The organism is Amycolatopsis sp. 3B14 (assembly GCF_050958625.1).
Classification (GTDB): Bacteria; Actinomycetota; Actinomycetes; order Mycobacteriales; family Pseudonocardiaceae; genus Amycolatopsis_E; species Amycolatopsis_E thermoflava.
Genome location: NZ_JBHZEN010000083.1, coordinates 1 through 43,647, shown reverse-complemented (window position 1 = coordinate 43,647; position 43,647 = coordinate 1). Strand labels below are relative to the sequence as shown.

Here is a 43,647-nt window from a genome sequence, read left to right as displayed (position 1 = left end):
GGACCGCACGGTCAAGAACTCCGTGACACCCGAGGAAGTGGGAAACACATGGGAAAGCTGGACGGCAAGGTGGCGATCGTGACCGGTGGGTCGCGGGGCATCGGGGCGGCCTCGGCGCTGGCGCTGGCAGACGAGGGCGCCGACGTCGCGATCAGCTACTCGTCCTCGGCGGATCAGGCCAAGGCCGTGGTCGCCGACCTGGAGGCGAAGGGGGTGCGGGCGGCGGCTTTCCAGGCCGACCAGTCGGACGCGACGCAGGCGGCGGGCTTGATCCACCACGTGGCCGAGCAGTTCGGAAGGCTGGACATCCTGGTCAACAACGCGGCCGTGAGCGGTGGCGGCCTCGTCGGCAGCGAGCTCGTCGACCACGCCGCCATCGAGCGGCAGCTCGCCGTCAACTACACCAGCGTGGTGGCCGCGATCCAGGCGGCGGTGCCGTTGCTGCCCGATGACGGGCGGATCGTCAGCATCAGCTCAGGTGTGGCCACCCGGGCGGGTTTCCCGGGGATGGCGTACTACACAGGCACGAAGTCGGCCCTCGAGGGTTTCAGCCGGGGCGCGGCCCGCGATCTGGCGCACCGGGGCATCACGGTCAACGTCATCCAGCCCGGGTTCGTCGACACGGAAGGAAACCCGGCCGACGGCCCGGCCGCATCCACATTCCTCCCGACCGCGGCGATGGGGCGGTACGGCAGGCCGGAGGAGATCGCCGCGGGCGTCGTCTTCCTCGCCAGCCCGCAGGCCTCCTACGTCACCGGCGCGGTGCTGCGGATCGACGGCGGATACGCCGCATAGCCCGACCGCGCAAAGTTAACCCCGCATGACCTGATCCGCCTCCGCGAAACGATCACCGATACACCACGTTAACGCCGGCGAAGCGGCGGTGACACCGCTGCCGGGTGCACTGTTCCACGACCCGCACCAGTTGCGGGGCGCGTCTAGGGTTCCGCCACCGCCGGGTGGGTCTGGTCCGAGAGACGCAGGCGGTCCGCGCCGGATGCGGAACCGTTCCACGGCGGGAGAAAAGCCCGGGAGGCCATCACGGCCCCGGGCTGCGTGCGTGGTCCGGGGACTGATCCGGAGGTGGGTATGTCCGTCACGCATCCCCCAACCACGCCAGACGCCGACGCCGGGGACCTCTCCGGCTTCGGCTACGGCCAGCAGCTGAAACGCAAGATCGGGGCCTACGGGTCGTTCGCCGCGGGGTTCTCCTTCGTCTCCATCCTCACGACCGTCTTCCAGCTGTTCTTCTTCGGCTTCTCCTTCGCCGGCCCGGCGTTCTTCTGGACCTGGCCGATCGTGCTGGCGGGGCAGCTGCTCGTCGCGCTGTGTTTCGCCGAGCTGGCGGCCCGCTACCCGATCTCGGGCGTCATCTACCAGTGGTCGAGCCGGCTCGGCGGGCGGTTGTGGGGCTGGACCGCGGGCTGGCTGATGATCGTCGCGCAGACGGTCACCCTCGCCGGCGCCGCGATCGCCCTGCAGGTCGTACTGCCGCCGGTCTGGTCCGGCTTCCAGCTGATCCCCGGCGACTCCGCGCTGACCTCCCCGACCGGCGCGGCCAACGCGGTCCTGCTTGGCGTGCTGCTGCTGGCCGTCACCACGGCGGTCAACGCGATCGGCGTGCGCCTGATGTCGGTCGTCAACAGTGTCGGCGTCACCTGCGAGCTGGTGGGCGTCGCGCTGTTGTGCGTCGCGTTGTTCTCCCGCGCCGAGCGCGGCCCCGGTGTGGTGCTGCAGACGCAGGGCGTCGAGGGCCACAGCTACCTGTGGGCGTTCGCGGTGTCCGGGTTGATGGCCGCCTACGTGCTGGTCGGCTTCGACAGCGCGGGCGAGCTGTCCGAGGAGACGCACAACCCGCGCCGCACCACGCCGCGCACCATCCTGCGCGCGGTGCTGATCTCCGGTCTCGGCGGCGCGCTCATGCTGCTGGCCACCCTGATGGCCGCGGGTAGCGTCACCGACGGCAGCCTCGGCGACCCTGCCCTTGGCCTGCCCGGGGTGCTGATGAGCCGGCTCGGCGACACGCTCGGCCGCGTCTTCCTGGTGGACGTCGCGATCGCGGTGACGGTGTGCACGCTGGCGATCCAGACCGCCGCCACCCGCATGGTGTTCTCGATGGCCCGCGACCGCGTCCTGCCCTTCGCCGACGGCCTGGCGAAGGTCAACCCGCGCACCGGCACCCCCGTCCGCGCCTCCGTGGTGGTCGCGGTGGTCGCGGCCGCGGTGCTGCTGATCAACATCGGCAACCCGGCGCTGTTCACCACTGTCGCGAGCGTCTGCATCATGCTGCTCTACTTGGCCTACCTGATGGTGACGTTGCCGCTGCTGGTCCGCCGCCTGCGGGGTGAGCTGCCTGCCGCGCCGGGTTACTTCGGGCTCGGCCGCTGGGGTGTGGTCGTCAACGTGCTCGCGGTGGCGTGGGGCGCGGCGATGGCGGTCAACCTGGGCTGGCCGCGCGCGGAGGTGTTCGACCCCGAAGGCGGGCACCCGTACCTGCAGTGGTTCGCTCCCCTGTTCCTGGCCGGCGCCCTGCTCGTGGGCGCGCTGGCCTACTTCGTGCAGGCCCGCCGCCCCGCGCTGGCGCCGGTGCTGGAGGGTGCCGCGTGAGCGAGGTCCTGCTGTCCCACGAGATCCCCGGCGGCGCCGCGTGGTCGGTCCTGGTCCGCGGCGGCCGGGAGCTGAAACTGACCGCCACCGGAGACGGGGCGAACTGCTCGACGCTGCTGTTCGCCGCGCACCACCCGGTCGACCGGCTCAACGTTCCGGACACGTTGAAAGCCCAGATGAGCGCCCGCATCCACGCGCCGATGGTGCTGATGTCCGACCGTGGCACCGCGTTGTGCTCGGTCACCGGGTCGTCCCTGGACTGGCACGACGCGCTGAGCGGCCATTCCGTCGACGTGGCGAAGTACGGCCCGTCGTCCTATTCGGCCGATCGCAACGCGTGGCGCCGGTCCGCTCGCGACGGTTTCCTGAGCGAGCTGCGCAAGCACGGACGCGGGCCGGCGGACCTGCACGCGTGCGTCAACTTCTTCAGCAAGGTCGCGATCTCCGGCGACGGCCTGCTGACCTTCGCGCCCGGCCACGCGTCGGCCGGTGACTGGGTGACCCTGCGGGCGGAGATGGACGTGCTGGTCGTCCTGTCCACGTCGCCGCACCCGCTCGATCCACAGTGGAATCCAGGCGGCGTGCTGGCCGAGGTCCGGCCCGCGCCCGAACCCGGCGAGGACGATCCGTCGTGGACGTTCCGCGACGAAAGCGCCCGCGCCCTGCGAGCCGCCCGGGAGGTGCTGGCATGACCGGCACGATCACCGAGGCCGCCCTCGACACGACCGTCGCCGACGGTGACGGCTTCCTCGGCACGATCCCGGCAGGCGGCACGTTCCGCATCGTCGACCTGCACGGCAACCAGGCCGTGGACACGCTGTTCTACGACGCCGCCGACCTCGACAACCGCTACAGCGCGATGGACACCGTGCGGGAGCAGGGCAGCGCCTACCTCACCGCCGGGTCGCGTCTGCTGTCGGTGAGCCTGGACGTGCTGGCCACGATCACCGCCGACACCTGCGGCCGCCACGACACCCTGGGCGGGGCGTGTGCGCAGGAGTCCAATGTGGTCCGTTACGGCGAGCACACGCGCCACCAGCACGCCTGCCGGGAGACGTTCCTGCGCTACGGCGCGCAGGTGGGCATCGGCGCGCGGCAGCTCGGGCACAACATCAACTTCTTCATGAACGTGCCGCTGACCGCCGAGGGCGGCCTGACGTTCGAGGACGGCCTGTCCGCGCCGGGCAAGTACGTCGAGGTGCGCGCCGAACGCGACCTGTACGTGCTGATCAGCAACTGCCCGCAGCTGAACAACCCGTGCAACGGCTGGAACCCGACGCCGGTGCGGCTGCTGGGCTGGTGGTGACCGTGGAGGTACTGACACCAGGAACGCAGACGGCGGTGCAGGACCTGTCCGGCAGAGGCGGCATGTGGGACGTCGGGGTGCCGCCCTCGGGCGCGTGGGACGACCTGTCCTTCGCGCTGGCCAACGCCGCGGTGGGCAACCCGCCGGACGCGGCCGGCCTGGAGGCGGTGGTCACCGGGCCGGTGCTGCGCTTCGACCGGCGCACCACGGTGTGCCTGGCCGGCGCGGCGCACCGGGCCACGGTGGACGGCCGTCCGCTGCGGCCGGGGATCGTCACGCCGGTGGCGGCGGGGTCGGTGCTCGACATCGGCCCGTGCGACGGACCCGGGATGCGCGCGTACCTGGCGGTCGCGGGCGGGATCCGCGTCCCGGAGGTGTTCGGCAGCCGCGCGACGTTCCTGCTCGGCGGGTTCGGCGGCCTCGACGGGCGGGCGCTCGCCGCCGGGGACCAGCTGACCGTCGGCCGCACCGAGAACCTCACCGCGCCGCTGGACGTGGCGCCGGTCCTGCCCCACATCGGAACCGAGTGGACGGTCCGGGTGCTGGCCGGACCACACGGCGCTCCCGAGTACCTCACCGAAGAGGGCGCGTATTCGCTGCTGGAGACACTGTGGACGGTCGACCACCGCGCCGACCGCACGGGGGTGCGGCTGACCGGTCCCCCGCCGAAGTGGTCGCGGCGCGACGGCGGTGAGGCGGGCCTGCACCCGTCGAACATCCACGACAGCGCCTACCCGGTCGGCGGGATCATGCTGTCCGGCGACACGCCGGTCGTGGTCGGGCCGGACGGGCCGAGCCTCGGCGGGTTCGTGGTGCCGTTCACCGTGATCCGCGCGGACCGGTGGATGCTCGCGCAGGCCCGGCCGGGCGACCCGGTGCGGCTCGCCTTGGTGTCCCCGGCGGAAGCCGAGGTCATCAACGCGGAGCGGGCCGCACTGCTGGCCGATCCGCGGGCGGCCGTCGCGGCCGAGTTCGCCGGCACGCCCGCTCCGGCCCCTGCGATGCCCGCGCCGCGACCGGAACTGTTGCGGGAGCACGGTTTCCTGCGGGAGCGGGCGGATCCGGCGGTGGTGCTGCGCCGGGCCGGTGACCACCACCTGCTCGTCGAGGCCGGGCCCGCCGTGCTGGACCTGCACGTGCGGGTGTGGGTGCACCTGCTCGCCGAGGCGCTGCGGGCGACGGCGACGGACGGGGTCACCGAGATCGTGGAGGGCGTGCGCTCGCTGCTGGTCCAGGTGGATCCGGGCCGGCTGCCGCTGGAACGGCTGGCCGGGCTGCTCGACGAGCTGGCCGGTGCGGTGCCCGATCCGGCCGGGGTGACGCTCGACGTGCGGGAGGTGACGCTGCCGATCGCGTTCGACCACCCGGCCGCGCACGAGGCGATGGCGCGCTACACGCGTTCGGTGCGGCCGGACGCGCCGTGGTGCCCGGACAACGTCGAGTTCATCCGGCGCATCAACGACCTGCCCGCGCGGGACGACGTGTTCCGGATCCTGCGTGAGGCCACGTACCTGGTGATCGGACTGGGCGACGTGTACCTGGGCGCCCCAGTGGCGTTGCCGATCGATCCGCGGCACCGGCTGGTGACCACGAAGTACAACCCGGCGCGGACGTGGACGCCGCAGAACGCCGTCGGCATCGGCGGGGCGTACCTGTGCGTGTACGGGATGGAAGGCCCCGGTGGCTACCAGCTGGTCGGGCGGACGGTCCCGGTGTGGCGGCACGTGCCGGGCTCGGACGAGCCGCCGTGGTTGCTGCGCCAGTTCGACCGCCTGCGGTTCACCCCGGTCACCGCGGAGGAGCTGGGCGATCTGCGGGCGGACGTCAAGGCCGGGCGATCCGGGTTGGACACCCGACCGGCCCAGTTCTCGTTGTCCGAAGTGGACGAGCTGGAGTCGAGGCACCGCGAGGAGATCGCGTTGTTCCGCAAACGCAGGCAGGCGGCGTTCGACGCCGAACGGGAGAGGTGGGCTCGATGACTCCGCTGGTCGCGCTGAAGGCGGCGCGGGACGTGGACCAGCCGGCGTTCATCTCGCTGCTGGACGAGGACCGGGTTCAGTCCACCTCGGATGGTCCGCTGGCCGGAATCCCGTTCGCGGTCAAGGACAACATCGACATCGCCGGGGTGCCGACCACCGGCGGGTGCCCGGCGCGGGACACCCCGGCGACCGAGACCGCGTTCGCCGTGCAACGGCTGCTGGACCGCGGCGCGGTGCCGATCGGCAAGACCAACCTCGACCAGTTCGCCACCGGCCTGGTCGGCACCCGCTCCCCCTACGGCGCGTGCCACAGCGTCTTCTCGCCCGCGCATGTCAGCGGCGGGAGCAGCTCGGGCAGCGCGGTGGCGGTCGCGCTCGGGGTGGTGCCGTTCGCCCTGGGCACGGACACCGCGGGCAGCGGCCGGGTCCCCGCGGCGTTCAACGGCCTGGTCGGGGTGAAGCCGACCCGCGGACTGGTGTCCACGCGCGGGTTGCTGCCGGCGTGCCCGTCGCTGGACTGCATCACCACGCTGACCAGGACGGTCGCCGAGGCGCGGCCGGTGCTGGACGCGCTGGTGGCGTTCGACGAGGCCGATCCGTGGTCGCGGCCGGCGCCCGCGCTGCTGCCGCCGGGCGTCGCGCGCCGGATGCGGGTGATCGCGGTGCCGGACGGCCCGCTCGACCTCGATCCGGAGCACGAAGCGGCGTGGCAGGCGGCGCTCGCACACGCGGCGCGGGTCGCGCACGTGGTGCGGGTGGACGTCACGCCGTTCCTGGCGGCCGCGCGGCTGCTCTACGAGGCGGCGTTCGTCGCTGAGCGGCTGGCGGCGTTCGGGCACCTGCTCGACGGGCCGGGCGTGGACCCGACGGTGCGGAGCATCGTGCGGGGCGCGGACCGGTACTCGGGCGCGGACGCCTTCGCGGGCCTGCACGAGCTGGCCCGGTTGCGTCGGCTCGCGGAGCGGGCCTTCACCGGCGCGGACGCGCTGCTGCTGCCGGTGACGCCGGGGCACCCGACGTTGGCGGAGGTCGCGGCCGATCCGGTCGGGGTCAACACGCGGCTGGGCACGTTCACGAACATGGCGAACCTGCTCGACCTGTGCGCGGTCGCCGTGCCTGCCGGGTCACGGGCCGACGGGCTGCCGTTCGGGGTGCAGCTGCTCGCGCCGGCGTTCGCGGACGGGCCGCTGCTGGACCTCGCGGCGCGCTGGACCGGGGAGACCGTCGCACCGCCCGCGACCCGGACGCTGCTGGCCGTCGCCGGCGCGCACCTGTCCGGTCAGCCGGCGAACGTCGACCTGGTGCGGCTAGGCGGAGTGCTGCACAGCCGGGCCCGCACCGGACCCGGCCACCGCGTGTACACAGTGGACGGCCCGTTTCCGCGGCCGGGGCTGCTCCACACGGGAGACGGCCCGGCGGACGGGATCGAGCTGGAGGTGTGGGACCTGCCGGAGGCGGCGATCGGCGCGCTGCTGCCGACGATCGCGCCGCCCCTGCACCTGGGCCCGTTGACGCTCGACGACGGGTCCACTGTGCTCGGTTTCGTGGCCGACACCTCGTGCGCGGCCCCTGCCAGGGACATCACCGCGTACGGCGGCTGGCGGGCGTACCTGTCGAGCTGACGACGACGGACGCCCGTCCGAAGTGGACGGGCGCCCGTTGTCGTCAGTAACCGCGGTAGCCGCTGCCCTTGAGCATCGACTTCAGCCCGGGGTGACCGTCGAAACCGCCGTAGCGGCTGATGGTGTAGCGCACCCCGGCGATGATGTTGTGCACCGGGTTGAAGATGTCGTCGTAGCCGGGCAGCTTGTGCGCGTTGAAGGTCGAGTCGATGCACTGCATCAGCCCCTTGGAGGGGTGACCTGCGCGCCAGTTGCTGTCCCAGCGGTTGACGGCCTGGGGGTCGCCGCTCGACTCCTTGTCGATGATCGTGCGGATCGCCCGCACGTCACCGCCGTCGACCGGCACTCCCTGCGCCCGCATGACCCGGATGGCCTCGTTGATCCAGCCGGCGAGCTCGTCGCCAGTGGTGTCGAAGACCTCCGGGGCCGGAGCCGGCGCCGCGGCGGGGGTTTCCGCGGCGACGGTCTCCGTGGGGGCGGTCTCGGGGGCGGCGGGGATGTCCAGGACCGGCGCCGGCGTGGTGACGATCCACGTCGACGGCGGCCCGAGGACCGGGAGGACCGGGGTTGCGTCGGCGACCGGGGCAGCGCCGGCGACGGGCGCCGGGGGAACGGCTTCGCCACCGGTGCTCGCCATGGCGAGCGGGCTGGCGGAGCCGGCCATGGACATCATGAGCAGGCCCGCCGAAACGGACGTGCGCGTACTGATCCGGCCGAGGTTCTTCGGTTTGGCTGCGTGCCGTGGGCGGTACCTGTCCGGGGAAAACAGGAGCGCCTTTCGGGGAGCACGGTTGTTGGAATTATGGCTTCCCATGAACGGGAGGTCTCCTTGCTTGACGTTCAACCACGCCGACCCTGTCGGGGGCCAGGCCGGCGGGGGCCGTGCGGGATGCGGAACGGGGGATTTCCAGGTTCCCGCGAGGCCTCAGCCAGATTACGAACGCGCAACGGAGATATCACCAAACGGTGACTGAGCCCACAGTTTGAGGGGGTGGGGGCCGATCTTGCCGGACGGGTCTTCCCGCAGGTCAAAGCCAGCTTCTACCACTCGGTAACACCACTGCTACTCGCCTTGATCGGGGCCGATCCGAGGCGCCCGGAAGGTTACGCGACGGGGTGAATGGGTTCATGATCAGCCTACCGCGCACCCTGATCGGTACCCCCGAAGCGAGACGCGCGTCACCCCGCCGCGAATGCTTTGCACCATTCCACGATTTCCGGATTCCATTGTTTTCCGCGGCCGGGCGCCATTCTCGGGACAGTGCCGGATCGCGCCGGATTGCTTTCCTTCGGCACCGTTTGGTGAGAGCGCGGGGTGCAGGAACACGTAGGTGCCGCCGCGGGCGCGTACCTGATTCGCGCGACTTGCGGGACGGCCCAGCTCGCCTGGGCGGTCGCGTTGACAGCGGCGGATTGGCTCGCCGGTGGCCCAATCACATGCGGCCAGCAGCGGCAGGCCGTGACGGTACCGGACCTGGTACGCCGTGGAAGCGGCCACCGGGACGCGGGTGGCGACCCGCAACGGCCCGACCCGGGGTTCGGTGCGCAGCGCCACCACCTGCGCTTCCACCTCTGGCGGGGTCTGCCCGTGGCTGTGGTGCGGGCGGCTGGACCGATCGACCAGGCCCGCCGGGCCATGCTCGCGACAAACACACACCCAGCGGGCGACAGTGGTGTGACTGACGTGGAACCGCTCCGCCGCCCGACGAAGCGACCGCCGCCCCTGCTCCACGACCCACCGGGCCAGCCGCAGCCGGCCGGTGGGGGTCAATGGCGCCTGCCAAGATCATCCTCAGCGTGTCAGCTAGTCACCAAGGTCCCCGGACTGCACACCTAGAGCGGCGGCCTCCCTGACGGTGGGTCCCCACGGCCACTCGGCGCTCGCGACATGGCGCCATTCTTGACGTGCGGGGCTTGAGCGACACCGCGCGGACGCACCGCCGAGGTCCCGCACGGCGCCGGCAGCTCGTGGCAGAGTGATCTTCATGGAGCCGCTGGCCGACGGGGTGTACGAAGCTGTCCGGACGCACCGCCTGGACCGGGCACTCGAAGCCGCGCGGGGGCGCTTCACCCCGGAGTTCAACGCCGTCGACGATGCGGATGCGCCGGAGGTGATCGCGCGTCACGTGGCCGAGGCCGTGCGCCGGGTGATCGCCGACGAGCCCGACGGCGGCCGGCGGGTGGAGCTGGCCAACCGGGTGCTGAGCCAGCTGGCCGCCGAGGACGACCGGTTGACCGACGCCTTGCAGCAGCTCATCGCGTTGAGCGAAGTCACAGGCACCGGCGCGCGTAAGCACATCCGGCCGGTCACGCCGCTCTCCCAAGCCGCGTTGCTCACCAACGCCAGGGAGGAGCCGAGCCTGTCCGCCGAGCTGCGCGCCGAGCTGGCCAGCGCAGACCGGGTCGACCTGCTCTGCGCGTTCATCCGCTGGCCGGGGCTGCGGCTGCTGGAGGACGTCCTGCTCGATCTGCGCGACCGCGGCGTGCCCTTCCGCGTGCTGACCACGACGTACGTGGGTGCGACCGAGCGGCCCGCGATCGACCGTCTGGTGCGGCGGTTCGGCGCCGACGTCCGGGTCAGCTACGAGACCCAGTCGACCCGGCTGCACGCCAAGGCGTGGTTGTTCCGCCGGAACTCCGGCTACGACACCGCGTTCGTCGGCAGCTCGAACCTCTCCCGCTCCGCGCTGGTGGAGGGCCTCGAGTGGAACGTCCGGCTCTCCGGCGTCGCCACCCCCGAACTGCTGCGGAAGTTCGAGGCCACCTTCGACACCTACTGGGAGTCCAGCGCCTTCGTCCCGTACGACCCGGACACCGACGCGGACCGCTTCGACGACGCCCTCCGGCAGGCCGGGCGCCGCACCAGTGCGCCGGCCACGATCAGCCTGGCCGGGCTGGAGGTCCGGCCGCTGCCGCACCAGCAGGAGATCCTCGAAGCGCTCGAGTCCGAGCGCCAGGTCCACGACCGGCACCGCAACCTCGTGGTGGCCGCGACCGGCACCGGCAAGACGGTGATCGCCGCCCTCGACTACCGGCAACTGCGGGCCGACGGCGACCTCACCCTGCTCTTCGTCGCGCACCGCAAGGAGATCCTGCAGCAGGCGCTCCGCGTCTACCGCGAAACGCTGATCGACGAAACGTTCGGCGAGGCTTACGTCGGCGGCGCACGGCCGGAGCGGTGGCGGCACGTGTTCGCCAGCATCCAGGGTCTGCACGCGCACGGCATCGAGAAGCTGCCCCCGGAACACTTCGACATCGTGGTGGTCGACGAGTTCCACCACGCCGAAGCGGCGACCTACCAACGGCTGCTCAACCACCTGCGCCCCAAGGAACTCCTGGGGCTCACCGCCACTCCGGAGCGCAGCACCGGTGGCGACGTGCGGGAGATGTTCGGCGGCCGGACGGCGTTCGAGCTGCCGCTGTGGGAGGCCCTGTCCGCGGACCTGCTGATCCCCTTCCACTACTTCGGCGTCGCCGACGGGACCGACCTGGCTGGCGTGGAGTGGAAGCGCGGCCGGTACGACGTCACGGGTTTGGAGCGCGTCTACACCGGCAACGACGCCCGCGCGGCGAAGGTGCTGAAGGAACTGCGGGACAAGGTGACCGACGTGGGCACCATGCGTGCCCTGGGGTTCTGCGTGAGCATCGCGCACGCCGAGTACATGGCGCGGGTGTTCCGGAAGGCCGGGATCAACGCGTTGGCGGTGTCCGGGAACAGCTCGCCGGGCGACCGCGAGCGCGCCATCGCCGCGCTCCGGGCACGGGAGGTCAACGCGTTGTTCGCGGTAGACCTGTTCAACGAGGGCCTGGACATTCCCGAGGTCGACACCGTGCTGTTCCTGCGGCCCACCGACAGCGCGACGGTGTTCCTGCAGCAGCTGGGCCGCGGTTTGCGACGCGCACCGGGTAAGGCCGTGCTCACGGTGCTGGACTTCATCGGCCAGCACCGCAAGGAGTTCCGGTTCGACACGCGGTACCGGGCGCTGACCGGGGCGAGCCGGCGCGGGCTGCAGCGGCAGATCGAGCAGGGCTTTCCGTTCCTGCCCGCCGGCTCCCAGGTGGTGCTGGACCGCGTCGCGCAGCAGATCGTGCTCGACAACGTCCGCACGCAGCTGCGCTTCACCCGCGCCCAACTGGCGGCCGACGTGCGTTCGCACGGCGATCTTCCGCTGGCCGCGTACCTGGACGCCGCCGACCGCGAACTGGTCGACGTCTACCGCGGCGGCGGTTCGTGGACCGGGTTGCGGCGCGACGCCGGGCTGCCGGTTCCGCCCGCCGGGCCGGACGAAGGCGGACTGCTGCGGCGGATGGCCGCGTTCACGCACGTCGACGACCCGGAGCGGGCCGAGGTGTACCGGCATCTGGTCGCCGTCGACGGGCCGGCCTACGAGGAACTCACCGAACGGCACCAGCGGCTGGCCCGCATGCTGCTGTTCACGCTGTGGCCCAAGCGGCGCGATTTCCCGTCCTACCGCGCGGGTCTTGAGCACCTGCGCCGGCATCCGGCCGTGTGCGCGGAGATCGCCGAGCTGGTCACCCTCGGGCTGGACCGCGCCCGGCACGTCCCGGCCTCGCTCGGCGAGGGCCTGCAGCACGTTCCCCTGGCCGGTCACAGCCGGTACCGGCGGGAAGAGATCCTCGCCGCGCTGGGATACGCGACCCTGCAGCGAGTGCCGGGCAACCACGTGTCCGGCGTCGCGTGGTGCGAGGACACCAGGACCGACGCGCTGCTGATCAACCTGCGCAAGAGCGAGAAGGACTTCTCCCCGACCACGATGTACCGCGACTACGCGATCAGCCCCGAGTTGTTCCACTGGGAGTCGCAGAACGCGACCTCGCTGGACTCCCCCACCGGCCGGCGCTACCTCCAGCACCGCGCGCAGGGCAGTCACGTGGTGCTCTTCGTGCGCGAGACGAAGACCGACGACCTCGGGGCGGCGCCGTTCGTCTGCCTCGGTCCCGCGTCGTACGTGGAGCACCGCGGCGAGCGGCCGATCGCGATCACCTGGCGGCTGCACCGGCCGATGCCCGCGGACGCGTTTTCGGTGGCCAGCGTCGCCGGGTGAGCCGTTCTCAACCTCCCGGTTGACAACGCCGCCTCGACGGGCCTAGCGTCGTCCTCAACCGAGTAGTTGAGGAACCCAGGTGGACGAGACGACCGAGCAGCTCAACCGTGTGTTCGCGGCCCTCGCGGATCCGACCCGGCGCGACCTGGTCGCCCGGCTGGCCGCCGCGGACGCGACCGTCGGCGAGCTGGCCGAGCCGTACGACATGAGCCTCCAGGCGATCTCCAAGCACGTGAAGGTGCTGGAGGAAGCCGGCCTGGTGACGCGCAGCAAGGTCGCCCAGCGGCGGCCCGTCCACCTCGACGCGGAGGTGTTCGACCTGATGACGAAGTGGATCGAGCGCTACCGCCGCACGGCCGAGGAACGGTACCGGCGCCTGGACGCCGTGCTGTCCCGCATGTCCGACACCGACCAACCCCAGGAGGACGCATCATGACCAGCACCCGTCAGGAAGCCCGGATCGTCGCGGCCGACAAGGTCCCGACGATCGAGATCATCCGCGAGTTCGACGCCCCACCCGCGCACGTGTTCCGCGCCCACGTCGACCCCGACCTCCTCGCGCAGTGGATCGGGCCGCACTCGCTCACCACGAGGATCACCAAGTGGGACGCCCGCACCGGCGGCGAGTGGGCCTTCGCCAACGACCGGGACGGCGAGGAGATCGCGTCGTTCTTCGGCAGTTTCCACGAGGTGCGGCCGGACGAGCGGATCGTGTGGACGTTCGCCTACGAGGGCGATCCCGACGGCGTCGCGCTGGAGACGATCACCTTCGAGGCGATCGACGGCGGCCGGACGCGGCTGACCACCCTCAGCGTGGTCAAGGACTTCGAGACCCGCGACGGCATCCTGTCCAGCGGCATGGACGTCGGGGTCAACGAGGGCTACGAGAAGCTCGACGCACTGCTCGCCAAGGGAGCCTGAGATGACGCCTGCCCAGCAGCACGCGCACGACGCGGCCCGCTTCACCGAGCTGGTCGAGTCCGCGGGTCCCGGCGACTGGACGCGGCCCAGCCCGGTCGCCGGGTGGACGGCGCTCGACGTCGTGAAGCACCTCGTCGAGTGGTCCCGCGGCTTCCTGCGGGGCGCCGGGATCGAACTCCCCGCCCTGGACGTCGCGGCCGACCCGGCCGCGGCCTGGAAGCAGCACGCCGCCGACATCCAGGCGATCCTCGACGACCCCGCCGGGCGCGTGCTGAGCAACCCGCACACCGGCGACAAACCCGTGGACGAGGCGATCGACCAGTTCTACACGGCCGACGTCTGGATGCACACCTGGGACCTGGCCAAGGCCCTCGGCCGCGAACCCGACCTCGGCCAGGACCGGTGCGCCGCCACGCTCGCCGGCATGCGGCCGATCGAGCAGCTCCTGCGGGACAGCGGACAGTACGGTCCCGCGGTGCCCGTCTCCGACGACGCCTCGCCGCAGGACCAGCTGATGGCCTTCATCGGCCGCGACCCGGACTGGCGCCCCTGACCGTCCATTCAGGACAGCAGCGGGTGCAGCGCCTCCGCGGCCGCCGCGGTGATCGTGTCCGCGACGAGCGCCAGCGCGCGCACGTCCAGTTTCCACTGCTGCCAGTACAACGGCACGTCCCAGTGCAGGCCCGGTTCGAGTTCGACGAGGGCGCCGGACTCCAGGAGCGGCCGGGCCTGCGGCTCCGGGACCAGGCCCCAGCCCAGGCCGGCCGCCACGGCGTCGCGGAAGCCCTCCGACGTGGGCACGTGGTGGCGGTGCTCCGCGGCGTCCACACCGGACAGTGCGCGGACGAAGCGGTCCTGCAGTTCGTCGGCCTGGTCGAAGACGATCACCGGCGCGCCGGGCAGCCACCGCCGGAGCCGGCCGGACCGGTGGCGGGCCACGAAGTCCGGGTTCGCCGCGGGCAGGTAACGCGCGAGCCCCAGCGGGCGCACGAGGCAGCCGGCGACCGGGTCCGGCGACGACGTCACCGCCGCCATCACCCGTCCCTCGCGTAGCAGCTCGGCGGTCCGCGTCTCGTCCTCGCGGTACAGCTCGAAGGACACCGGCGGATCGCGCGGCACCCGGGTGACGGCGGGCAGGAACCAGGTGGCGAGCGAATCGGCGTTCACCGCGATGGACAGGCGCGCGGGCTCGCCGGCGATCCCCAGCTCCCGCCGCGCGTCCTCGTTCAACGCGGCGAGCTGTCGCGCGAACCGCACGACGACCTGCCCGGACTCGGTCGGCCGGACCGGTTTGGTGCGCATCAGCAGCACCCGGCCGACGCGCTGCTCGAGGGTCTTGATCCGCTGGCTGACCGCGGACGGGGTGACGTGCAGGGCCGCGGCGGCGGCGTCGAACGTGCCCTCGTCGACGACCGCGAGCAGCGTCCGCACCTGGTCGATGGGCAACTCGGTCATCACGTGCGCTAATGATACGTAAAAATCTTTAGCTGTACTGTGCGCCGCCCGCTGCTTAGCGTGGGTTGCGTGAACGTTCTTTCCGCAGGTCTGGCCGGGTTCGGTACGGGCCTGTCCCTCATCGTGGCCATCGGCGCGCAGAACGCGTTCGTCCTGCGCCAGGGCGTGCGACGGCACGGGGTGGCGGCCGTCGTCGCGATCTGCGCCGCCTCCGACGCGGTGCTGATCGCGCTCGGCGTGGCCGGGCTCGGCGCCGTGGTGACCGCCTGGCCTGCGGCCCTCACCGCGGTCGGCCTGGCCGGCGGTGCTTTCCTGATCTGCTACGGCGTCCTCGCCGGGCGGCGTGCGCTGCGCCCGGCGGCCACCGGGTTGACGACGACGGGCGCCGCGGCCGGCTCGATCGGCGCGGCCGTGCTGACCTGCCTGGCGATGACCTGGCTGAACCCGCACGTCTATCTGGACACGGTGCTGCTGGTCGGTTCGGTCGCCGCGGACCGCGGGGACCTGCGGTGGATCTTCGGGCTCGGCGCGATGGCCGCCAGCCTGGCGTGGTTCGCCTGCCTCGGCTACGGCGCGCGGCTGCTCAGCCCGGTGCTGTCCCGGCCGGGCGCGTGGCGCGCGCTGGACGTCCTCGTCGCGGCGACCATGCTCGTGATGGGCACGATGCTGCTGGCCCGCGCGCTGTGACGCCTCAGCGGGCGCGCTCGTAGGTCGTCTCGATCGAGTAGTCCTTCTGCGGCCCGGTGACCCGCATGCGCACGGTGAAGCGGTTTTCGTCCGGGAACTCGTAGTGGCCGACGTAGGTGTCCTGTCCGCAGAGGTGTACGTCGGACGCGGCGGCCTGGTCGAGCCGGAGCACGTGCAACGTCCGCGGCGGCCCCGGCTCGGCGAAGCAGATGCGGATCAGTCCCGGCTCCAGCCGGTAGTGGTACTCGCGATAGACGTCGAGGACCTGCCCGCCGTCCAGGGTGAGCTGCCCGTCCTCGCGGTAGTGCAGCAGATCCGGCCCCGCGGGGCGGAACCGGGCCGACCCGGTCATCCGGCCGGTGCCCGGCAGCGCCCTGGTGATCGTCCACTCCCCCGGCAGGGCTGCGAACAGGCGCGCCTCCTCGTCGCTGGGCGGGTTGTCCATACGACCAGGATGCCCGAGGACCCGGACGGTCACAGGCAGGGCCAGGTCAGCGGCCGGGACGCAGCCCGGCGAGGTGGATGCGGAGGAAGCGACGCCAGCCGGCGTCGTCGCCGTCCGGCGAGGCTGCGACCACCCCTCGGAGCGCGACGATGAGCGCCTTGATGTCGTCGCCGGTCACGTCCGGCGCGAGAACCCCCGCCTCGACCGCCTTCCGCGTGAGCTGCCGGACTCGGTCCACTGTCCGCGCGCTCACGGCGTCCTCGGCGACCCGGTCGGTCAGTGCGGCGGCGTAGCGGCGTTTCTCGGCGTTGAAGGTCCCGACGAACTCGAGGAACCGCTCGAGACCGGCGGCGGGGTCCGGGTCCGCGAGCGCGGCCGCGGCGGCCTGGTCCATCTCCTCGACGAAGAGCCGCGCGATGGCGTCGAGGAGTTCGCCCTTGCCCGCGAACCGCCGGTAGATCGTGCCGACGCCGAGGCCGGCACGGGACGCGATGGCCTCCATGCTCGCCTGCGGTCCCTGCTCGGCGAAGACCGCGCGCGCCGCGTTGATGACGATCTCGTCGTTGCGCAAGGCGTCCCGGCGCGGTGCGCGGGGCGTGTTCGAGGGGTTCGTCCGTGGGGTCATCGCCATCGAGTGTACTAAAGCGGAATCCATCTTCCGTATTGTGTTATGGTGAATCCAGATTCCGTTTTAACTGGGAGGACCGTCATGAGGACCACGACCGGGTGGCAGAGCCTCGACCCCGCCACCAACGCACTGACTCGCGTCACCATCGAGCGGCGCGACCTGCGCCCGGATGACATCGCCGTGCGGATCGACTACTGCGGCGTCTGCCACAGCGACCTGCACCGCATCCACGGAATGCTCGGCGAGAAGGACCTCGTCCCCGGACACGAAGCGACCGGCGTCGTGGTCGCCCTCGGCCAGGCGGTCACCCGGTTCGCGGTCGGTGAGCGGGTCGCGATCGGGACGATTGTCGACTCGTGCGGTGAGTGCGCCATGTGCCTGGCCGAACAGGAGAACTACTGCTACAACCGCGCGACCACCACCTACGGCGGCACCGACCGCATCGACGGCTCACCGACGAAAGGCGCGTACAGCCGCGAGTACGTTCTTCGCGAGAAGTTCGCGTTCCACCTGCCCGACGGGCTCGACCCCGCCGCCGCGTCGCCGCTCATGTGCGCCGGTGTCAGCGTCTGGGAGCCCATGCGGGCCGCCGGCGTCGGCCCGGGGAGCCGCGTCGCCGTCGCCGGCCTCGGCGGGCTCGGGCACCTCGCCGTGAAGCTCGCCGCTGCGCTCGGCGCCGAGGTCACCGTCCTGAGCCGCAGCACGGCCAAGGAGCCCGACGCCCGCAGCCTCGGAGCGTCCGGACTGCTCGTGACCACCGACGACGCCCAGGTCGCAGCCGCAAGGGGCCGCTTCGACCTCATCCTCGACACCATCTCCGGTGACCACGAACTCACGCCGTTGATCGGCATGCTGGGCTTGGACGGCACGCTGTGCGTCCTGGGCAATCCCCTGCTGACCGGCCCGCGGCTCTGGGAACTCGGAGCCGGCCGCAAGAAGCTCACCTCCTCCGGCACCGGTGGACTGCGGCAGACCGCCGAGATGCTCGAGTTCTGCGCCGAGCACGGCATCACCGCCGACGTCGAAGTCCTTCCCTCGAACAAGGTCGAAACCGCCCTGAACCGGCTCGCCACCGGCGACGTCCGCTACCGGTTCGTGCTGGACATGTCCGACCTCGACACCCCGGCCGCCTGAGGTCGCGAATGGACGACCCGCGGGTCTTCGTCCCCGGACCTAGCTGAGCCCGCTGCTGTCCCAGCCGAGATTCGGGGCGACCGTCCGCGCGGCGTCGGTCAGCAGCCGGATGTTGTCGGCGAGTCCGAAGGCCGGTGGGAGGAACAGGACGATCTCCTCGGCGGCCGCCAGGCCGGGGTCGGCGAGCACGGCCTCGGTGACCTCGTCGGGTGTGCCGTGGAAGACCGGGCTCATCCGCATCCCGGCCGGGAGGTCCGCGCCGATCACCGGGGTCAGCGCTCCCTTCGGGCGGGACGCGGCCATGCCCTCGGTGCGCCGCTGCCGGTCGTAGGCGGCGTAGGTCTCCCGCAGCCCGGTGGTGGTGCCGGGCAGGACCGAGGCGGCGACGGCGACCGGCGGCGGCTCGCTGCCGTGCTTGTCGCGCCAGGTGGTGCGGTAGACGTCGATCAGCCGTGCCTGGTGCTCGCCGAAACTCACGCCCTCCGGGACGTCGTGCAGCACCGTCCCGGTGATCAGCCCGATGCCGAGTTCGGCGGCCCGCGCCGCCGACCCGAGACTGCCCGCGCCCTGCCGGATCCGGGACCGCAAGCCCGGGCTGTGCGGGGTGACCCGCAGTTGCGTGCCCACCGGCGCGCCCTGCCCCGGTCCGTCCACGATGTGCAGCGCCGCCCCGGCGATCGCGTCGAGGAACCGCTCCTGGCGGCGCTCGGCCTCGGTGCGCGCGTCCGTGCCGACGGCGCCGAACACCGCGTCCCAGGTGGCGTTTCCGCTGGTGGACACCGCGAGCTGGAGGCGGCCGCCGATGAGCAGGTCCGTGGTGCCCGCGGCCTCGGCCAGCAGCACCGGGTCCTGGTACCGCATCGGGATCACCGCGCTGCCGAGCGTGATGCGCTGCGTGTGCTGCCCGGCCGCGGCGAAGAACGGCAGCGGCGAGGACAGGTAGTGGTCGAAGTGCCGCTGGTAGGCCCATCCGGACTGGTAGCCGAGCGCCTCGGCCGCCTGGAACAGCTCGATGCCCTCCCGGAGCCCCGCGCCCGGGTCGTCGCTGAACGACACCCGCGTGTTGAAGCCGAGCCTGCGCCCCGTCACGACAGCTCCTGCGCGCCGGCGGGGATCGAGTCGATGAGGGCCCGTGTGTAGGGCTCGCGTGGACTGTCGAAAATGGACTCGACCGGCCCGCTCTCGACGATCCGCCCCTGCCGCATCACCGACACGGTGTGCGCGAGTTGCCGCACCAGCGCGAGGTCGTGCGACACGAACACGTACGTCAGCCCCAGCTCGGCCTGCAGCGACAGGAGCACCTCGACGATGCCGGCCTGCACGGTGACGTCGAGCGCGGAGGTCGGTTCGTCGAGCACGATCACGTCCGGCCGCAGCACCAGCGCCCGCGCGATCGCGACCCGCTGCCGCTGACCGCCTGACAGCGCGGCGGGTTTGCGGCCGCGGAGCTCGTCCGCCAGCCCGACAGCGTCCAGCGACTCGCGGACCCGGTCGGCGCGTTCGCGCCGGGTCCCGACGCGGAACCGGTCCAGTGGCTCCCGCACCAGGCGCTCCACTTTCCACGTCGGATCCAGTGAGGTGTACGGGTTCTGGTAGACCAGTTGCAGGTGCCGCCGCACGGACCGCAGCGCGGCGTGCGAGCCGCCGGTCACCTCCTCGCCGGCCACCTCGATGCGGCCCGAGTCGGCGCGTTCGAGGCCGAGCAGCAGGCGGATGGCGGTCGTCTTCCCGGAGCCGGATTCGCCGACGAGCGCGTGCGTGGTGCCCGCGCCGACGCGGAACGACACGTCGTCGACGGCCCGCAGCGCGCGGCCGCCGACGGTGAAGGTCTTCGTCACGCCGCGGACATCGATCTTGGGCGCAGAACCGCTGAGCCGCTGCGCGCCGACGTCGCGCAACCGGCGGTAGCGGTCCGGGTTGAGTGCCGGGACGTCGGCGTGCAGGCGCCGCGTGTAGTCCGACCCCGGCGAGGAGAACACCTCCGCGGTGGGCCCGGCGTCCTGCACCACGCCGTCCTTGAGCACGACCAGTGAGTCGGCGCGCTCCGCGGCGATCGCCAGGTCGTGGGTGATGAGCAGCAGGCCGATGCCGAGGTCGGCGCGCAGCCGGGACAGCAGGTCGAGGATGCGCCGCTGGATGGTCACGTCCAGCGCCGACGTCGGCTCGTCGGCGACGAGCAGCTCGGGCCCCGGCAGCACGGCCAGTCCGATGAGGACGCGTTGCAGCATGCCGCCGGAGAGCTGGTGCGGGTAGGAGTCGTAGACGCGCCGTGGGTCGTCGAGACCGACCTGCGCGAAGGTCTCCAGGATCCGCTCGTGCCGCCGGGCCGCGCTGGGCTCGTCCAGCAGCGCGGCGGCTTCCCTGGCCTGCGCGCCGATGGTCCGGACCGGGTTCAGGGAGCTGCCCGGGTCCTGCGGCACGTACCCGATGCGGCGGCCACGCAGGCGGCGGAACCGGCGTTCGGGCAGCGACAGGACATCCTGCCCGTCGAACTCGGCCACGCCGCGCGCCCGGCCGCCTTCGGGCAGCAGACGCAGCAGCGAGCGGGCGATGGTCGACTTGCCGGAGCCGGATTCGCCGATGAGCGCGAGGCTGCCTGCCCGCGGGAGCTCGAAGCTCACGCCGGTGACGACCTGGTGGTGGCCGTAGGCGACGGTGAGGTCCCGCACGCGCAGTAGCGTCCCGGTGGTCGTGGCCGCCGCGGGGCGGTCGAGGGTCAGTTCGTCTTGCGGAGCCATCGGCTGATCCTGTTCACGGAGAGGACGGTGGCGATCGTGACGAGCGCGGGCGCGTAGACCAGCCAGGGGGCCAGCGGGTAGTCCTTGCCCACCGAGATGAGCAGGCCCCAGTCGGAGGCGGGCGGCGGGTCGCCGTAGCCGAGGAACGCCAGCCCGGCGATGACCAGGATGGACAGTCCGAACTGGAGCACCGCGAGCGTCAGCACCGAGCGGGAGGCGTTGGGCAGCACGTGGCGCAGCAGGATGTGCCACCGCGACCCGCCCTGCAGGTAGGCGGCCTCGACGAACACGGCGCGGCGGGTCTTGATGACCTCGGACCGCATCACCCTGGCGAACACGGCCACCGCGGACACCCCGGTGGCGACCGCGGCGTTGACGGTCTGGAAGCCGAGCGCGCTGACCACGATGACGGCGAGCAGGAACTGCGGTATCGCCAGCAGCACGTCGACCAGCCGCGCCAGCGCGCTGTCGGTCCAGCCGCCGGCGAACCCGGCGACGAGCCCGATCACCCCGCCGACCACGACGCCGATGCCGACGGCGATCAGCGCGCTGCCGACGGAGGTGGCGGTGCCGTGCACGACGCGGCTGAACAGGTCGCGGCCCAGGTGGTCGGTGCCGAACCAGTGCCCGGCGCCGGGTGGCAGGAACTTGTCCGCGGGCACGCCGGCGGTCGGGTCCTGGCCGGTGAACAGCCCGGGCAGCAGCGCCCAGGACAACACGACCGCCACGACCGCGAACGACAGCACCACCGTGGGCGGCACCGCCGCGCGGCGCCGGGAAGCCGGGCGGGCGGCGGAGACTGCGGAGACCGTCATGCCGCCACCTCCGCACGCCGCCGTTCGGGCAGCAACCGCACCCGCGGGTCGAGCAGCGGGTAGACGAGGTCGGCCAGGAGGTTGACCACGACGAACGCGACCGCGGCGAGCGAGACCACCGCCTGCAGCACCGGCAGGTCCTGCGCGGTCACCGACCGCTGCACCAGGCTGCCGATGCCGGTGCGCCCGAAGATCTGCTCGGTGATCACGGCGCCGCCGAGCAGCTCCCCGACCACCAGCGCGAGCACCGTGACCACCGGCAGCGCCGACGGTTTGAGCAGGTGCCGCAGGAACAACCGCGTCTTGCCGAGCCCGCGGGACCGGGCGAGGAACGCGTAGTCCTGCCGGGATTCGTGGTCGAGGTTGGCGACGAGCACCTCGGCGACCTGCGCGGAGACCGGGATGCCGAGGGCGACCGCGGCGAAGAACGTCGCCCACGAGCCCTCGGAGTCGATCACCCGGAACAGCCCGAGCTGGAACGCGAACACCTGGATCAGCACCAGGCCGATGACGAAGTTCGGCATCGACAGGAACAGCGACGGGAAGGCCCGCAGCACGCCCTGGCCGTAACGCCGGGGCAGGTAGCGGGTGCCCAGCGCGATGGCCAGCGCGAGCACCAGCGCCACGGCCAGCGCGGCGGCGGCGAGCGCGAGCGTGGACGGCAGGACCTCGCCGATCATGCGGCTCACCGGCAGGTGCGTGCGCAGCGAGAGGCCGAGGTCCCCGGTCACGAACCGCGACAGCGACTCCCACAGCTGCACGTACACCGGCTGGTCGAGCCCGTAGTAGGCGATGATGTCGCGGATCTGGTCTTGCGTGAACGCGTTCTGCGGGTTGTTCAGGACGGCCGAGACCGGGTCGCCGGGCAGCACGCTGATCACCACGAAGGTGAACACGTAGGCGAGCAGGATGACCACGATCGCCTGCAGGACCCGCCGCAGGGCGTAGGTCGCGTAGTCGCGGTTCATGACGGGGACCTCAGCCGAGCCAGGCGGTGTAGTAGCTGGCGTAGGCGATCCCGTTGTAGGTCACGCCCTGCAGCTTCGGCGACTGGAGGTAGATCCGCTGCACGATCTGCGTGAGCGGGACGAAGTAGCCCTGCCGCAGCACGTGTCCCTGCAGCTGGTCGAGCGCCGCGTCGCGGTCGGCGACGGTCTTGGCGCCGGCCACCGCGGCGCCCAGCCGCACGAGTTCGGGGTCGCTCTGGCCGAGGCCGAACCAGTTCTCGCCCTTGTTCGCGTCGGTGAGCACGCCCGCGACGGTGCCCGCGTCGATGAAGCTGCGGGTGATCTCGTAGGCGGGCACGTTCGGGTTGCCCGGCTTGTCGACGCGGGAGCTGTAGGTGACCACGTCGAACGCCTGGAGCGTCACCTTGAAGCCGATCCTGCCGAGCTGCTGCGCGACCAGCTCGTCGATCGACTTCGAGGTCGCCAGGTAGGGGTTGGGGAACAGGGTCAGCGCCAGCTGCTTGCCGTCCTTGGCGCGCACACCGTCCGCGCCGCGCACCCAGCCCGCCTCGTCGAGCAGGCGGTTCGCCGTGGCTTCGTCGTAGGCGAAGTCGGCGCTGTGGTCGGTCACCCCGGGCACGTTGCTCTGGATGAACGACTTCGCGGGCAGCCAGTCCGGTGTGTAGACGGTGGAGATGATCTCGTCGCGGTTGATGCCGTGCTGCAGCGCCTGCCGCACCCGGATGTCGTCGAAGGGCGCGACCTTGGTGTTGATCGCGTAGCCGTTGACGAAGCCGAGGTAGCGCGGGGTGGCGGTGGTGAAGCCCTGCGCCTTGAACGACGCCAGCTCCTGCGGCGAGGGGTTGTAGGCCACGTCGGCCTGGCCGGACTGGACGGCGGCGGTGCGCACCGACGGTTCGGCGACGAGCTTGTAGGTGATCGAGTCCAGGTAGGCGGGACCCTGGTGGCCCAGCGCCGGGGGTCCCCAGTTGTAGTCGGCCCGCTTCTTGAGCACCACGCTGTCGCCTTCCTTCCAGGAGGCGACGACGAACGGGCCGCTGCCGATGTCGTTGGACAGGTCGGCCTGCCGGTCGGCGGGCAGCGCCAGGGTCTTCGGCGAGATCAGGATCGAGCCGTGATAGCCGAGCGTCGGAATGAACCCGAGCGTCGGGGCGCGGAAGAACACCTTGACGGTGGCCGGGTCCACCACCTGGGCGTGGTCGTAGGTCTTGGGGAACAGGCCGATCGGGTTGATGCCGCGGGCCGTGTCGCCCTTCGCCCAGATGTCGAGATTGGCCAGCACGGCGGCGGCGTCCAGCGGGGTGCCGTCGGAGAACGTCACGCCCTGCTTGAGGTGCAGCGTGAACTCGGTGGCGTCGGCGTTCTGTTCCCACCGTTCCGCGATCCACGGGCTGACCGCGCCCTTGTCGTCGACGTAGACGAGCTTGTCGGTCACGTGTCCCCAGATGTGGCCCTGGAAACTGGAGATCGAGCTGTTGTTGGGGATCCACGTGTCGCCGAGCGAGTCGATGAGGAACGTGATGTCGCCGCCCGGTTTCGGCTGGCCCGAGCCGCTTCCCGTGTTCGCCGTGCCCGGCGCGCACGCGGCGAGGACGACGACGGCGGCGAGGCCGGCGATCAACCGGGTGATGCGGCCGGGTGGTCTGACGCGGGGAGTCTGCATGGCAGGCAACCTACGAGCGCGCGGGCCGCGCGGTCCAAGACGAAATGGGGATGGGATCCCATCGAGGAGTCTGATCGGCCGGTTGCGGGAACCGCGGCGCGCGTGTGGTTAGTGTCGGGGCGTGGGCCGGACGAGCGAGACGAGCGCGCACTGGGGAACCTACCGGGTCGAGGTGTCGGCCGACGGCCGCGGCGTCGTCGCCGCCCGGCCGTACCCCGACGATCCGGACGCCGCACCGGCGATCGGCAACGTGGCGAGCGCGCACGGGCACCGCTCCCGGGTGGCCCGGCCGGCGGTGCGGCGTCGCTGGCTGGAGCGGGGGCCGGGGCCGGACGACCGGCGCGGAGCACCGGACGACGAGTACGTGGAGGTCGGCTGGGACACGGCGCTGGACCTGCTCGCCGGTGAGCTGGCGCGGGTGCGGTCGATGTTCGGCAACCGGGCGATCTTCGGCGGTTCCTACGGCTGGGGCAGCGCGGGCCGGCTGCACCACGCGCAGAGCCAGCTGCACAGGTTCCTGAACACGATCGGCGGTTACACGCGCTCGGTCAACGACTACAGCCGCGGCGCGAGCATGGTGCTGCTCCCCCACCTGATCGGCGCACCGGCCACTGTGGACCTCCGCGGGAAACCGGTGTCCTGGCGCGACATCGCCGAGCACACCGATCTGCTGGTCAGTTTCGGCGGCCTGCGGCGGTCCAACACGTGGGTGGTGCCGGGCGGGCACGCGCGGCACGCCGGGTCCGCTCTCGCCCGGGAAGCAGGCCGCAGCACGGAGGTGGTGGCGCTGTCGGCCCAGCGGGACGACGTGTTCGCCGATCTGGGCGCCGAGTGGATCGGCGTGATGCCCGCGACCGACACGGCCGTGATCCTCGCGCTCATCCACGTGCTCGTCACCGACGGCCTGGCCGACGAGGAGTTCCTCGCGACCTACACGGTGGGGGCCGAGCGGGTTCGCCGGTACGTGCTTGGGGATGTGGACGGCGTGCCCAAAACGCCTGAGTGGGCGGAGCGGATCAGCCGCACCCCGGCGGGCGTGATCCGCGAGCTCGCACACCGGATGGCGGCCGGGCGCACGCTCGTCAACGTGGTCTACGCGCTGCAGCGCGGCGAACGGGGCGAGCAGCCGGTGTTCGCGGCGCTGACCCTGGCGGCGTTCCTCGGCCAGATCGGGCTGCCCGGCGGTGGGTTCGCGCACGGGTTCGGCTCGATGGGCGACTACGGCGTGGGGATCGCGGGGGCGCCGCTGCCGACCTTCCCGCAGGGGCGCAACCCGGTGCCGGACTTCATCCCGTGTGCCCGCATCAGCGACCTGCTGCTGCATCCGGGCGAGGAGATCCCCTACAACGGCGGGCGGCTGCGGCTGCCGGAGGTCAAACTCGCCTACTGGGCGGGCGGGAACCCGTTCCACCACCACCAGGACCTGCGGCGGCTGCGCCGTGCGCTGTCCCGGCTGGACACGTTCGTCGTGCACGAGACGCACTGGACGCCCACCGCGCGGCACGCGGACGTGGTGCTGCCGGTGGCGAGCACGCTGGAACGCGACGACCTGGCGGCCGGCGCGGGCGACACCCGGCTGCGGGCGGTGCCGCGGGCGGTGCCGCCGCACGGGGAGGCGCGTGAGGAGTTCTGGATCTACACCCAGCTCGCGTCGCGGCTCGGCGGGGATTTCGCCGAGGGGCTGGATTCGCGGCGGTGGCTGGAGCGGATCTACGAGGAGTGGCGGGACGCGCCGGGGTCGCCGCCCGCGCCGCCGTTCGACGAGTTCTGGCGGGAGGGCGGGGTGGCGTTGCCGCGGGAACCGCACTCCGACCGGGTTTTCGAGGCCTTCCGGGCGGATCCGGCGGCGCACCCGCTGGGGACGCCGAGCGGCCGGATCGAGTTGTTCTCGGTGACGCTGGCGGGGTTCGGCCTGCCCGATTTGGGAGGGCACGCGCAGTGGCGGGAGCCGGCGCAGTGGTGGGGTTCGCCGCTGGCCGCGGAGTTCGACCTGCACCTGCTGTGCAACCAGCCCTCGCACCGGCTGCACAGCCAGCTGGACATGGGCGCGGCCAGCCAGTCGACCAAGGTCGCGGGCCGCGAGCCGCTGCGGCTGCACCCGGCGGACGCGGCCGCGCGCGGCCTCGCCGACGGTGATGTCGCGCTGGTGCGCAGCGCGCAGGGCAGCCTGCTCGCGGGTGTCGTGGTGACGGACGCGCTGCTGCCGGGTGTGGCGCAGATGCACACCGGCGCGTGGTTCGACCCGAGCGCGCCGGAGGTGGCGGACTGCGTCAACGGCAACGTGAACGTGCTGACACGCGACGCCGGGACGTCGACGCTGACGCAAGCCACGAGTGGCGCGCACGTGCTGGTGACCGTGACCCGGTACGAGGGGCCGCTGCCGCCGGTGCGCGCCTACGACCCGCCCCGGCTGGGGAGTGAACGGTGATCCAGCTACGGGCCTAACGTCGGAGCGCACGGCAGGTGCTCGAACACCGCCACGATCGCGTCGGTCACCCCGCAGGCACTGGTTCGCTGTAGGTCACACCCCCAGCACGCGCCGCCCCGCGGCGAGCAACGCGGCGTCCTCCTGCGGCGGGTGCACACGCACACACAACACATCCCGCAAGTGCCGCTCCAACGCATTCCGCCGCGACAACGCCGGATTCCCCAGCGCCGCAACCGCCGTCTGCACCGCGGCCACCACCGCCCGCGCGATCGCGACCTTGATCACCGGCAGCTGCGGCAGTACCGCCTCCTCCCCCGCTTCGACGCGCAGCAGCGCGCCGTGCAGCAGGGTTTCCGCCTGCGCGATCTGCAGGTCGATCTCGCCGGCCACGGACTGGATCCGCTCGGTCGTGGCGATCGGCCTGCCGAGCGCGCCCGGCACCCGCGAGCGGGCGAAGTCCGCGAACGCCCGGCGGGCCGCCTTGGCGACGCCGAGGTAGAGCGCGGGGTGACCGAACCCGCCGGGCGCGGTCGTGGCCGCCGGGTCGCGGTAGACGCCGTCCGGGCCGCGCGGGATCTCCACGAACGCGTCCGGGGGCAGCTCGACCCCCTGGTAGATCACGTCGTGGGTGTTGGAGGCGCGCAACCCCAGGTGGTCCCACGTATCGACCCAGGTGATGCCGGGCCGGTCGGCGGGGACGATCACGTGCCCGACGCGCGGGGCGTCCGGATCGCCGCCCGGCTCGGCGGCCACCGCCCACACCACGTGGTAGGCCAGCGCTTCGCCCCCGGTAGCGTAGGACTTGTGGCCGTCGAGCACCCAGCCGGATCCGGTCCGCCGCACGGTCGTCTTCGGCAGCCCGCCGCGGGCCGGGGCGCCGAGTTCGGGTTCGGCGCGGATGGCGTTGACCGGCGCGGGCCCGGCCAGGGAGCGTTCGAGCAGGTCGTCGTACAGCTCGCGGGGCCAGTGCGGGTTCGCGGCCTGGGCGGCGTGCGCCATCAGGGTGTTGGCGGCGATCAACGCGACCGACGGGTCGCCCTCGCCGAGCGCGGTGAGGATGCGCGCGGTGTCCCGCGGGCCCGCGCCGGGCCCGCCGTACTGGCGGCCGACGGTCGCGGTGAGCAGGCCGGCGCGGTGCGCGGCCGCCAGGCCCAGCACGGGCACCGCCCCGGTCCGGTCGTACTCCTCGGCCGTCGCGGCGACTTCCGCGGTGACGGCGGCCAGCGAGTCGTCCGTGAGGTCCGGGACCGGGATGGCGTGCGCGATCGCGGTCATGCGTGCTCCTGCGCGGTGGCGTAGCGCCGGTAGTCCTCGCCGTAGTTGCCCAGGTGCTCGGCCTGCAGCCGCCCGCGCTGTCCGGTGGCCGCGCGGTGCGCGAGCTCCTGGCGCACCAGCGGCAGGACGTGACGTCCGTAGTCCACGGCGTCGTTGAGGGTGTCGTAGCCGCGGATGCTGACCAGGTCCGCGCCGCGGTCGATGTAGTCGAGGATCGCCGCGGCGACGGTCTCGGCCGACCCGACCAGCGCGGTGGACGCGCCGGCGGCGTTGGTGACGGCGGCCGTGCGTGTCCACAGTGCACGGTCGTACAGCTCGGCCTGCTCGGCGAACGCCAGCGCCCGCTGCGAGCCGACGTTCTGCGGCGCGGCCTGCTGGTGGCGCTGCTTGCCGTAGGCGGCGGCGCGGAAGGTGTCGGCGATCTTGGCGACGTAGGTGTGCGCCTTCTGCCAGGCCTCCTCGTCGGTGCGGCCGACGATCGGGCGGAAGGTCACCCAGATCCGCGGCAGCGTAGTGCGGCCCGCGGCGCGCGCGATCCCGTGCACCCGCTCGATCTCACCGCGCAGGTCGTCCAGCGGCTCGCCCCAGAAGCTGAAGATGTCGGCCTTCTCGCCGCCGATCGCGAACGCCTCGTCCGACTGGCCGCCGATGGAGATCGGGATCGGCGAGTCGTAGGGCGCGAAGCCGGGGCCGAAGTCGTCGAAGGTGTAGAACTCGCCGGAGTGACTGAACGGGGCCGGCTCGGTCCAGGCGCGCCGCAGCAGGTCGATGTACTCCGAGGTGCGGGCGTAGCGGCGGTCCTTGGGCAGGTAGTCGCCCTGGCGGGCCTGTTCGGCGTCGCTGCCGCCGGAGATCAGGTGGACGACCGCGCGCCCCTCGGTGAGCTGGTCCAGCGTGGCGAGCTTCTGGGCGGCGACCAGGGGGAAGGTCGTGTTGGGGCGCAGCGCGACGATCGGCTTGATCCGCTCGGTGAGCTGGCCGACGGCCGAGGCGACGACGAACGAGTCGGCCGTGTTCGAGCCGTAGGGCAGCAGTGTGTAGTCGAACCCGCCGTCCTCGAGGGCACGCACGTACGTGCGGAAGTACTCCAGGTCGATGCCGCGGGTGGGGATCGGGTTCAGCTCGGTCGACGGGTTGAGGTGCGACAGGCTGATGAACTCCACCCGCGGGGATGCGGTTTCCGGGATCGTGTGGTCGAAGGCGGGCGCACTGGTCATGATCGGACCGTAGGCCGGGGCGTCCGGCGCCGTCCAAGACAAACCGGGGATGGGAACCGATAGCCCGGTGTTATGGACGCTGCTCACGCGCCACGCGCCGCGGTCACGAGCTGCAGGTGCGGCCGCTGCGCGAAGAACTCCACGCCGGCGGTGAGCGCGGCCTGTTCCACCTCTTCGGGCAGGCCGCGCCGGGTGACCATGCGCAGCTGGGTGGTGCCGGCTTCGGGCAGGTCGCTCCGCACGCTCAGCCCCGTCGGCCGCCCGCCCGCGCTGGGCAGCAGGGCGACGCCGAGACCGGCCCGGACACCGGCCAGCACCCCCTCCAGGGTGGTGGACTGCGCGGCGACCTCGACGTGGCGGTCGTCGGCGGCGAGCACGGACAGCGCCCGCTCCCGGATGCCGCAGGGTTCCTCGAACGCGATCAGCGGCAGCGTCCCCTCCGGCGGGGCCCAGCCGCGGGCCGAGTACCAGACCAGCGGCAGGCTCCCGACGAGGTGCCCGGCGCTGCGCCCGGTGGGGTCGAGGATGAACGCGAAGTCGACGGTGCCCTTGGCGACGGACTCGGTGAGCTGCGTCGACCGCCCGATTTCGAACCTGGTGGCGCACAACGGGAACGCGGCCTGCAACGCCCGAATCATCTCCGGCAGGATCTGCTCGGCGCTGTGCTCGGTGGAGCCGACGACGATCGTCGGCGCGCGCTCGGCCTCCAGCCGCCGCAGCGACGCGTCGTGCACCTCGATGATCCGCCGGGCTTCGGCCAGGACCCGCTCGCCCTCGCGGGTGAAGCGCATGGTGCGGCCGTCGCGCTCGAACAGCTTGCGCTTGAGGCCGCGTTCCAGCAGCCGGACGTGCTGGCTCAGCGCGGGCTGGCTGATGTGGCGCACGGCGGCCGCTTTGCCGAACCCACCGCACTCGGCGATCGCGATCAGCGTCCGCAAGTGTTCCAGGTCGAGCGAGTTGGTCATGCGTCGATTACAGCACCACCGGCTGTGGCTGACCGCTATGTGAGACGGCACCCATCACGGTCGCTCATGGGTAGCCATCGCGAACCGCTCTTGGACGCGGCGCGGTGGTCCGGGTCAGGCTGTCCGCGTGACCATTCCTGCGATTGCCACCACTCCCACCGAGTGGGACGAGCCGTCCGGCCTCGCCCCGCGCGGCACCGTCGTCGTGCTCACCGGCCGCGGCGAGACCCCGGCCTCCTACCAGCGCTTCGGCAGGCGGCTCGCGGCCGACGCCTACCGGGTGCGCGTGGTCGAGGTGGACCTCGACGACGTGGCGTCCGCGCGCGCGGCGGTCGCGGCGTTGCTGTCGGACACACCGGAGCCGAGGGTGCTGGTGGGGTCGGACACGGGCGCCACGCTGGCCGCGTCGCTGGCCGGCGAACTGGACCTGGTGGACGGCGTGGTGCTGGCCGGGCTCGCGCTGCCCGGCAGCGCCCGGGACGGCGACTGGGACGACGAGCTCGAAGCCCGCACCGCGTGCCCGACGCACCGTCGGATCCTCAGCGAGGACACCGGTTTCACGCGTGGCGCGCTCGCCCAGCCGGTGCCGTCGGGGTGGTCGTTGCGCGTGCCCGCGAAGCCGGTTCTCGTGCTGCACGGGAGCGCAGATCCGGTGACTGCGGCGGCCGCGGCGTTCGAGCCGTTCCGCGGCGTGCCCACCGCGCGGCTGCGGGAGATTTCCGGCGGGCGGCACGACGTGCTCAACGACGTGTCCCACCGCGCGGTGGCCGCGAACGTGGTGCTGTTCCTGGAAAGCCTGCGCCTGGGCCGTGATCTGCCCGCGATCGTGGTGGACGTCCAGGGCTGATGGGGTTCCTGGACGAGCTGCGGGCGGTCGTTCCGGTCCTCCCGGCGTCGGCGGCCGGGGACCGTTCCGGGGTCGCCGGTGACGGGCTCCCGCTCGCGATCGCCCGTCCGGACACTGTGGACGGTGTGCGGGCGGTGCTGCGGCTCGCTTCCGCGCACGGCGTCCCGGTCGTCCCGCGCGGCGCGGGCACCGGGCTGGCCGGCGGAGCGGTGGCCAGGCGAGGTGAGCTCGTGCTGGACGTCAGCGGGCTGGACCGGATCGTCGAGATCGACCCGATGGACGCGCTGGCCGTGGTCGAGCCCGGGGTCCGCACCGCGGAGCTGGACCGGGCGGCGCAGGCGTTCGGCCTGCGGTATGCGCCGGACCCGGCGAGCGCGGAGATCTCGACGATCGGCGGCAACATTGCGACGAACGCGGGCGGGATGCGGTGCGTGAAGTACGGCGTCACGCGGGAAGCGGTGCTGGGCCTGGACGTCGTGCTGGCCGACGGCAGGCTGATCAGGACGGGGCGCCGCACCGTGAAGGGCGTCGCCGGGCTGGATCTGACGTCGTTGTTCGTCGGTTCGGAGGGCACGCTGGGCGTGGTGGTCGGCGCGACGCTGCGGCTGCGCCCACTGCCTGCGCGCACCCTCACCGCGGCGGCGGCATTCGACTCGGTCGCGGCGGCCGCGCGGGCGTGCGCCGAGCTCACCCGGCAGCGGCGGGAGCCGAGCGTGCTGGAACTGCTGGACGGGGCGACGCTGGAGGTGATCGACCGCGCGCAGGGCACCGATCTGGCGGCGCGGGGCGGTGCGCTGGTGATCGCCCAGGCCGACGGACCGGCCGCCGAGGAGGAGATCACGGCGATCGCGAAGGTGCTGGCGGAGGAGGCGACGTGGTCGGAGTGGAGTGACGACGCCGAGTCCGCGGAGCGGTTGTTGTTCGCCCGGCGGATGGCGCTGCCGTCGATCGAGCGGTTCGGCCGGGCGCTGATCGAGGACATCTGCGTGCCGCGGTCCCGCCTCGCCGAGGCCTTCGCGGGGGTTTCGCGGATCGCGGCCACCCACGGCGTGCGGATCTACAGTTTCGCTCACGCCGGCGACGGCAACCTCCACCCGATCGTCGGCTACGAGACGCTGGACGCGGCGGTCCGCCGCGCCGGGGACGACCTGTTCGCGCTGGCGCTGGACCTGGGCGGCACGGTCACCGGCGAGCACGGAGTGGGGCTGCTGAAGCGGGACTGGCTGGCACGCGAGGCGGGCCCGGAGGTGCTGTCGGTGCAGGCCGCGGTGAAGACGGCGCTGGACCCGCAAGGAATCCTCAACCCGGGAAAGGCTTTTTGACGCGGCTGTTCCGCGGGTGCACGACTCTCGCGCGGCGAGTCAGTCTTCGGTGCGCTCGGTGAGTCCGCGGGCGGCCAGCACCGCCAGGCGGACCCGGTTCGTGGCGCCGGTCTTGGGCATCAGGTTGGCGATGTGCGTCTTCACTGTGGTGACCCCGAGGTGCAGCTCGGCGGCGATCTCGGCGTTCGACAGCCCCTGCCCGAGCAGGGCGAGCACGTCCTGTTCCCGTCCGGTCAGCTGCCACCGGCCGGGAGCGGGCGCTTCGGTGCGCTCACGCGCGGCGACCGCGGCGTGCACGAGCCGCCGGAGCACCGCCGGACTGAACGGCGCGTCCCGTCGGGCACCCGGCGGATCGCGTCGAGCGCCTCTTCCGGCATCGCGTCCTTGGCCAGGAACCCGTGCGCGCCGGCCCGCAGCGCCGGGTACAGGTGCTCGTCGTCGTCGAAGGTCGTCAGCACGATCACCCGCGTCGCGGGCCGCGCTGCGTGCCTGACCTGCTCGTCGCGGAGTCCGCGCCGCTGGCCGGGGTGTTCCTGCCCGGCGCCGTGGCGGTTCGCCGCGTTTGAACCGGCTGTTTTGGTCAACTAGGACCTGGTGGTTCCTTCGACGCCCGAGCCCACCGAGTACCTGCCCCGCGTCGGCGAGGTCCCGCCGAAACCGTGGTGGCGCAGGCCCCCGACGATCGCCGCGGCGGCTGTCCTGTTCGTACTCGCTGTGCTGTACGTGCTCGACCTGGCGCTGAGCTCCGGTGACATCCCGCGTGGCACGACCGTGGCGGGTGTGGCGATCGGCGGCATGAGCAAGTCCACGGCGGAGCAGACGCTGCGGGACGAGCTGACGCCCCGGCTCGGCCGTCCGGTTCAGGTGCTCGCCGGTGACCGGGAGATCCCGTTCGTCCCCGCGGAGGCCGGGGTGCGGGTCGATGCCGGGGCGACTGTGGCCGCGGCGGGTGCCCAGCCGCTGAACCCGTGGACCCGGTTGATGTCGCTGTTCCGCGACCGCGAGATTGCCGTGGTAGCCGAGGCGGACCCGGGCGCCCTGACCGCCACCCTCGACGAGCTGCGGGCGGCGGTCGACCGGCCGGTGGTGGAGGGCGGCATCCGGTTCGACGGGACCACCCCCGTCCCGGTCAATCCGCAGGCCGGGCAGGCACTCGACGCCGCGCGGGCCGAGGAAGTGCTGCTCACCGGCTGGGCCACCGCGGAGCGCGTGCCGGCTCCGGTGCTCCCCCGTCCGCCGAAGACCACACCGGACGGAGTGCGCGCGGCGCTCGACGAGATCGCGCTGCCCGCTGTCGCCGCGCCGGCAACGGTTCGCGGCGACGGCCGGGACGCCACTCTGGAGCCCGCGCAGATCGCCGCCGCGCTGACGTTCCAGCCCGGCGACAACGGCACGCTCGTCCCACGGCTCGACCGCGCGAAGCTCGGCCCGCTGGCCGATCAGCTCGCGCCGACGGAGAAGCCGGGGCAGGACGCGCGGATGCGGTTCGACAACGACCGGCCCGCGGTCGTACCGGCGGTCGACGGCCGCGCGGTCGACTGGGACCAGACCCTGAGCGGGTTGCTGGAGGAGATCCGGCCGGGCCGCGACCGGACCGCCGACGCCCGGTACGCGGCCGTGCCGGCGAGGATCACCACCGACCGGGCCGGGCAGCTCGGGATCACCGAGGTGATCGGCGAGTTCACCACCGGCAACTTCGCACCCGACTCCGGGATGAACATCCGGGTGGTCGCCGAGAAGGTGTCCGGCGCGATCGTGCTGCCCGGGGAAACGTTCAGCCTCAACGGGTACACCGGCCCGCGGGAGGCCGCGCAGGGGTACGTGGAGGCCGGCGTGATCGAGGAGGGCGTGCCGGAGCGCGAGGTGGGTGGCGGGATCTCGCAGTTCGCCACCACCCTCTACAACGCCGCCTACTTCGCCGGGATGACCGACGTCGAGCACAAGGAACACAGCTACTACATCAGCCGCTACCCAGCCGGCCGCGACGCGACGGTCTTCCAGAACCCGGACGGCAGCAGCGTCATCGACCTGAAGTTCGCCAACGAGTCCCCACCGGGGTGGCGACCCAGACGATCTGGACGCCGAAGTCCATCACCGTGCGGTTGTGGGGCACAAGGCACGTCACGGTCGAGTCGGTGCCCGGCCCGCGCGGCGACTACGTCGACCCGCACACGGTCACGAAACCGGCGGGCAGCACGTGCCAGCCGGCCCGCGGCAAGCCGGGGTTCCGCACCTCGGACACGCGGATCGTCCGCGACCTGAGCGGACGGGAGATCAGCCGCATGACGCGGACCGTGCGGTACGACCCCGAGCCCACGGTGCGCTGCGCCGGCTGACGAAAGCATTCCCCGAGCGCGCGGGACCTGGATCACACAAATACCCCTAGGGGGTACTTGCGCCACGTTCGTCCACAGGGCTAACTTCTCGGTCGTACACATACCCCCCATAGGTATAGGAGACCGAGATGAGAACCGACTCCCGCCGCTGGTGGGCCCTGGGGTTCCTCGCGCTCGCCCAGTTCATGGTCATCATGGACACCTCGATCATCGGGGTCGCGCTGCCGAAGATGCAGTCCGATCTCGGCTTCACCCCGGACGGCCTGTCCTGGGTGTTCAACGCCTACGTGGTCGCCTTCGGCGGGCTGCTGCTGCTCGGCGGCCGCCTGTCGGATCTGCTCGGCGCCCGGCGGATGTTCACCGCGGGCTGGGTCGTCACCCTCGCCGGTTCGGTGGTGGCCGCCCTCGCCGGCACCGCCGCGATCGAGCTGACCGGCCGGGTCCTGCAGGGCGCCGGGGCGGCGTTGATCGCGCCGTCGGCCCTGACGCTGCTGATGGTGCTCTTCGGTGAGCGCCCGAAGGAACTGACGAAGGCGCTCGCGCTCTACGGGGCGGCCGCGCCGGCCGGCGGCACCGCGGGTGTCTTCCTCGGCGGCGTGATCACCGAATGGCTGTCCTGGCCGTGGATCTTCTGGCTCTACGTGCCGATCTCGCTGATCGCGATCGCGGCCACGCCCGCCCTCATGCCGGTCACGCCCGCACGCCGCGGCGCTGTCGACGTGGCGGGCGCGGTGGCCGTCACCGCGGGCCTCGCGCTCACCGTGTTCGCCATCGTGCGCGCTCCCGAGCAGGGCTGGGGATCGGCGGCCACGCTGGGCGCGCTGGCCGGCGGGATCGTGCTGCTGGCGATCTTCCTGGTGATCCAGCGGTCCCGCCGGGTGCCGCTGGTGCGCCTGGGCATCTTCCGCACGCCGAACCTGGGCGCGGCGAACCTGGCCCAGCTGCTGCTGGGCGCCGCGTGGATCCCGATGTGGTACTTCCTCAACCTGTACCTGCAGCAGGTCCTGGGTTACGGCGCGTTCGCCGGTGGCGCGGCGCTGCTCCCGATGACGCTGCTGATCGTGATCCTGATGGTCGGCGTGGCGCCGCGCCTGATCGCCCGCTTCGGATCGAAGACCCTGATCGTGGCGGGACTGTGGGCACTGGCGGCGGGCCTGGTGTGGTTGTCGTTCGTCCGGCCGACCGGCTCGTTCCTGGTCGATGTCCTGCCGGCATCCCTCGTCGCCGCCCTCGGTCAGGCGCTGGCGTTCATCCCGTCGCTGGGCATGGCGATCTCCAGCGCGAAGCCGGAGGAGGGCGGGCTCGCGTCCGGGATCGTGAACACCGCCTATCAGATCGGCTCGGCGCTCGGCCTGGCCGCGATGACCGCGGTCGGCCTCTCCTTCGGGGCCGGTGAGCTCGGCGACGCGACCGCCCTCACCGACGGCTTCTCCGCCGCCTTCCTCGGCGCGGCCGCGATCGCCCTCGTCGGCGGGTTCCTCGGGCTGGCCACGATCCGCACCGCCCGGGCCGAGACCGCGTCGAAGCAGGAGGTGACGAGCCTCTGACCCCCGGCGACTGTTCCTCGCGAAGCGGCCGATGAGCGGCGAAAACGCTCGTCGGCCGTTCTCGCGTCGTGGCCTACCGGGCTTGTTCCAGTGGGTTCCGGCCGATGCGGGTGGCGAGGTCGTTGCCGATCGCGGCGGCAGCGGAGCTGTCCGGCTTGCGCTTGGCCTGGTCCTGGAAGCACCGCACGAACTCCTCGGCCAGGGTCAGCCGGGGATAGCGGTCCATCACTTCGGCCTGGAACGCGTCGGGGAAGTCGTCGAGGTGACGGCCGGTGATGTCGACCCCGGTGGAGCGGGCCAGGAGGAAGCCCTCCGGGTCCTCGTCCTGGTCCACCTCGTGCCACATGTGCCGGACGATCACCTCCGACAGGCGCTCGCGCCGCGGCCGAGGCCACCCGGCCCCCGCGGCGAACACCCACGCCACGTGACCACCGGCGACCTCGAAGGGCACCGTGTGGCTGTCGAACTCCGCGACCAGCCCGACGTCGTGCAGCAACGCCGCGACGAACAGCAACTCGGCATCGAAGGCCACGTCGTGCGCGGTCCCGTAGGCCGCCGCCCACGCGTACGCGCGGAACGAGTGGTTCAGCAGGGCGGGCGAGTGGTAGGTCTTCGCCACGTCGATGGCGTTGAGACAGACGGGACTGTCCGGAAGGGAGACATCGGTGAGCCGCATGCGCTCATTGTCGCGGAAACGGGTACCCATGACAGGGACAGGCACGCGCACGCCAGGGCGACGGACACTGCGGCCATGAGTTCATCGGGATCAGCCACCACCCAGGCGCCGGGCTTCGCGCGCAGCCGCGTCGGAGCTCTCACCGTGACCACCGTGTACGACGGGGCGCTGCCGATCCACGCGGCCGACATGCACGGCGAGTCTCCGCAGCGGATCACCGAGCTGCTGGCCGACGGTTTCCTCCCGCCGGAGGGCGACCCGCTGACGGCCGTGAACACCTTCCTGTTCACGTCCGCCGGGCGCATCGTGCTGGTCGACGCGGGCGCCGGCACCTCCCTCGGCCCGGGCACCGGTCATCTGACGGCGAACCTGCGCGCCGCGGGAACCCTGCCCGAGCAGGTCGACGACATCCTCATCACGCACCTGCACCCCGATCACGTCTTCGGCCTGCTCACGCCGGACGGAGACGCCGCGTTTCCCGCCGCGACCGTGCACGTGGCGGCCGCGGACGCCGAGCACTGGCTGGACGAGGAGGCCGCCGCGCGGGCCGAGGGCGTGCAGGCGCAGATCCACCGGTGGGCCGGGCTTGCGCTGGCGCCCTATCGCGCGCGAGGCCGGTTGTCCACTTTCGACTACGGCGACTCGCCCGTGCCCGGCGTGACGGCCGTCGACCTGCACGGCCACACCCCTGGCCACAGCGGCTACCTCGTCGGCGACGCGGATCTGCTGTTGTGGGGCGACACGATGCACTGCCACACCGTGCAGCTGCCCGCCCCACACGTGGTGATGGCGATCGACAGCGATCAGGAGGCCGCCCGCGCCGCGCGCCTGCGGTTGCTGGACGACATCCGGACCCACGGCTGGACAATCGGCGGCGCGCACCTGCCCTTCCCCGGCATCGGACGCCTCCACTTCCGCGACGGCGAGGCACGGTGGGTGCCTGTGCCGTTCCGCCCGCTGGCCTGAACACGCCCGCCGGCTGCGGGTGCTGGACCAGATCCGCACCCGCAGCCGGACGATCGCAGCCCTTGCCCGGCACCAGACACATCCGCCTCCGCGACAGCGAGGCCCACTGGGTCCCCGTGCCATTCCGCCCACTGGCCCGAACACCCTCGCCACACGCCTGCTGGTGCTGGACCAGAACCGGACCCCGACCGGCGGTTGCGGCCCTCCCGCGGCACCAGACCCATCCGCTTCCGCGGGAGCGAAGCTCACGGGGTCCCAGTACCGTTGCGCCCATTGGCCTGCCCCCGCCGGGGCCTTCTGGACCAGATCCGCACCAGCAGCCGGGCGATCGCAGCCCTTCCGAAACAACGGGGAGACCCGCATCCGCGACGGCCAGACCCACTGGGCGCCTGTGCCGTTCCGCCCGCTGACTCGACACCCCCGCCGCCCGCCTGCGGGTGCTGGACCAAATCCGCACCCGCAGGCGGGCGGGCGCGGCCCTTACCCGGCGTGGGCGCCCCGGTTCCGCGATGGCGAGCCCCACCGGGCCCCACTGCCGTCCCCCTTGCCCGCAACCGGAAAAACGCCGGTGGCCACCCCGTGATGAGGCGGCCACCGGCTCGGCTTCTCAGCCCAGGACGCGGGCGAGGAACTCCTCGAAGGTCGTGGGTGTGGCGGTTCCGGCGGTCCGCGGCTGGGTCATCGCGATGCGGCGTTCGGCGACGTCGCTCGTCATGGCCGTGGTGCCGTCGGCCATGTGTGCGGAAAAACCACCGGCGAGGAGGGAATCGCGCAGGGTGGCGGCGTCGATCTGTTCGTAGCGGGCGTCGGGGCGTCCGAGTGCCTTGCCGATGGCCGCGGTGATCTCGGCGAGGGTGATGTCGCGCGGCCCCTGCAGCTCGAGGGTTCGGGTGCCCGCGGCGCGCCGTCCGGTGAGGAGGTCGGCGGCGACCTGCCCGATGTCGGCCGTGTCGATGGCCGGGAGGGGAAGATCGGCGGGGATGAGCCCCCGGGCGACGCCGGTGGCGCGGATCTCCTCGATCATCGGCAGGGTGTTCTCCATGAACCACCCGGGCCGCAGGTGGGTCGGTTCCACTCCGGGCAGGGTGTCGAGCGCCTCCTCCAGCGGGCGCAAACCCCACACCGGGCCGCGGGCGCCGTCGTAGTTGGCGGCCCAGCCGCTGAGGCTCACGATCCGGGTGAGACCGGGCACGGCGGCGAGCGCCTCGCGGTGGGCGTTGATCACGCGTCGCTGGTAGGCGGGGTAGTCGGTGCTGCCGGGGATGAGGCCGGGCGCGATCATGACGAACGCGGCGTCGGCGCCGTCGAACGCGCCGCGGAGGCTGCCGGGGTCGTCGTTGCGGGCTTCGACGGCTTCGGCTCCGCGGTCGGCGAACCGCTGGAGGCGGGCCCGGTCGCGGCCGAGCACGCGGACCTTCTCCCCGGCGGCCAGGAGCGCCTCGGCGACGGCGGAACCGGTGTTGCTGGTGGCGGACGAGACGACGATCATCTGTGTTCCTCTGGTTCGAACGGTGATCAACTGGCGGTGAGGGAGCCGAGCAGGGCGAGCCGCTCCGCCGACGGGGTGCCGGCCTCGGCCGCGCTGATGATCAGCCGCTGCCCCGGGTCGTCGGGCAGGCGGAGGATCTCCTCGTTCAGCTCGAGCTCGCCGACCACGGGGTGCCGGTAGCGGCGGACGGTGTGCAGGCAGTCCCGCACCGGGTGGTCCCGCCACAGGCGGGCGAAGTCGTCGCTGCCGGTGGCGAGTTCGGACACGAGCTGGTGGAGGGCGAGGTCGTCGGGCCGTTCGGCCGTAGCCAGCCGCAGGTAGGCGACGAGGTCTTCGGCCTGGCGTTCCCAGTCGGCGAACAACGCGCGGGCGGCCGGGCCGAGGAAGACGCGGCGGGCCTGGTTGGGCGCCTGGGGCGTGCCGATGCCGGCGATCTCCTCGGGGGTGAGCCCCCACAGCGCGTATCCGAGCGGGTTGCCGGCGAGGATGTCGGTGCGCCGGCCGACGAGCACGGCGGCGCCGCGGCTGCCCGCGACGAGGTCGCGCACGGGGGCGCGGACCTGGTCCTCGTGGCCGGCGCCGCGCACCGGCGGGAGGGCGCGCGCGAGCCGGTGCAGGTGGGCGCGCTCGTCGGGCGACAGCTTCAGCACCCGGGCGATGGCGTCGAGGACCGCGTCGGAAACCTGGTGGTTCTCGCCCTGCTCAAGGCGGGTGTAGTAGGTCGTGCTGACCCCCGCCAGCTCGGCGAGTTCCTCGCGCCGCAGCCCCGGCACGCGCCGGCGGTCGCCGTAGGAGGGGGCGATCCCGAGCTGCTCGGGGGTGACCGCCGCGCGGCGGGACCGCAGGAACTCGCCCAGTTCGCCGGCGGAGGACTTGCCGGCCCTCGACTGACTCATGAGGCCAGTTTCCCTCGCGATCGCCTCCCGTTGCCTGTCCACGCGGTGGGTAGGCAACGCACCGGTGAGTTCGGGCCCGCAACAGCACGGAAAACCTAGGCGGGGAGCAGCGCGTAGTAGCCGTCGGGTGGCGCGCCGGGCCCGTGCCACGGCGACGTGGCGGGCCACGCCGGCGCACCAGCGGGCGGGGTCGCGACGTCACGCAGGATGTAGTGCGGCGTGAGCGGCGCGGGGGTTCGGTCGAGGAAGTGGTAGTTCAGGCGGAGCAGCCACCGCTTGACCGGCCCCGCCTGCGAGGTGACGGCGTCGATCGCGGAGACCAGTTGGGTGCGGTCGGAGAACTGGTCGAGGACGGTGCACTCGCAGAAGTAGGCGATGGCCCCGATCTCACCTTCGAGGCGGACGGGCTCGTCGCCGACCAGGGCCTTGATTTCCCGGCCCGCGGTCGCGTACTGCGCCGGGCTGGCCCAGTTCGTGGTGACCGCCGCCCGCTGCCAGGGAAGGCCGTGCTGCAGCACGAAGCCCAGCTGGCACACGACGAGGAGACCCACGGGGAGAGCTAGCCCGCGGGCGAGCGCGCTGACGGCGAGGACGGCGAAGAGGGAGAGGCAGATCAGCGACGGTGCGTAGTACCAGTGGTAGGGCGGCACGCCGAGGAGGGTGTAGGCGAGGTAGTGCAGGATTCCCGCCAGCCCCAGCGCGGCCGCGAGGGCCAGCTGTGCCCGCCGCCGCGCCCAGACGGCGAGGGCGAGCACACCGAGGAGCGCCGGGAGGAAGGCCAGCACGATCGCCGCCGGGTAGAAGCGCAGCAGGAGGAGCGGTCCTTCGCCGAACTGGTAGCCGCCCCAGGATCGCTGCTGGGTCTTGATGAGCAGCGTGTCCGGCACGAAGGACCCCAGGGCGAGCCAGCTGAACACGAACCAGGGCCCGGCGACCATCACCGCCGCCGCGGCTGCCTTCCACCAGGAGCGCCACAACGACCGGGAGCCGACGAACAGGACGACGACGATGATCGCCAGATCGAGGCGGGTCAGCACCGTCAGGCCCGCGCACACGCCGAAGGCTGCGGACCGAGCCTCCACGGCGGCCATCAGCAGGAGCGCGAGCACCGCGGCGGTGAGGGTGACCTCCAGGCCCACCGCGGACAGCAGCAGCGGGTTGAGCAGGACGACCAGCCAGGCGGCGACCGCACCCCAGGTGGGCAGGGACAGCACCCGCGTGACGCGCCGGAGGGCGGTCCCGAGCACGACGTTGGCGAGGACGAACAGGACCCCGAGAGCCCACACCGGGTGCCTGAGCACAGCGGTGAGCGCGCCCAGGATGAGCACGTTCAGCGGTGAGGTCGCGGTGTTCGAGGTCTGCTCGGCGATCAGTCCCCAGTGCCCGTGCAGCCCGAGGTTCCGCGCGTAGCTGAGCGTGATGTAGGAGTCGTCGATGATGCTCGAGTGGACGAGCCAGAACGTGGCGGCCGACACGACCGCGAGCAGCGCAACGTGGCTCGACGCACCACGGCGCTGCAGCGAAGGACGCCGTGGCGCCGCTTGTGCGGTGAGCATGCAGTTGACCCCCGGGGAAGACCGAACCGGCAGAGTCTAGGCGACCGGCGCCACCAAGCTTGACGGGGATCGCCGATGGGCCCGCACGGCACACCCCCTATTCCTTGAACTCAGGAGCAAGCCAAAACGAGTTCAACGAAGCTCCACTCAGCCCGAGCCGGACGCCGTCGGCAATTTCCACCACCCGTTCGGCCGACCGTCGATTCTGCACCACTCGAACCAAGCCGGAATCCTGGTCGAACAACACTTCCCAATCCGAGGGGGCGATCGTCTCGGAAACGCCCGCTTCAAGTGCGGGCCCGTCCAACTCGACTTTCACCCTGCCACCGACGGCGTCCGGATGACTCAAAGCTGCGCGCCGCCACGACTCCGTCGGCAAGTATCCCCATACGTACAGGGCCTCACCGGTGTCCACGGCAACCTCCAGCTGGAGGGTGCCGGCGACGAGACTGGTTCTGCCACCGCATCCTGCGCGACCTGCCAACTCACCGGGATTGCGCGGCTGGAAGCCAAATGCGCGGTCCGACCTTGAGTACCGGAGGAGACCTGCCAGCGGCGCTGCAGGTAGGACCGAAAACTTCAGCATCATTCCTACTTGACCAAGGCGAGATGAAGGATGGCATTGGTGGCGACTACCGGCTCCCGCTTGAACACGCCTGAGCAATGGAGTGCAGTTGAGCGACCAGACCAAGCTCGCAGTTCGGTGGTGATCATTGCGATATCCGGAAGCATACTAGGCGGCTCATCCACATACCAAGCATATTCGATAGCGGAGAGGTAGCCATCGGTAGCCCAGAGCAGGATCTCCCCGCACGGTGAACCTGTTTCATCCACAACTGTTGCGTCCACCGGAATCACGCCGGCGGTCACCGGTGATCGGGAAGCCCCTTCCAGTACCGACAAGTCGACACTAGCTGGATCTGTCCCCCATTTTGCAACCACCTGCACAAAGTCAAGTTGAGCTCGCAGTTCAACTGCGCCGGGGAATTCGTTCGCGAGAATCAGCTCAACTACCGCCCTCTCGCGTGAGTTCATGGGACGAGGAGTGATTGCAACGGGCACGGAATGAGGCTCCAGGTAGCCATCTTCAGGGGCAGGCAGTCGTGACCGAAGCACTGGTTGCCCGACGGCGCGACCAGCGGTTCGACACCCAGTCACAGACCTCGCGGCCGCTGGTCAGCGGTCCACCGCGAGCCGTACGCCGAGGCCGATGAAGAGGCCTCCGGTGGCGACGTCGATGCGGCGGCGGGCGGCTCGGCGGTTTCGCAGCCACTCGCCGATGCGGCCGGCCAGCACGCCGACCGTGCCGTCGACCAGGAACTCCATCGCGATGAGGATCGCGCCAAGAATGGCGAACTGCAGCCACACCCGGCCGAGCGACGGGTCCACGAACTGCGGCAGCAGCGCGATCGTGTAGGTGACCATCTTCGGGTTGAGCAGGTTGGTCAGCAGGCCCGTCGCGAAGGCACGGCGGCCCGTCACGCCGCCCGCTGGCACCTCGCCGGGGACGCCCTTGCGGTGCCGGATCATCTGGACGCCCAGGTACACCAGGTAGATCACCCCGACGATGCGGACCACCGTGAACGCCACCGGCACCGCGAGGAACAGCGCCGCCAGCCCGGCCGCCGCGACCGCGACGTGCACCGCCTCGCTGACGGCCACCCCGGCGGTCGCGAGGAGGCCGGCCCGCGGTCCGCCGCGCATGCCGCAGCCGAGGACGAACAGCATGTCCGGTCCGGGGGTGATCATCGCGACGGCTGTGGTCAGCACGAACAGCGCCAGCAGGTTCGGGTCGATCGGCATGACGGAATCTTCACACGCTCCGCCGAGAAGATCACAGCGAGTTTCCGGCTACTCCAGATGGGTGAGCCAGGTGACACCGTTAGAAGGACGGAGCCGTTACCGTTCCGTGATACTTTCTCCGCTCGTGTCCCCCCGAATCCCCCGGCGCCGGAACGTGCTCGTGGCCGTCGCCGTGCTGCTCGGCGTCGCGATCGCGGCCGGCGGGCTGCTGACCGTCCGCGGCCTGCGGGACGAGCCGGCGCCCGTGGCCGCCGTGCAGTCCGTCCCGAGCACGCCGCCGGTCACCACCG

At 72.1% G+C, this 43,647-nt stretch carries 40 protein-coding genes and 1 riboswitch; of the genes, 18 read left to right on the top strand and 22 right to left on the bottom strand.

All coding sequences use genetic code 11. The features are described 5' to 3' along the window. Window positions 1–48 precede the first annotated feature (48 nt). The 6 genes from ACCP09_RS36165 (at window position 49) to atzF (ending at window position 7,514) form a co-directional block, all read left to right on the top strand. Entirely contained in the window at window positions 49–795 is a 747-nt protein-coding gene (locus ACCP09_RS36165; protein ID WP_378332447.1) for an SDR family NAD(P)-dependent oxidoreductase, read from the top strand. 132 nt (window positions 796–927) lie between these two features. Then, window positions 928–1,037, top strand: a riboswitch (guanidine-I (ykkC/yxkD leader). Between the two features lie 52 nt (window positions 1,038–1,089). After that, the gene (locus tag ACCP09_RS36160; RefSeq protein WP_433753389.1) at window positions 1,090–2,607 is read left to right on the top strand and encodes an amino acid permease; all 1,518 of its coding nucleotides are present in this window, start codon (window positions 1,090–1,092) and stop codon (window positions 2,605–2,607) included. Beyond that, a complete protein-coding gene (locus tag ACCP09_RS36155; protein WP_433753387.1) occupies window positions 2,604–3,299 on the top strand; it encodes an urea amidolyase associated protein UAAP1 in 696 nt (231 codons plus the stop codon). Before ACCP09_RS36160 ends, ACCP09_RS36155 begins: the two co-directional genes overlap by 4 nt. Next, complete coding sequence (locus ACCP09_RS36150) at window positions 3,296–3,913, top strand: urea amidolyase associated protein UAAP2 (protein WP_433753385.1); 618 nt, start codon at window positions 3,296–3,298, stop codon at window positions 3,911–3,913. The genes ACCP09_RS36155 and ACCP09_RS36150 overlap by 4 nt, the downstream gene beginning before the upstream one ends. 2 nt (window positions 3,914–3,915) lie before the next feature. Next, on the top strand, window positions 3,916–5,892 hold the full coding sequence (locus ACCP09_RS36145; protein ID WP_433753383.1) for a 5-oxoprolinase/urea amidolyase family protein: 1,977 nt from the start codon (window positions 3,916–3,918) through the stop codon (window positions 5,890–5,892). Beyond that, on the top strand, window positions 5,889–7,514 hold the full coding sequence (gene atzF, locus ACCP09_RS36140) for an allophanate hydrolase (protein ID WP_433753381.1): 1,626 nt from the start codon (window positions 5,889–5,891) through the stop codon (window positions 7,512–7,514). Before ACCP09_RS36145 ends, atzF begins: the two co-directional genes overlap by 4 nt. A 43-nt stretch (window positions 7,515–7,557) precedes the next feature. Here the strand turns inward: atzF and ACCP09_RS36135 are convergent, their stop codons facing one another. Then, on the bottom strand, window positions 7,558–8,178 hold the full coding sequence (locus tag ACCP09_RS36135; RefSeq protein ID WP_228684535.1) for a transglycosylase SLT domain-containing protein: 621 nt from the start codon (window positions 8,176–8,178) through the stop codon (window positions 7,558–7,560). Between the two features lie 468 nt (window positions 8,179–8,646). Next, window positions 8,647–9,285: a helix-turn-helix domain-containing protein gene (locus ACCP09_RS36130; RefSeq protein ID WP_433753378.1), complete on the bottom strand. Its 639-nt coding sequence runs from the start codon at window positions 9,283–9,285 to the stop codon at window positions 8,647–8,649. Between the two features lie 214 nt (window positions 9,286–9,499). Here ACCP09_RS36130 and ACCP09_RS36125 point away from each other — a divergent pair, with 214 nt between their 5' ends. The 4 genes from ACCP09_RS36125 (at window position 9,500) to ACCP09_RS36110 (ending at window position 14,054) form a co-directional block, all read left to right on the top strand. Then, on the top strand, window positions 9,500–12,580 hold the full coding sequence (locus ACCP09_RS36125; protein WP_433753376.1) for a DUF3427 domain-containing protein: 3,081 nt from the start codon (window positions 9,500–9,502) through the stop codon (window positions 12,578–12,580). Window positions 12,581–12,659: 79 nt separating this feature from the next. Continuing rightward, entirely contained in the window at window positions 12,660–13,016 is a 357-nt protein-coding gene (locus ACCP09_RS36120) for an ArsR/SmtB family transcription factor (RefSeq protein ID WP_123686060.1), read from the top strand. Then, window positions 13,013–13,501, top strand: coding sequence for an SRPBCC family protein (locus tag ACCP09_RS36115; protein ID WP_123686059.1), 489 nt, complete (start codon window positions 13,013–13,015; stop codon window positions 13,499–13,501). The genes ACCP09_RS36120 and ACCP09_RS36115 overlap by 4 nt, the downstream gene beginning before the upstream one ends. Window position 13,502: 1 nt before the next feature. Continuing rightward, a complete protein-coding gene (locus ACCP09_RS36110; RefSeq protein ID WP_433753373.1) occupies window positions 13,503–14,054 on the top strand; it encodes a maleylpyruvate isomerase family mycothiol-dependent enzyme in 552 nt (183 codons plus the stop codon). A gap of 8 nt (window positions 14,055–14,062) precedes the next feature. Here ACCP09_RS36110 and ACCP09_RS36105 read toward each other — a convergent pair whose 3' ends face one another. After that, window positions 14,063–14,956 carry a LysR family transcriptional regulator ArgP gene (locus ACCP09_RS36105; protein WP_433753371.1) on the bottom strand — a complete coding sequence of 298 codons (894 nt, stop codon included), beginning with the start codon at window positions 14,954–14,956 and terminating at the stop codon, window positions 14,063–14,065. 69 nt (window positions 14,957–15,025) lie between these two features. Between ACCP09_RS36105 and ACCP09_RS36100 the strand changes: the two genes are divergently transcribed. Further along, the gene (locus tag ACCP09_RS36100) at window positions 15,026–15,643 is read left to right on the top strand and encodes a LysE/ArgO family amino acid transporter (protein WP_433753369.1); all 618 of its coding nucleotides are present in this window, start codon (window positions 15,026–15,028) and stop codon (window positions 15,641–15,643) included. A gap of 4 nt (window positions 15,644–15,647) precedes the next feature. On the opposite strand, the gene ACCP09_RS36095 is transcribed toward ACCP09_RS36100, so the two are convergent. Beyond that, on the bottom strand, window positions 15,648–16,088 hold the full coding sequence (locus tag ACCP09_RS36095) for a DUF6314 family protein (protein WP_433753367.1): 441 nt from the start codon (window positions 16,086–16,088) through the stop codon (window positions 15,648–15,650). A gap of 46 nt (window positions 16,089–16,134) precedes the next feature. Further along, window positions 16,135–16,713, bottom strand: coding sequence for a TetR/AcrR family transcriptional regulator (locus ACCP09_RS36090; protein ID WP_433753365.1), 579 nt, complete (start codon window positions 16,711–16,713; stop codon window positions 16,135–16,137). 84 nt (window positions 16,714–16,797) lie between these two features. Between ACCP09_RS36090 and ACCP09_RS36085 the strand changes: the two genes are divergently transcribed. Continuing rightward, window positions 16,798–17,850: an NAD(P)-dependent alcohol dehydrogenase gene (locus ACCP09_RS36085; protein WP_433753363.1), complete on the top strand. Its 1,053-nt coding sequence runs from the start codon at window positions 16,798–16,800 to the stop codon at window positions 17,848–17,850. Between the two features lie 39 nt (window positions 17,851–17,889). Here the strand turns inward: ACCP09_RS36085 and ACCP09_RS36080 are convergent, their stop codons facing one another. From ACCP09_RS36080 to ACCP09_RS36060, 5 genes are read right to left on the bottom strand one after another with little or no spacing between them, the layout of a single operon-like run. Then, window positions 17,890–18,939 carry an LLM class flavin-dependent oxidoreductase gene (locus tag ACCP09_RS36080; protein ID WP_433753361.1) on the bottom strand — a complete coding sequence of 350 codons (1,050 nt, stop codon included), beginning with the start codon at window positions 18,937–18,939 and terminating at the stop codon, window positions 17,890–17,892. Next, window positions 18,936–20,588: a dipeptide ABC transporter ATP-binding protein gene (locus tag ACCP09_RS36075; RefSeq protein ID WP_433753359.1), complete on the bottom strand. Its 1,653-nt coding sequence runs from the start codon at window positions 20,586–20,588 to the stop codon at window positions 18,936–18,938. The genes ACCP09_RS36080 and ACCP09_RS36075 overlap by 4 nt, the downstream gene beginning before the upstream one ends. Then, entirely contained in the window at window positions 20,567–21,403 is an 837-nt protein-coding gene (locus ACCP09_RS36070) for an ABC transporter permease (protein ID WP_433753357.1), read from the bottom strand. Before ACCP09_RS36070 ends, ACCP09_RS36075 begins: the two co-directional genes overlap by 22 nt. After that, window positions 21,400–22,371, bottom strand: a complete 972-nt coding sequence (locus ACCP09_RS36065; protein WP_027928873.1) for an ABC transporter permease — start codon at window positions 22,369–22,371, stop codon at window positions 21,400–21,402. Before ACCP09_RS36065 ends, ACCP09_RS36070 begins: the two co-directional genes overlap by 4 nt. A gap of 10 nt (window positions 22,372–22,381) precedes the next feature. Further along, window positions 22,382–24,034 (bottom strand): ABC transporter substrate-binding protein, encoded by a 1,653-nt coding sequence (locus tag ACCP09_RS36060; RefSeq protein ID WP_433753355.1) that lies wholly within the window; start codon window positions 24,032–24,034, stop codon window positions 22,382–22,384. A gap of 121 nt (window positions 24,035–24,155) precedes the next feature. Between ACCP09_RS36060 and ACCP09_RS36055 the strand changes: the two genes are divergently transcribed. Further along, entirely contained in the window at window positions 24,156–26,462 is a 2,307-nt protein-coding gene (locus ACCP09_RS36055; RefSeq protein ID WP_433753353.1) for a molybdopterin-dependent oxidoreductase, read from the top strand. Window positions 26,463–26,555: 93 nt separating this feature from the next. On the opposite strand, the gene ACCP09_RS36050 is transcribed toward ACCP09_RS36055, so the two are convergent. From ACCP09_RS36050 to ACCP09_RS36040, 3 genes are all read right to left on the bottom strand, one after another. After that, window positions 26,556–27,737 carry an acyl-CoA dehydrogenase family protein gene (locus ACCP09_RS36050; RefSeq protein WP_433753351.1) on the bottom strand — a complete coding sequence of 394 codons (1,182 nt, stop codon included), beginning with the start codon at window positions 27,735–27,737 and terminating at the stop codon, window positions 26,556–26,558. Next, the gene (locus ACCP09_RS36045) at window positions 27,734–28,954 is read right to left on the bottom strand and encodes an LLM class flavin-dependent oxidoreductase (RefSeq protein WP_378364325.1); all 1,221 of its coding nucleotides are present in this window, start codon (window positions 28,952–28,954) and stop codon (window positions 27,734–27,736) included. Before ACCP09_RS36045 ends, ACCP09_RS36050 begins: the two co-directional genes overlap by 4 nt. A gap of 83 nt (window positions 28,955–29,037) precedes the next feature. Then, window positions 29,038–29,919, bottom strand: a complete 882-nt coding sequence (locus ACCP09_RS36040; protein ID WP_433753349.1) for a LysR family transcriptional regulator — start codon at window positions 29,917–29,919, stop codon at window positions 29,038–29,040. Between the two features lie 127 nt (window positions 29,920–30,046). Between ACCP09_RS36040 and ACCP09_RS36035 the strand changes: the two genes are divergently transcribed. After that, a complete protein-coding gene (locus ACCP09_RS36035) occupies window positions 30,047–30,766 on the top strand; it encodes an alpha/beta hydrolase (protein WP_433753347.1) in 720 nt (239 codons plus the stop codon). Beyond that, on the top strand, window positions 30,766–32,088 hold the full coding sequence (locus ACCP09_RS36030; RefSeq protein WP_433753345.1) for an FAD-binding oxidoreductase: 1,323 nt from the start codon (window positions 30,766–30,768) through the stop codon (window positions 32,086–32,088). Before ACCP09_RS36035 ends, ACCP09_RS36030 begins: the two co-directional genes overlap by 1 nt. Before the next feature lie 39 nt (window positions 32,089–32,127). Here the strand turns inward: ACCP09_RS36030 and ACCP09_RS36025 are convergent, their stop codons facing one another. Next, window positions 32,128–32,304, bottom strand: a complete 177-nt coding sequence (locus tag ACCP09_RS36025; RefSeq protein WP_433753343.1) for a response regulator transcription factor — start codon at window positions 32,302–32,304, stop codon at window positions 32,128–32,130. Between the two features lie 17 nt (window positions 32,305–32,321). After that, a complete protein-coding gene (locus ACCP09_RS36020; protein WP_433753341.1) occupies window positions 32,322–32,672 on the bottom strand; it encodes a response regulator in 351 nt (116 codons plus the stop codon). Between the two features lie 10 nt (window positions 32,673–32,682). Here ACCP09_RS36020 and ACCP09_RS36015 point away from each other — a divergent pair, with 10 nt between their 5' ends. Both ACCP09_RS36015 and ACCP09_RS36010 read left to right on the top strand, forming a co-directional pair. Further along, the gene (locus tag ACCP09_RS36015) at window positions 32,683–34,350 is read left to right on the top strand and encodes a VanW family protein (RefSeq protein WP_433753339.1); all 1,668 of its coding nucleotides are present in this window, start codon (window positions 32,683–32,685) and stop codon (window positions 34,348–34,350) included. Window positions 34,351–34,552: 202 nt separating this feature from the next. Then, entirely contained in the window at window positions 34,553–35,971 is a 1,419-nt protein-coding gene (locus tag ACCP09_RS36010) for an MFS transporter (RefSeq protein ID WP_433753337.1), read from the top strand. 73 nt (window positions 35,972–36,044) lie between these two features. Here ACCP09_RS36010 and ACCP09_RS36005 read toward each other — a convergent pair whose 3' ends face one another. After that, window positions 36,045–36,647 (bottom strand): HD domain-containing protein, encoded by a 603-nt coding sequence (locus tag ACCP09_RS36005; protein WP_433753335.1) that lies wholly within the window; start codon window positions 36,645–36,647, stop codon window positions 36,045–36,047. A gap of 75 nt (window positions 36,648–36,722) precedes the next feature. Here ACCP09_RS36005 and ACCP09_RS36000 point away from each other — a divergent pair, with 75 nt between their 5' ends. Further along, a complete protein-coding gene (locus tag ACCP09_RS36000; protein WP_433753333.1) occupies window positions 36,723–37,613 on the top strand; it encodes an MBL fold metallo-hydrolase in 891 nt (296 codons plus the stop codon). A gap of 607 nt (window positions 37,614–38,220) precedes the next feature. Here the strand turns inward: ACCP09_RS36000 and ACCP09_RS35995 are convergent. The 6 genes from ACCP09_RS35995 to ACCP09_RS35970 form a co-directional block, all read right to left on the bottom strand. Continuing rightward, window positions 38,221–39,102 carry an NmrA family NAD(P)-binding protein gene (locus ACCP09_RS35995; RefSeq protein WP_433753331.1) on the bottom strand — a complete coding sequence of 294 codons (882 nt, stop codon included), beginning with the start codon at window positions 39,100–39,102 and terminating at the stop codon, window positions 38,221–38,223. Window positions 39,103–39,128: 26 nt separating this feature from the next. Next, on the bottom strand, window positions 39,129–39,998 hold the full coding sequence (locus tag ACCP09_RS35990; RefSeq protein WP_433753329.1) for a helix-turn-helix domain-containing protein: 870 nt from the start codon (window positions 39,996–39,998) through the stop codon (window positions 39,129–39,131). 95 nt (window positions 39,999–40,093) lie between these two features. Next, on the bottom strand, window positions 40,094–41,554 hold the full coding sequence (locus ACCP09_RS35985; RefSeq protein WP_433753327.1) for a hypothetical protein: 1,461 nt from the start codon (window positions 41,552–41,554) through the stop codon (window positions 40,094–40,096). A gap of 97 nt (window positions 41,555–41,651) precedes the next feature. Further along, window positions 41,652–41,969: a hypothetical protein gene (locus ACCP09_RS35980; RefSeq protein ID WP_433753325.1), complete on the bottom strand. Its 318-nt coding sequence runs from the start codon at window positions 41,967–41,969 to the stop codon at window positions 41,652–41,654. 176 nt (window positions 41,970–42,145) lie between these two features. Continuing rightward, window positions 42,146–42,589, bottom strand: coding sequence for a hypothetical protein (locus ACCP09_RS35975; RefSeq protein WP_433753323.1), 444 nt, complete (start codon window positions 42,587–42,589; stop codon window positions 42,146–42,148). A 141-nt stretch (window positions 42,590–42,730) separates the two neighbouring features. Further along, window positions 42,731–43,357, bottom strand: coding sequence for a LysE family translocator (locus tag ACCP09_RS35970; protein WP_433753321.1), 627 nt, complete (start codon window positions 43,355–43,357; stop codon window positions 42,731–42,733). Between the last annotated feature and the right edge of the window lie 290 nt (window positions 43,358–43,647).

What these genes read in the sequence shown, in the direction of transcription:
- ACCP09_RS36135 (WP_228684535.1), bottom strand. Translation starts at nt 8,178, where the DNA reads ATGGCCGGCTCCGCCAGCCCGCTCGCCATGGCGAGCACCGGTGGCGAA.
- ACCP09_RS35995 (WP_433753331.1), bottom strand. Translation starts at nt 39,102, where the DNA reads ATGATCGTCGTCTCGTCCGCCACCAGCAACACCGGTTCCGCCGTCGCC.
- ACCP09_RS36090 (WP_433753365.1), bottom strand. Translation starts at nt 16,713, where the DNA reads ATGACCCCACGGACGAACCCCTCGAACACGCCCCGCGCACCGCGCCGG.
- ACCP09_RS36050 (WP_433753351.1), bottom strand. Translation starts at nt 27,737, where the DNA reads ATGACCGCGATCGCGCACGCCATCCCGGTCCCGGACCTCACGGACGAC.
- ACCP09_RS36165 (WP_378332447.1), top strand. Translation starts at nt 49, where the DNA reads ATGGGAAAGCTGGACGGCAAGGTGGCGATCGTGACCGGTGGGTCGCGG.
- ACCP09_RS36160 (WP_433753389.1), top strand. Translation starts at nt 1,090, where the DNA reads ATGTCCGTCACGCATCCCCCAACCACGCCAGACGCCGACGCCGGGGAC.
- ACCP09_RS36000 (WP_433753333.1), top strand. Translation starts at nt 36,723, where the DNA reads ATGAGTTCATCGGGATCAGCCACCACCCAGGCGCCGGGCTTCGCGCGC.
- atzF (WP_433753381.1), top strand. Translation starts at nt 5,889, where the DNA reads ATGACTCCGCTGGTCGCGCTGAAGGCGGCGCGGGACGTGGACCAGCCG.
- ACCP09_RS36010 (WP_433753337.1), top strand. Translation starts at nt 34,553, where the DNA reads ATGAGAACCGACTCCCGCCGCTGGTGGGCCCTGGGGTTCCTCGCGCTC.
- ACCP09_RS36045 (WP_378364325.1), bottom strand. Translation starts at nt 28,954, where the DNA reads ATGACCAGTGCGCCCGCCTTCGACCACACGATCCCGGAAACCGCATCC.
- ACCP09_RS36060 (WP_433753355.1), bottom strand. Translation starts at nt 24,034, where the DNA reads ATGCAGACTCCCCGCGTCAGACCACCCGGCCGCATCACCCGGTTGATC.
- ACCP09_RS36115 (WP_123686059.1), top strand. Translation starts at nt 13,013, where the DNA reads ATGACCAGCACCCGTCAGGAAGCCCGGATCGTCGCGGCCGACAAGGTC.
- ACCP09_RS36070 (WP_433753357.1), bottom strand. Translation starts at nt 21,403, where the DNA reads ATGACGGTCTCCGCAGTCTCCGCCGCCCGCCCGGCTTCCCGGCGCCGC.
- ACCP09_RS36030 (WP_433753345.1), top strand. Translation starts at nt 30,766, where the DNA reads ATGGGGTTCCTGGACGAGCTGCGGGCGGTCGTTCCGGTCCTCCCGGCG.
- ACCP09_RS36085 (WP_433753363.1), top strand. Translation starts at nt 16,798, where the DNA reads ATGAGGACCACGACCGGGTGGCAGAGCCTCGACCCCGCCACCAACGCA.
- ACCP09_RS36095 (WP_433753367.1), bottom strand. Translation starts at nt 16,088, where the DNA reads ATGGACAACCCGCCCAGCGACGAGGAGGCGCGCCTGTTCGCAGCCCTG.
- ACCP09_RS35985 (WP_433753327.1), bottom strand. Translation starts at nt 41,554, where the DNA reads ATGCTCACCGCACAAGCGGCGCCACGGCGTCCTTCGCTGCAGCGCCGT.
- ACCP09_RS35975 (WP_433753323.1), bottom strand. Translation starts at nt 42,589, where the DNA reads ATGAACTCACGCGAGAGGGCGGTAGTTGAGCTGATTCTCGCGAACGAA.
- ACCP09_RS35990 (WP_433753329.1), bottom strand. Translation starts at nt 39,998, where the DNA reads ATGAGTCAGTCGAGGGCCGGCAAGTCCTCCGCCGGCGAACTGGGCGAG.
- ACCP09_RS36125 (WP_433753376.1), top strand. Translation starts at nt 9,500, where the DNA reads ATGGAGCCGCTGGCCGACGGGGTGTACGAAGCTGTCCGGACGCACCGC.
- ACCP09_RS36110 (WP_433753373.1), top strand. Translation starts at nt 13,503, where the DNA reads ATGACGCCTGCCCAGCAGCACGCGCACGACGCGGCCCGCTTCACCGAG.
- ACCP09_RS35970 (WP_433753321.1), bottom strand. Translation starts at nt 43,357, where the DNA reads ATGCCGATCGACCCGAACCTGCTGGCGCTGTTCGTGCTGACCACAGCC.
- ACCP09_RS36065 (WP_027928873.1), bottom strand. Translation starts at nt 22,371, where the DNA reads ATGAACCGCGACTACGCGACCTACGCCCTGCGGCGGGTCCTGCAGGCG.
- ACCP09_RS36105 (WP_433753371.1), bottom strand. Translation starts at nt 14,956, where the DNA reads ATGACCGAGTTGCCCATCGACCAGGTGCGGACGCTGCTCGCGGTCGTC.
- ACCP09_RS36075 (WP_433753359.1), bottom strand. Translation starts at nt 20,588, where the DNA reads ATGGCTCCGCAAGACGAACTGACCCTCGACCGCCCCGCGGCGGCCACG.
- ACCP09_RS36150 (WP_433753385.1), top strand. Translation starts at nt 3,296, where the DNA reads ATGACCGGCACGATCACCGAGGCCGCCCTCGACACGACCGTCGCCGAC.
- ACCP09_RS36005 (WP_433753335.1), bottom strand. Translation starts at nt 36,647, where the DNA reads ATGCGGCTCACCGATGTCTCCCTTCCGGACAGTCCCGTCTGTCTCAAC.
- ACCP09_RS36040 (WP_433753349.1), bottom strand. Translation starts at nt 29,919, where the DNA reads ATGACCAACTCGCTCGACCTGGAACACTTGCGGACGCTGATCGCGATC.